The sequence below is a fragment of the Epilithonimonas hominis genome, from assembly GCF_003730015.1.
GTDB classification, from domain to species: Bacteria; Bacteroidota; Bacteroidia; order Flavobacteriales; family Weeksellaceae; genus Epilithonimonas; species Epilithonimonas hominis.
In genome coordinates this window covers 1-57,671 of record NZ_RJTU01000029.1, presented here as the reverse complement: position 1 = coordinate 57,671, position 57,671 = coordinate 1, and the positions used below count along the sequence as shown (strand labels likewise).

Here is a 57,671-nt window from a genome sequence, read left to right as displayed (position 1 = left end):
TAACTCCATTTCTAGCAAGATGCATTACCACTTTGGATCCAAGTGCACCACAGCCAAAGACTACACCTCTTTTTAATGTGTTTGTGTAGTTTGAAATCTTTTCAGCTTGTGTTGTCGAAAAAGATTGATTATGTGAAAGTATATTGATTGGGAAATTACTGATAATTTTTCCATCTGCTGTTTGATCTGAATTTATATTAAATTCGAAATTCATCAATTCTAAAACACTTGAATAACCAATCAAAGGTTTAGGACGTCTTATTCCTACAATCACTGGAAATGGAACCATTTTGTAATCAGCAATTATTTTTTCTAAATCTTCATGATAAATTTTGTAATTATCACAAAACCGTTTAAAATCCTCCCAGTTTCTTGGTAGATTTATTTCGTACTTTTCGTTAATATCTTTTTCTCCATTCCAGATAACGAATGCTAAACGTAATTCACGTTTTGTAATGTCATCTATATTTTTTTCTTGATGTTCTTCAATTTCTTTTGCAATTGAAGTGAAATTTGAAGGAGTTATTTTTTTAGTGAATTTGTACACTCGTTTTTCCTCATGTTTTATTAGTTCAAACTGAACAATTGAAAACTGGTTCGTAATTGGGAAGGGATTATTTTCAATAATAGAATCTACTACAAAATTATAGTCATATAATATTGTGCTATAGTATCCTTCCAGTCGCATCGGTTCAAATTGGTCTCCATCTTCAGTCAATTCTCCAACTGCTGCTGCTCTGAGCCAGTTACTAATACGAATTATGACATCTTCAATTCTTTTATTTGCATACCATTCATCAGTGTTTTCTCGAACATAGCATATTGAAGGTGGACGATTATTTTTTGCAACATATAAATGGGCTAAACTATTCTTTGGAAAATCCAGCCTATCTGTGTAAATATTAGGACTCTTTTCTGGATATTCCAAAATATCAAAAACAAGTAGTATTGGTTCATTCTGTCTGATATCAATGTTTTCATAAGTTCCTAAACTAGGAAGGTCAACACTAATTTCAAAAGGAATAGCAATTCTTTGATTTCCCCAATCTAAAATATCAAGATTTCTTCCCGCCAAATGCTCCAGCGAAGCTAGAGAATCCTTTAAATAAGGATTCTCTATTTCTCCGGAATATTTTTGCAGAGTACTGCTATAAATAATGACTGCCATATTTAGATGTAGTATTTACAATTCCTAATGCTGCAGTTCCTACAGCTTTTGCTGTGCCTTCTGATTGTTTAGGTTTAACTACTCCTAAAGATGTGACTTCAAAAACGATAGGCTGAGGAACTTTATTAATAAGTTCGTACGTAGAAGTGTTTAAAAAATTAGAAGAGCCTACTTTTTTTACAAATTCACTTTTTGCTTCATAGTGAGGAGGGTTATCGTCATCATCCAATATTTTCTTGCTGGATGCGATAACTTTTGCATTATTTCTTCTGTAATCCAATGCTTCTAAAGAAGTTTTTTTAGGAGTTGGATTTTCGTTTTGAGGACGATCATTAAAAAATGACCAAGAGCAATGGTGTGGTGAAAGGAATAAATCCCATTCCAAGGCCTTACTGTTGTTATGTTTCTTGGTTTTGTCCAATATGATATCCCATGATGTATGATCGGAGTCTCCTCCGAACATTGCTAATGTTGCAAAGTCTTGTTGATATTCATTGGTTTTAAATCTTGCTTGAAACACGATGCTTGTGGAATTCTTTTTGTCGTCCCCTTCTGATTCCAGATGTTCTTTAAAGGGTGCATGAATAAAAACAGAAAATAACTTCTGGTCTTTATCATTGAAGCGAGAAACGACTGTTCCCGGAGTAGATCTTAGGTGATTTAAGTCCTGATAGTCTTTATTTCCATCATAACCGATGATTCTGATTCTGTTTCCAGGCTTATCTTTTTGTGGAGAGTCTTTTCTATGAAGTTCTAATCTTCTTTCTGCCTCTTTTTGATAAGCATCTTCATCATCATTTGAATGTTCTTCTGCAATCATTGGTGAAAACCACATAGCATCAACACGAATTAAATTATTCTTTTTATCTTCATCTGAATAATCTTTTGGATCGCCTTGGTAAAAATGGGTTTTAAATCCTCTGCAATGATCCTGGTCTCCATGAGTTAATATAAAAACATCAACAAATGGAATTCCATTGTCTTTTTGAAGATTTTTTAAAAGATCTTTCTTTACATCAAAGATGTCGTCTACACAGTTTCTGATATTACAATCTACGATAATAGTTGTTTTGTCTTCAAGAGTGATTAATGAATTATCACCGTTTCCTACGGGATAGTATTTTAATGTTGCGTTCTGCATAAAAATTGTTATAAACTTGTTTACATTAATAATTAATTCCAAAAAGTTCTGTTAGAAATATTAGTAGTGGCAGAGTCCACCTCTTACAGAAATTATTATAAATGTTGTTTAAACACAATTTTTATTATATTTGTGCGTTGTACCATAACAAATCTAAAATTTCTCTAAGGTATCTTAACTCGGAGAGATTAACAAAAGTTCAAGGAGGGTGAGAATTTCTTGGACTTTTTATTTTCTAATATTCTATATCATTCTACTCTAAATTTTCTTTTAAAATTTTTAATTCTTCCTTTAATTCATATATTGTTTCTTTTAGTTCTTTTCCTGCTCGTAAATATTCGTTCGGGAAATCATCTTGTAGATTTTCCATCAGAACAAAATAGATTGGTTTGAAAATCATTTCAAGATCTTCTATCTCTTTAAATAAATCTAATAAAATGGTATTTTCTTTCTTAACAATTAACAACAGAAAATATGTTACAAAATCAGCAAATACCTTGTTGTATAATATTTCGCCTCTTCTTGTGTCCATATTATCAATCAGTATCTGAATAGGTTCCTTTATGACTTCTAACGATTCAGTTACTTTTCCGTTCCATAGCAATATTTTAGCATGCAGTAATGTTAGTTTTGGCGATGGCTCTAAATCTGTATCCAGTGCTTTTTGTATCAATTCTAACGCATATTGTTTCTTATCGTTTCTAAACTCATCGAAAATCGTTTCAGCCCAGCATCCTAATGAGTCAAGCTCGCCCATTTCGTTTGCTTTTTCAAACATAAAATCAGATCTATCATATTGCTTTTCTGTCGCAAGCACATGGCCTAACTGATGTGCAGCGTCAGCATTTCCTCTTTCCACTCCTTCTTCTAAAGCTTTGATGGCTTTTTCAGTTTGACCCATCTTTAAGAACATTCTAGCTAGCTCTACATAACCATCATCATCTCCATCGTTGATTGCACTTCTAAGTTCTATCTCCGCTTTCTTATAATTTGGTCTTGACTTTAGATAGTAAAATCTACCAAGATTTATTTTACTGTGTTCCTCATTTGTTTTTATTGCTTGTAATAGCACTTTTTCTGCATCTTTCGGTTTTCCCGTCATTGTATATAAACGTGCTAGACGGGTATAAGGAGCGCCGGTTTTGGCGGCGATGGCTTCATTATAATATTGAACTGCCTTTTCGTAATCTCCTTTTTCTGCATAAATATCACCCAATGAATTTAACGACAACTTAAACTTCATTGAAATTGCTTTTTTATGAAATTTAATTGCTTCATCAAAGTCATCCTCTAATTCTAAAGCAATATCTCCCAAGCGATATGCTGCATATCCGTGCGAATTTGGCAACTCTAAGCTTAATTTATAATATTTTGCAGCTTCACGTAAATTTTCAGCTTGAAACTCATAAAAAGTACCGATAGTAATTGCCATCTGAGCATTTTGATTATCTAATGCCCATGCTTCTTTTGCAGATTCCATTGCTTTTTTGATCTGCTTACTAAATATGTAAAGTGAAGTAGCTACAGTATAATAGTTTGCGTCTTTAATTTTGATTTCCTCCAATAGACTTTCAGCCTCTTCAAATTTGTTTTCTTTGATCAAGTTTTTAATTTTATCTAATAAACCTGATTCAGATATTTTCGTATTTTTTAATAGACGGTCAGGTAGGATTGCATTGGTGGTTTTAATTAATTCTTCTTTTAGAGTTTCTGGTAAATTTTCACAAGACAAAAAAGTATTGCCCATATCAATAGCTGCATTGATATCATAATTTCCGCCTTTAAGGTTGCTGATATGTTTTTTAACTCGTTTGGTTAATTCTGATTCATCACACCAAGCATCAAAAAATCTAACGAGCCAGACGACGTTATCTTTATCATTTTTACGGCCAAATCTCATGAGATACCAAATATTCATAAATCTCTCCTTAATTCTGTAAAGATTATTTTTTGTACTTGTTGGTATTTTTTCGATAAACTGATTTTTTTCTAGATAAGATAAAATTGAGGAGATGTTTTTACTTTCTAATCTAGTTTTTTTTGCAATTTCTTTAACCGAAATTGCATCCCATTTTCTAGCTATTGCATCAACGACTTTTTGTTGTTGTGTTGATAACTGATCAAGCTCTGACTTATATAGTAACGTAAGTGTATCAATTAATAAATAAAGATCTTTTATAGCTCTTCCATTTTCATTATCCATGAAAATTTGGAATAGATACGACATTGTTCTAGGGACACCTCCGGTTAACCGTCGCAAAGCTTCAACTCTTCCTGGATGTTGCTCAATGATGTTGCGAATTTGTTGCTCTTCCCCGTATTGTTGACCGATTTTTATAAGTAGTTTTTCACAATCAGCCTTATTCAAACTGTCTAACTCAATAATTTTTAAAAAATTATATTCATCTTCTTGAAAATCTATATTTCCATCATTAAAAGTTGTTGATGTGCCAATGACTTTAAAATTCGAATCGGATTCTAAAATTCTGAATAGCTTTTTCTTTTCATTATCTGATATTTTCTTCAAGAAGAAATTAAAGTTCTCAATGAAAAGTATTGCTGTTTTATTTTTTTCGATTAGGAATTCTCTTAAAAAATCATATGATTTTTGCTCATAATTTTTTTGTTTATCGATGATATTAGCAATTGTATCAGATAAAGATTCTTCATAAAAACTATCTTCTATTGTTGTTGCAATAGTTTCCCATAAATTTGTTAAATCAGATAAACTATACTGTTCTTCACTGAACATTATTGGAATATATTTCTTGCGAAGCACGGCATCATCGATAATTTCATAGTTAAGTCTATGTATAAGCGTGGTTTTACCAGCGCCTCTTTGACCAATAATAATAACATTGCTGGGTTCTGAGGTTTTAAGCAGGTTTTCCTTTAGTAATTCAAATTGATTGGTTCTTACAACAAACCCTTCAATTAGATTTACTTTGGATTTTACTCCTGTGTTGTTTCTTAATAATAGATCTTGATTCATATGACGATTTATTTCTCGTCAAAGATATGACATTTTTTTTATCGTCAAAAATTTTAGCGATTTTTTTATCGTTAAAATTTTAGCACTGTGTTGGATTTTTAGATTTTACGTGTCTTGTATGTTGAATTAATTTTTTTATATCTACAAAGGATATTTATTGAACTTTGGTTATTTTGAAATCAAAATAATGAAAACAGCTTATTTATATGTCCGTGTAAGTACGGACGAACAAAAAAGAAAAGGTTATTCCTTGCCGGAACAGGAGGATAGATTACTAAAGTATTGTAAATACAACGATATTGAGGTTAAAGGAATTTATAGGGAGGATTACTCTGCAAAGAATTTCAATCGACCTGCTTGGAAGGAATTATTCTCCGAAGTTAAAAAGAAATCAGCAGAAGTGGATAAGAACATATTATTTATAAAATGGGATCGATTCAGCCGTAATATTGAATATGCTTACGAAATGATTGGAAAACTCAGAAAATATAAGACAACTGCAATGGCTATTGATCAGCCAATCGATTTTTCAGTGCCAGAAAGCACTGTAATGCTGGCTGTATATTTGGCTGTACCGGAAGCAGAAAATACACGGAGAGCTCAAAATACATCAAATGGCTTGCGACGCGCAAAGTTGATGGGCAGATATCCTAGTAAAGCGCCTATGGGCTTTCTCAATGTGACATTAATGGATGGTAAAAAGGCAATTGTTCCTAAAGAACCTGAGGCTGGAATTATAAAATGGGTTTTCAATCAAGTTGCCCAAAATAATCGGAAAATATCCGAGATTAATAAAATAGCTAATGAGAAGGGATTGATATGTTCACGGTCAAATTTTTTCAGAGTTTTGCGTAATCCGGTTTATTGTGGCTTTGTATCAATCAAATTAAACTCTAACAAAGAACAAATGATAAAAGGTTTACACGAACCTCTAATCTCTGAATCGTTATTCCATCAGGTTCAATCAGTTGTCAATACAAAAAGAAAAACGACAGCTAAGAGAGATGATTTGAAAGCAATGTTTTTTCTAAGAGGTTTTTTAATTTGTCCTGTATGTAATCGGAAACTTGGAGGAAGTTTTTCAACAGGAAGATCAAAAAAGTACCCATATTATCACTGTCATAATAGATGTAGGATAAGGATTAATGCAATTTTACTTAATAATTGTTATCAAAAAAAACTTCAAGAATTGATATTGTTAAATAGTGCAGTTGAGTTACTTAGGAATGTTTTAGCAGATCAAAACATAAAGACTCAGAAAGCACGTTATTTGTACTCTCAAAAATTAATAGAGAGAAAGATGAAAGAGGAAAAGTTAACTCTTTCACACGGCAGAAAATTATTTATAGCTGGAATATTAAAGATTGATGATTATAATGAGTTAAAAAAAGAGAATCTTGTTAATACAAAAAATCTTAGGAAAGAAGAGTGTGATATTCTTGCTAAATTAAAAGCTATTGACAGAAAGGATAATATAGGAGATAGGTCTATAGTTGAAATTTTTCAAAAGATTTCTGAATTTGATGCCTCGGATAAAAAACATCTTGTGAATCTTATTCCTCCGATTGATATTGATTATAAAACAGGAGATCTATCTTTAGATTTAAATCAAGCATTCTCAAAAATATTATCAAAGAAAACTCATCGAAAAACCAATAAGAAAAATGAATTTCATCGATAAGAATATTTCAGTAGAACAAGCAATTACTATTTTGGCCAAGAATGGAGTTCGGGTAAATGAGAAGGAAGCTAAAATTATCTTGGAATTACTATATTTAGTATCAAAAAATTATAATAAACCAAAAGATAAAAAATACTAGAACCTTAATGGGATATCGAACCAAGTCGAAGTGCTTATAGGATGAGTGATAAAGCACTTTTTAGCTGTTCATTTTAGAATGGTTAGGGATTTCAAGTGAAAAAAGTCGAACCATAAAATATCAGACTGTAAAAGTTTGATATAGAGTTTTTTGTGGGCATAAAAAAAGAGACAACTATCAAGTAGTTGTCTCATTAAGTACCCAGGACCGGGATCGAACCGGTACTCCTAAGAACTGGTGTTTGAGACCAGCGCGTCTACCAATTCCGCCACCTGGGCAAGTGTGTTACCTTGTTGTAAATTGGTCTGCAAATATAATTGAAAAAATCTTTATGATAAAAGTTTTTTTTAAGTTTTTTTAAAATTTAAAATTCGATTTCCAAACCATCATAAGCAAGGTGAACATTATCAGGAAGTTCGGTTTCTACCTCATCGTGGAAACCAAGATGATGACTGATGTGAATAAGGTAAGTCTTCTTTGGTTTTAGCTCTTGGACAAGTTCCAATACCTGCGGAAGGATAAAATGTGAATGATGAGGTTCTGTTTTTCTAAGGCAATTGATGATGAAGACCTCCAGATTTTTAAGTTTCTCTTTTTCACTTTCTTCAATCTTGCTTGCATCCGTAATATAAGCTAGGTTTTTAAATTTAAATCCAAGAATATCGATCTCGGAGTGAATGATGTCAATAGGAGTCACATCAATTTCATTAAATAATCTAAAAGTTCCGTCAATTTTAAACAAATCAAAACTTGGCGCACCAGGATACTTATGCTCAATAAAAGCATAAGGAAAACGATGAGTAATTTCCTTTGCAACCCTTGAGTTACAATAGATAGGCATTGATTCTTTATTCTTAAAAATCAAAGGCCTAAGATCATCTAACCCGATAATGTGATCATTATGTTCGTGAGTGACCAAAACAGCATCTACGTTTTCTTCTTTATTGGTCAGCATCTGCTGGCGAAAATCTGGTCCGCAGTCTATCAGGATCTTTTTTCCGGAGTCTGTCGTAATAATTGCAGAAGTTCTAAGCCGTTTATCTTTTGGGTTGTCGGAAAGGCAAACAGGATGGCGGCTTCCTATAACAGGAATTCCCTGTGATGTTCCTGTACCTAAAAATTTTAAAAGCATTTTCGTAATTGCGCTGTTTTTGGTAAATTTACAAAATAAATCTAATTCTTTGTGATAAAGCCAAAACTTACACCAAAACAGAAAGCTTTAGCGATTAATCTCGATACTTCAATTTATGGAACTTTTGCAGAAATAGGAGCAGGGCAGGAGACTGTTCGTCATTTTTTCCGCGCAGGTGGAGCGTCTCAGACCATTGCAAAAGCAATGTCTGCTTATGACAAAGACTTTTCTGATGCCATCTATGGAAAGGAAGTGAAAAATCGTTATGTAACGCAAAATAGACTCAGGAAAATGTTGCGCTACGAAATGACACTTATTGAAGAAAGAATTCCTAGAGAAAAAAATCCTGGAAAAAAGTTTTTTTCCTATGCCAATACAGTTACGACGATCAATTTTGATAAAACTTCAAAAGGACACGGGTGGGTAGGTATTCGCTATCAGAATAATGAAAATGAGGATTTTAATGAAATCGTTATTCATGTAAAATTCAAGGAGACCAATGCAACATTACAGCAGGAAACCCTGGGAAGTTTGGGGGTGAACCTTATTTATGGTGCTTATTTTTACGCCGATAACCCGAGGATTCTTATCGAATCTTTGTATGATGACATCTCGTTAGATCGTTTAGAAATTGATATGATCGATTTTAGCGGACCTGGTTTTCAGTATGTTGATAACAGGCTTATGAGTCTTCAGCTGGTAAAATTGGGGATGACAGATGCTGTAATTTTCAATTCAGAAGGGAATAATATGTTACCTGCTGATATTCTTTACAAGAAAAATATTTTTGCAGTAAGAGGAAGTTTCCGTCCCGTTACCAAAGTTAATATCGATATGTTCGAGCAAGGACTCGAGATGTTTAATAAGGATAATGCCTGCGATAGCTATAACACACAGATTCTGTTCGAAATCACGATTTCCAATCTTCGTGCAGATGGGGACATCAATGAGAGAGATTTCCTGGACAGAGTTGATATACTTGGAAAATTAGGCTACACTGTTATGATATCTAATTTCTCGGAATATTATAGAATGGTAGATTATTTCTCTACATTTACCAATCAGCATATTGGTGTTGCAATGGGCGTAAACAACCTTTTGGATGTTTTTGATGAGGAGTATTATAAAAACCTTCCTGGTGGGATTTTGGAAGCTTTCGGAAAATTCTTTAAAAAAGATATGCGCGTTTATCTGTATCCATATAAAGATATGAAAACAGGTGAGTTACTGACATCCGAAAATCTAAAAGTCCATGACAACCTGAAAGAATTGTACAAATATTTCAAGCTTAATAAGAGAATTGTAGATATTCAGAACTTTAATCCTAAATTTCTTGAGATCTATTCCCGTGAGATTCTTAAAAAAATCGTTACACAAGAACTTGGCTGGGAAGAAGAACTTCCTATAGGTGTTTCGGAAATGATAAAAGACCGCCAGATGTTTGGTTACAAAGAACTGACTTTTGACGGATTGAATTAATACAAGAATAAAAATGATAGAACTTAAAAAAAGACTTTCAACTATTTTGGAAAGTCCACAGGAGACAAATACCAAGCTTTTAAAGATTTGCCAGGTTTTAGATAAAGAAATTTCCTACTACAACTGGACAGGATTCTATTTCAAAAACGGTGACAAAGATGAGTTGGTTTTGGGGCCTTATGTAGGGGCAATTACAGATCATATTATCATTCCTTTTGGGAAGGGGATCTGCGGTCAGGTTGCTGTTTCTGGAGAGACTTTCGTAGTTCCAGATGTTCATTCTCAGGATAATTATTTGTCTTGCTCTATTGATACAAAAGCTGAAATTGTAGTTCCAATTTTCAAAAACGGAGAAAATATTGGACAAATCGATATCGATTCTCACACAATTGACCCATTCACAAAAGAAGATGAAGAATTGCTGAACTGGCTTTGCGAAGAAGTAGCGAAGATTTTGTAATATTTAATTTATACTAAAAACCATAAAAGTCACAAAAGTTTTAATATTATCTTTTGTGACTTTTGTGGTTTTTAAATGTTTTTTAGTAACTCCCGATAATATTCCCCACATTTCGCCAAATGCGAACCATACCAAGAGAAAGCTTCGCCGTCAACAATCTTAATTTTTTGATTTTGACAAACTTCTTGGATTTCAGCAATATGTTTTTCTTTGAAAGGAAAAGGCTCTGACGAAAGAAAAATCAAATCGGCGCTTTTCAAATCTTCCAACTGAATTTCTGGATATCGTTTCTCATTTTTAAACAAATTCTCAAATCCTAATTCTTCCAAAATCTTTGAAATAAAAGTGTCGCCACCAACTGTCATATAAGGATTTTTCCAAATCAGATAAGCGACTTTCAAACGTTTTTCAGTTTTCTGACTATCAAAAGCTTCATAAGTTTTCAGATTGAAAAATTGAGCTTTTTCCTCTTTCCCAAATAGATGCCCGAGTTGTTTCAATAAATAATAATTGTCTTCGAGAGTTTCAATATTCGTTACCAAAACTTTGAAATCTTTCATCAATTCCTCGACTTGTTCTCTGACGTTTTCCTCCTTGTTGGCAATGATAAAGCCTGGTTTCAGAGATTTGATTTTATCAATATTAAGATTTTTAGTTCCGCCAATGATTTCAATTTTATCAACATAATCTTTTGGATGAATGCAGAATTTCGTCCTACCAACAATCTCATCAGTCGTCAAACCAAGATCAAACAAAGTTTCCGTAATCGAAGGAACTAATGAAACAATTCTCATAAATAAAAAACTCTCTCAAAAATAAGAATTTCTGAGAGAGCATTTATGATTTATAATTATCAATTAATAATTATTCTTTGTCTTCTTTTTTAGTCGCTTTTTTAGTAGCAGGTTTTTTAGCAGGCGCTTTTTCTTCTTTAGCTTCTTCTGTTTTTTCAGCAGCCTTTTTTGCAGGAGCTTTTTTAGCCACAGGTTTTTTCTCTGCTTTTTCTTCAACTACGTTAGCTTCTTCGACGGTTTCTTCAGCAGGAGCTTCTGGCTTTACAAAACTTTCCGGCGTGATGTAACCTGCTTTTTGAAGCAAGTTGTACCATTGAGCCAATTTTTTGATATCAGACTCATAAACTCTTTCCAAATCGTAATTAGGAAGAGATTCTGCCATAAAAGCTCTTAGTTCGTCACTGGAAGATTTGTGGCTGATTGTTGGTTTGTAATCGTATTTTTTTGCAATATTTTCGAAAACTTCGAACAAAGGAACTTCTTTATCAAATGTGAACATTGCGATATTGTCCAAAAGACTTACCTGGCTGGAGTTTGATATGCTCGCTTTTTTCTTTGTTGTAATATCCTCAACTATAAATCCGTTCTTTAGCTGAGAAACCAATTTGAAAAGTCCCGGTTTTCCGGAGATTGAAATAATTTTTTCTAACTGCATTTTAGATTAATTTTTGTCGGATGTCGGAAAACCGATGTCCGAAGTTTTAATTATATTTTTTTATTTTTCTGTTTCCGAATTGCATTCTTCGGTCTTCTGACCTTTACCTTCTGACTATTTTGGAAATCTCATTTTATAACTCACAGCTACTTCGCCATTAGCAATTTTCTGAAGTTTTCCTTTCACGATTTTTTTCTTCAACGCACTCAGGTGGTCTGTAAAAAGAATTCCTTCGATGTGGTCATATTCGTGTTGAATCACTCTTGCTCTGATGTCGGAAAATGTATCGGTATGTTTAACGAAATTTCTATCGTAATATTCTATTTTGATGGTCGATTTACGTTTTACATCTTCACGCACTTCAGGAATACTCAGGCAACCTTCATTGAATTTCCACTCTTCTCCGGATTCTTCCAGGATTCTGGCATTAATGAAGACTTTTTTGAAATCTTTTAATTCATCAGCAATATCCTCATAATCTTCATCTTCCGAAAGTGGAGAAACATCCACCACAAAAAGACGGATGTCCAACCCAATCTGAGGCGCAGCCAAACCAATACCGTTGGCACCGTACATGGTTTCAAACATATTGTCAATCAATGTCTGTAGCTCAGGATAATCTTTTTCGATATCGTGCGCTTTTTTTCTCAAAACGTTGTCGCCAAAGGCTCTAATTGGTAAAATCATCTTTTCTGGTCTAAAAAATTTTGCAATAATATGGTCGCACTTACTTTGTCAATCAATCCTTTTTCCTGTCTTTGTTTTTTGTTTTTTCCACTTTGGCTAATGAAAAAAGAAGCCATTTTGGAAGTAAAGCGTTCATCCAGACGATTGATTTTCTTCTCGGGAAACTCCTTTTCAAAAACTAAAATAAATTTCTGAATTTCAGTCTCGATATCGGACATATTTCCTTTCAAATCTGTGGGAAGTCCTATAACCACTTCGTCTACGCTGTTTTCTGAAAAATATTTTTTCAGAAAATCTATAAGCTTTGGCGTTTCTACTGTTGTCAGTCCGCTTGCAATGATTTGCATATCGTCAGTCACGGCGATTCCCGTTCTTACTTTTCCGTAGTCTATTGCTAGGATTTGTCCCATAAGTGTGCAAATTTACAAAAATTTTCAGCTTATGAAAATTAAAAAGCCGTGTAAAGTTTATAGACTTCATAAGGCTTTTTGAGATATGGATTAAGTTAATTTTGTTTCATTTCATCAACCAGTTTTTTAATCCGGTCTATATATTTTCCATAGAAATGTTTGAACCACCAGTTTCCTGCAAAATATAGAAAAAACAAACCTAACAAGATAGAAATGATGAATTTGACAGCTAACAGTCCTTCTGTATATTTGTGGTTATAAGGAATAGATTCTGTAATGATAATCATTTCGCAAACCAAAAACGGAACAAAACTGAGATAGAAAGATAGGTAATATTGCTTATTTAATTCAAATTGATGAAACAAATCTTTCAACGAATCATAAGTCCCCAAGGTTGGATTGCTGATTTCTTTATATAATTTAAAAAACTTACTGAAGAAAAATGCAGTCACAAGCGCCATTGAAGCTACCAAAACTTCTATGTAGACCCTGAAACGGAAAGGTATCGGGAAAAACCAGATCAAAACCAAAATCACAGGAAGCAACATGATTGTCGACCAGAACTCATAGCGCATGTTCTTCCGAATTCTTTGCAAAGGGTGGTGAATCTGTCTTTGTTTTTCCGGCGAGATCTCCGGCGTATCGGAAATATCTTCCTTTTGCCAGAGGGATTTAAGATTGTCTAGTTCCATATCTTTGATAGTTGATAGTTGATAGTTGAAAATTGATGGTTGATAATTGATAACTTTTAGTTGTCAGTCTGAGCGGAGTCGAAGACTTTATCACACTCAATCTCTCGAAGCTCTTTTATTGATTAATTCTTTTAACTTATCCTTCGCACGATTCAGTTTCACTCTTGCATTGGCTTCCGAGATGCCCATTTGTTCTGCCATTTCTTTTCCGGAAAAATCTTCCAGATAATAGAAAATCAATGCTTTGTCAATCGGGTTGAGTTTTTGGATACATTCGTACATCAGTTTCAGATTTTGCTCGTCTTCCAGATTATAATCATCTTCTTTTATTTTGTAGAGCGACACATCATCATTCTGTATAAAACTCCGTCGCTTCTCGGATTTCAGGAAAATAATCGCTGTGTTCAGCGCAATTCTGTAAAGCCAAGTCGAGAATTCCGACTTTCCTTCAAAACTTGAAAACGACTTCCAAACCTGATAAATAATCTCCTGAAAAAGATCATCAAATCAACATTTTACATATCCACATTATTTGTCATTCCGGAGAAATTTAGACTACAGAGACACAAACATACTTTCTACAAATTCTGCTTTTCTTTGCTGAGCGAAGCGCCATTGCGACTCTTAAAAATATTTTCAATAATGTATAAAAATCTTTGCGCTCTTTGCGTAAAATAAAACCAATCAATTTTCATATTTTTGTAACAATAAAAGAATAAGAATGTCTTTAAAAATTTCAGGACTTACCAAAAAATTCGGAGAGCAAATTGCGCTCAATGATATCAACATAACGATTGCCAACAACGAGATTATCGGATTACTTGGACCCAATGGCGCAGGAAAATCCACGTTAATGAAATCCATCACAGGCGTTCTGAAAATAGATGAAGGCGAAATTCTTTTGGACGAAAAAAACATTTCAGACAACGAAATCGAATCTAAAAAGAAAATCGGTTTCCTTCCGGAGAATAATCCACTTTACAATGAGATGTTTGTCAAAGAATATCTGCAATTCGTTGCGAATCTTCATCACATCAAAAAAGAAAGAGTAGAACAGGTGATAGATTTAGTTGGGATTACACCAGAAAAATCGAAGAAAATCGGTCAGCTTTCCAAAGGTTATAAGCAAAGAGTTGGATTAGCGCAAGCCATTCTCCACGAACCGGATTTATTGATTCTAGATGAACCAACCAATGGACTCGACCCCAATCAAATCGTAGAAATCCGAAACGTTATCAAAGAAATTGGGAAAGCAAAAACCGTGATTTTGTCTACACACATTATGCAAGAAGTAGAAGCGCTTTGTTCCAGAGTAATTTTAATTCATCAAGGGAAAATATTACAAGATTCTCCGATTTCAGAATTCAAAGGAAAATTTGCAAGTCTGGAAGAAGCGTTTCAGAGTTATACGGTTTAATCATCAATAATGAATGATGATTGATAAATGATATTTTAAAAAATTAAAAATCGTAAATTCGTAAAGATTTAATAATACAAAACGATGGAAGCATCAATTATCATACATCCAAGAAATAAGAAAGAAGCGTCATTACTAAAAAAAGTGCTGAAAGCTTTGGATGCGCAATTTGTTTTTAAGGAAGAAAAACCTGAAAGTCTAAGTCCAAGCAATGACCCTTATTATGATATTCCGGAAAACGTTGCAGAATTAGAAAGGAGAATTGCGGACTTGAAAACAGGAAAATCAAAATCGAAAATACTTTCAAAAGAAGCGCAGAAAGAATTATTAGGTTTATGATTTTTCAAATAAAACTTTCGGATGAAGCAGAAAAAGACATCCTGTTTTACAGAAAATCAGGTAATAAATCGGCTTTGAAGAAAATTAACATATTTATAGATGAACTTCGTATTAATCCATATTCTGGAACAGGAAAACCTGAACGTTTAAAGCATAAAAATGGTAATGTTTGGTCAAGAAGAATCGATAGCAAAAACCGTTTGATTTATAGTGTCGAAGAAAATATTGTTACCGTAGAAATCATTTCCGCCAAAGGTCATTATGGCGATAAGTAAAAAATATTTACCTCTTCTTTGGTAAATTTACGTCTTTGCGACTCTTAAAAATATCCTTAATAATTAATAAAAAACTTTGCGCTTTGCGTTAAAAAAATATCATAGTTTGCAATTCGCTCAAATCATTCTTCCGCTCAATCTCAAAGGAACTTTCACTTACAAAGTTCCAGCAGATTTTTTGGATAAAATTGAGGTCGGAATGCGCGTTTTGGTTCCGTTTCGTGGAAAGAAAATCTACACGGGAATTGTTGCAGAATTATTCAACGATTTTGAAGAAACTTTTGTTCCGAAAGAAATCATCAATCTATTAGACAATCAACCGATTGTTCCAAAACAACAATTGGATTTTTGGAATTGGTTGAGTTCTTATTATCTCTGTAATCTAGGCGAAATTTACCGTTTGGCGTTTCCGTCTTCTCTCAAATTAGAAAGCGAAACTTATGTCAGATTATTGTCTGAAAGAACTATTGACTGGCAAAATCTGGATGCGAACGAAACTTATCTTCTTCAAGCTTTGGAAGTTCGACAAATGCTGAATTTGCAAGAGATTGAAGCTTTCATTCCAAAAAAAGAAATCATCAAAACCATCAATGCGCTGATTGATGAACGATATATTTCAGTTGATGAAAAAATCACTGAAAAATACAAAGCCAAAGAAATCGCTTACTTGAAAGTCAATAATGAAGCTTTGGTTTCAGAGAATTTGGCGATGATTCTTTTGAAACTCGATAAAGCTAAAAAACAGAAAGAACTTTTCTTAAATATCCTTTCCAAACAAATTGATAATCCTGAAAATCCAATCCGGAAATCTTTGGTTTTTGATGAAGGTAATTTCGTCAATCTACAACTGAAATCTTTGATTGAAAAAGGTTGGGTTACAGAATATTATCTGGAAAAACACAGAATCGATTCTTACGAAGGCGAAATTGAAGAAATTGAAGAACTGACAGAAAATCAGAAAAAATCGATTTCAGAAATCAATCAAGCTTTTGAAGAAAACAAAAATGTGTTGCTTCACGGTGTTACTTCATCGGGAAAAACGCACATTTATCTTGAGAAAATTGAAGATTGTGTTAATGCTGGACAAAATGTGCTTTTGCTTTTGCCTGAGATTGCTTTAACGAAACAAATTACAATCCGTCTCGAAAAAAAATACGGAAAGAAACTCGGCTTTTATCATAATAAACTAACGGATTTTGAAAGGGTAGAAGTTTGGCGAAAAATCAAAAAAAATGAACTCCAAATTCTGATTGGAACTCGGAATTCTTTGTTTCTACCTTATGAAAATCTAGGATTGATTATTGTTGATGAAGAACACGATTCGGCTTACAGACCAAGAGACCAGCACTTCTTTTTCAATGCGAAAGATTCTGCAATGATGTTGGCAGAGTTTTATAAAGCCAAATTGATTCTAGGTTCAGCAACGCCTTCTTTGGAAAGCTACGATTTGGCTATGAAAGATAGGTTGCGTTATGTGGTTCTTAACGAAAGGTTTGGGAAAGTGGATTTGCCGAAATTTGAAATTATTGACATCAGAGAAGCACAAAATCAAAAGAAAATCGTCGGGAATTTCAGTCAGAAAATGATTGACGAAATCAACCTTCAATTAGAACATAAAAAACAAACCATTATTCTTCATAACCGCCGTGGTTATGCCAATGTCATCGAATGTGAAACTTGTGGACACGTCACTTATTGTAGTAATTGTGATGTGGTGATGACTTATCACAAAGCTTCCAACGAGCTCAAATGTCATTATTGTGGGCATCGTTCCGGAAAACCTACAATTTGTCCAAGTTGTAATAGCGACAATCTGAATACAAAAGGCGTTGGCGTTGAGCAAATCGAGGAAGAAACTCAGAAAATATTCTCCGATTCCGAGGTTGACAGAATGGATGTGGACTCGATGCGAAAGAAATTTGCTTACGAAAAACTCTATGAAAAACTGGAAAGCGGAGAAACCGATATTTTGGTCGGAACACAGATGATTTCCAAAGGTTTAGATTTCGATAATATAGAATTAGTCGCGATTCCGAAAGCAGATTCTTTGGTTCACGTTCAGGATTTTCGTGCGCAAGAAAGAGCTTATCAATTGATTACACAAGTTGCAGGACGAGCAGGAAGAACTTCTGGGAATGGTAAGATTCTGATTCAGACCTATAATCCGTCGCATTCAGTTTTTGAATTAATTAAAAATCAGAATGTTAAAGAGATTTATAATTACTTTCTTGATGAAAGGAAAAAGTTTCTCTATCCACCGTTTGTGAAATTAATAATGATTGAACTGAAACATAGGAAAGAAGATAAAATTAACAGAGCTTCTCAGTTTTTGGGTTCGATTCTTAGAAAATATATCCCGGAAGAATGTATTCTTGGTCCGGAAAAATCCCCTATAGCAAGGCTTAATAACCTATATCAATATCAGATTCTTCTCAAATTTCCAAAAAACAAAAACTACAGAATCTATAAAGAACTGCTTCTTAAATCTTTTGATGAATTTGACGAAATCGCAGCTTATAAATCTGTAAAAAAGGATGTATTTGTCGATTTTTAACTGTTTTTAACAAAATTTCTAGTTTTTTTATTAGGGCTTTACGAAGGTTACACCGCTATATTCTCTAACTTTACTCAGTTATGATTATAAGATTAGATAATCTTAAACCTTAATTAATATAAATTCAATAAAAATTGTAATTGTTTTGAGAATGAATAAAATCAGAAATTATTTTTCAATCATCGCAATTGGTTTTTCTTCATTTGTGTTTTCGCAAGGGAGCGTCGCAGTTTCTACATATCCACAAGTTGCTGATCAGCAGAATCTTGTAAAGGATATCACAGCAGAAAAGGCGCTGTTGTCTCCGAAAGAGCAGATTGAGTTCAATATCAATAAGATGTTTACAGACCCTGTTCTGAGAAATGCGAATTGGGGATTTGTGGTTTATGACCCAACAACAGAAAAAATTGTAACAGCTTACAACGAAACAGCTCCGCTGATTCCGGCTTCTACAACCAAATTATTAACGACCGAGACGGCGTTTTCTTTATTAGGAACGCAGTACAGATGGAACACACTATTAGAATATTCTGGCAGTATTGATGCTGAAGGTGTTTTGACAGGAAATCTTTATATCGTCGGAAGTGGCGACCCTTCACTGGGTGGAAATAGAGGTGGAGCAGCGAGTTATACGCAGATTGTTAATCAATATCTTGATGCTATTAGAGAAAAAGGAATTAGAAAAATTACAGGAGATATTATCATCCAAACTGCGATTTTTAAAGAAAATAAAAAGCAAGAACTTCCTAAAAATATAGTATGGCTGGAACAGAAAAATTATTTTCTACCGGTAGGAACTACTAAAGATATTGACCCGAGAAACGAAAAGCTGATTATCAATCAATCTAATAATCCATTTAATCAGCAAAAGAAATTTTTTTATATTTCTCCCTATGCTGACAAACTGGTGTACGCAGATAAGTTTGAGGGAAACGGGATGACAACAAAAGTAGCTGAACCTCCTGCTTTTTTGGCTAATAAATTGAGAGAAAGTTTGATTAAAAATAAAATTGCAGTTACTGGAAAAGTAACTCCGAAAATTGTAGATATAGAGCCGGAGCCAAGAGAAATTTTAACGACTTACAAATCCCCGACTTTAGCAGAAATCGTCAATTATACCAACCAAAGAAGTGATAACGGGTATGCAGAAGCATTATTGAAATCTAATGGTTTCCAAAGCTTAGGCGACCAAACTACTGAATCCGGGCGGCAAGTTGTAACAGATCATCTAAAATCCATAAACTTCGATATGAATGGTTTAAATTATATGGATGGAAGCGGGCTTTCTAAATCGCATACCGTTACGCCACTCTCTCAAGTTAAGTTCTTAGCAAAAATGATGAAATCGCCTTATTATAAAGAATATTTCGAGTCTTTGCCAATTGCAGGACAGTCTGGAACACTGAAGCATATGTTTATGCTGAATTCCAACGGACAGATTTTTGCAAAAACCGGAACTTTGAATGGTGTGAAATGTCTGGCAGGTTACATCAAAACAAGAAATAACAAAACCCTTGCTTTTTCTTTATTGATTAATAGATTCTCGGGTTCTGTTGCACAAGTGAAAGACAGAATGGAACAGTTGCTGGATCCAACTTTAGATTTGTAATAATCAATGTTTTATAAATTAAAAACTCATCTCGCTGGGATGAGTTTTTTTTGTAGCTTTGATTTGAAAATCATCAATCCTATGAAAAAGTTTTACTCGTTATTTATCGTTTTATTTTCGGTTAATATCATTTTTGGTCAGTCATTAAATGCTGATAGAAAAGGGATTATAGAATCTGAGAAAAAGAAAAACCTAAAATCTATTTTGGATGTCAATGTCAATCCAAATACTTTGAATTATGATTTGCAATACGTCAGATTAGAATTAGATTTAGATCCAACACAACAATGTATTGCAGGTACTGTGACATCACATTTCAAAATGCTGCAGAATTCTCCTGATATTTATTTTGATTTAAAGAATAATTTAACGGTTTCCAATGTAAAATACCACGCTCAGGATTTGACTTTTCAGCAATTGAGTTCTGATGAAATCAGAATCAATTTTCCTTCAACATTATCTGCCCAGACAACGGATTCCTTATCTATCACTTACAGCGGAATTCCATCAACTGCTGAACAAGCTTTTGTTGCTACAGCTACACCCGCCGGAGATCCAATTTTAGCTACTTTATCAGAGCCATTTGGGGCAAAACAATGGTGGCCTACAAAACAAAGTATGAATGATAAAATTGAAAAATTAGACATCAAAATTTCCACTCCTGCTCAGTACACAGTTGGTTCCAATGGAAAACTGATGTCAGAAACAATTTTAGGAAATGGCAAAAAATTAACCTATTGGCAAACCAATTATCCAATACCAGCTTATCTTTTCGCATTAGGAATTTCCAATTATACTAAGTTAAATTCTACAATTACAACTACCAACAGCTCATTTCCTTTCCTTAACTACGTTTATCCGTCTTGGGCAACTGCAGATACACAGTCCAAGTTGGATTGGACTGCAATCAGTATGCAGACTTTCGAAGATCATTTTGGGTTATATCCTTATAGAAATGAGAAATATGGACATATGCAGTTCAACTGGGGTGGCGGAATGGAACACGCAACAATGACTTCTATGGGTTATTATGGATTGGATTTGATTGCGCACGAATTGGCTCATCAATGGTTTGGAGACAAGCTGACCTGTGGAACATGGAACGATATCTGGCTGAATGAAGGTTTTGCTACAATGGGCGAATATGTGGTTTACGAAAAATTGTTGATGTCACCAGCACAGTTTCAGACTTATCTGCAAAGCGAGATGGATAATATTACGAGTTTTGCTGGAGGGAGCGTTTATGTTCCTGATAATCAATTGACTTCAAATCGGATTTTTGATGGCAGACTCACTTATACCAAGGGAGGTTATGTTTTGAGAATGATCAAATGGATTTTGGGAGACGAGCAGTTCTATGCAATGCTGAAAGCTTACCAGAATAATGCCGCCTTTGCTTATAATTACGTCAAAACGAATGATTTTAGGGATTTTTTATCATCTTACACAGGTCGAAACTTTACAGAATTTTTAATGATTGGATTTATGGGGAAGGATATCCAATATATCAGATAAGATGGACACAGGATCCAACATCCAAAAAACTGACTTTCCGAGTTGGGCAGACCAGAAGCTCATCTTCAGTTAGCTTTTTCGAATTGCCTTTACCGATCAAAGTTTCAGGATCTGGAAGTCAAACCGCCTATTTTGTTTTGGATCATACTTCCAACAATCAATATTTCACACAAGATGTCAATTTCGATGTTACAAATGTAACCTTCAATTACGAAAAACAGATCATTACCAAAGGTTCTACTGTGACGAAAGATAATAATCTGGCTGTTAATGATATTAATCAAAAAAATATAATTGTCTATCCTAATCCAGCCAAATCTTTCATCAAAATTTCTGGTTTGCAAAAATCAACAGATTATGAAATTTTCTCAATCGATGGAAAACTGATTAAAAACGGAATTGCGAATCCAGATTCAGAAATCAATATTTCTACCTTAGTCAAAGGAACTTATGTTTTGAAATACAATAATCAATCAGTTAAGCTAATAAAAGAATAAAATTATTTAAATTTCTTCCAAACGTTAAATCATCACAAAAAAGCACTTTATTACGGTGCTTTTTTTATTTTTGTTAAAATCGAAAATCAATAAAAATGATATCACAAAAATTCCTTGAAAACATCACAAATGAATTAACAAACATAGAAAACGACGGACTTTTCAAAAGAGAAAGAATCATCACATCACAGCAAAGTGCGGAGATAGAAGTGGCTGGGAAAAAACTGTTGAACTTTTGTGCCAACAACTATTTAGGATTATCCAACAATCCGGAAGTGATGAAAGCTTCGCAAGATGCTATCGAATCTCACGGTTATGGAATGTCGTCGGTTCGTTTCATTTGTGGAACTCAAGATATTCATAAAGATTTGGAAGCTAAGATTTCTAATTTCTTAGGAATGGAAGATACAATCCTTTATGCTGCTTGTTTTGATGCGAATGGCGGTATTTTCGAACCATTATTCTCAGAAGAAGACGCCATTATTTCAGATGAACTGAATCACGCTTCGATTATCGACGGTGTAAGATTATGTAAATCTGCAAGATACCGCTATAAAAACAATAATATGGAAGATTTGGAAGCTCAATTGATTGCGGCTTCTGAAAAAAATCATAGATTTAAAATCATTGTGACAGACGGCGTTTTCTCAATGGACGGAATTGTTGCTGACCTAAAAGGTGTTTGTGATTTAGCAGATAAATATGATGCTTTGGTAATGGTAGATGATTCTCATGCAACGGGATTTATCGGAAAAACTGGTCGTGGAACGCACGAAGCGAATGATGTCATAGGAAGAGTGGATATCATTACTTCTACTTTAGGAAAAGCTTTAGGTGGCGCTTTGGGTGGATTCACTTCTGGGAAAAAAGAAATCATCGATATGTTGAGACAACGTTCTCGTCCTTATTTATTTTCCAATTCATTAGCACCAGGAATTGTGGGTGCAGCTTCTAAAGTTTTGGATATGATTTCTGATGACACTTCTTTGAGAGATAAAGTAATGGAAAATGCAGAATATTTCCGAAAAGAAATGAAAGCTAAAGGTTTCGATATTCCAAATGGCGACGCGGCGATTGTTCCGGTAATGCTTTACGATGCAAAACTAGCGCAGGAAATGGCGGAGAAACTTTTAGCTGAAGATATTTATGTGATTGGATTCTTCTATCCGGTTGTTCCAAAAGGAAAAGCGAGAATCAGAGTCCAATTATCTGCAGCTCATACCAGAGAACATCTGGATAAGGCTATTGCAGGTTTTGAAAAAGTAGGGAAGGAGTTAGGAATTATTTCATAAATTCAAAAACAAAACTAAAATTCATCAAAATTATTTCCCCAACCCTAAAGGGAGTAATTTTGATGAATTTTAAAGAAATTCTTTTCCCTTTAGGGCTGGGGTAACAGAATTTATTTAAAATATAACAAACAAAAAAACCAGCAAATAATTTTGCTGGTTTTATATTTTTTGAGAAAGTCTCAAGATTATTTCTTACCTCCGTAAGCTTTGTCCTTGATTCTAGCTTTCTTACCTCTAAGGTCTCTGAAGTAGTAGATTCTAGCTCTTCTAACTTTACCTTGTCTGTTAACTTCAATTTTCTGAAGTGCAGGCATATTGATAGGGAAAACTCTTTCTACACCTACATCACCAGACATTTTTCTGATAGTGAAAGTTTTTGTAAGTCCAGTTCCTCTCAATTGGATAACAGTACCTTTGAAGAACTGAGTTCTAGTTTTGTTACCTTCTTTAATTTCTGTGTACACAGTGATGGTGTCACCGGCTTTGAATTCTGGGAATTCTTTTTTCGTAATGTACTTGTCTTGTACGTACTTTAATAAATCCATTTTTTAAAATAAAAAATTTGTTTTGTCAAGCTAAGCAACATTCACGTCCTTCGTCAGAGGTTGATTAACAGGTTGCAAAAATATAAATAATTTTTATAACTGCAATATAATCTGAGAATTAAATTTCACTTATTTAATCTCCAGCAGCTCCACATCAAAAACCAAAGTACTGTTGGGACCAATTTCTTTGCTGACTTCCTGCTGACCATAAGCCAAATGTGGCGGAATCGTAAACCTGAATTTACTTCCTACAGACATCAACTGCAAACCTTCTGTCCAACCTTTTATAACTCTATTAAGAGGGAAAGAAGCTGGTTTTCCGCGTTTTACCGAGCTGTCAAAAACTTTACTCGTAATGGTTGTTCCGTGATAATGGCATTTTACAGTACTTTTCGCTGTCGGTTTTGGACCTTCAGTTTCCACAAGAATTTCGTATTGCAAACCACTTGGCAAAGTCGTTACGCTTTCTCTTTTTCCGTTTTCCACCAAATAATCCTGACCATCTCTTAAGTTTTTTTCAGCCAGTTCCTTTTTTCTTTTCAATAATAAATCAGCTACACCCATTTCTAAATTTTTTTTCAAAGGTATTAATTATAAGTAAGATTAGACATTGTCAAATTTATTTGGAGCTTATTAACTTCATCGAGCATTTTGTATTAATTTTTTTTTGGAGCTGTTTCCCGCTGTCCACTATATCTTTTTTGGCATTGCGAACAAACTGAAGTCATCTTTACAACAATATCCCCGCAATGCCAAAAAAGGATGCCGTTCCCATCGGGGCTAGGGCATTTGTCATAAATTCGCATTTTGTCATCAGAATAAGATTAACATATATTTTGTCATTCCCTAGAAATCTCAACTATAATTGATAAAATACATTTACAATATTGAATTGTAAATCTATAAAATCCTCAAAATCTGCGAGATAAAATCAATTTTTATTTCTTTTCTGAGCGAAAGCGCCTTTGCGAACCTTAAAATATTTTCAATAAAGAACAAAAACTTGGTGACCTTTGCGTTAAATCCTTTTACATAAAGCATCAATTACAAACTATTTCCCTTAACTTTGTTTAGAAACATTACAAATTATGGCAAATTGTAGTAGCGGCTGTTGCGGAACAGATGACCATCAAGAAGAACATTCTCATCAACATAATCACGACGACCACGACCATTCTCACAGCAGTTCAAAATTAGGATTGATTATAAGTCTCGTTATATTTTTCTCAGGACTGATTTTAGATTTCTGGATTAAAGCAGATTGGTTTACTAGTAACGTTTGGTTAAGATTTGGATGGTATTTCGTGTCTTATATATTAGTAGCATTTTCAGTTTTCAAAGAAGCAGTTGAGCTGGCAAAGAAATTAGATTTCTTCAATGAGTTTTCTTTGATGGGAATTGCAACAATCGGAGCATTTGCTATCGGCGAATTTCCGGAAGGTGTTGCTGTAATGCTGTTTTATACCATTGGTGAGATGTTTCAGGAATCCGCAGTAAACAGAGCCCGCAATAATATCAAAGCATTATTAGATGTTCGTCCAAAAGAAGCCACCGTTTTTCGAGACGAAAATTGGAAAACCATTGCTCCGAGCGATGTCAAAATTGGAGAAAAAATTCAGGTAAAAGTGGGAGAGAAGATTCCGTTGGACGGGATTTTATTATCTGAAAAAGCAAGTCTTAATACATCTGCTTTAACAGGTGAAAGCAAACCTTCGTCAATCCAAAAATCGGAAGAAGTTCTTGCCGGAATGTTGAACCTCGACCAAGTCATCGAAATCGAAACAACCAAATTATTCGAAAATAGTTCGATTGTAAGGATTCTTCAAATGGTTCAGGACGCAAGTTCCAGAAAAGCCAAAACCGAATTATTTATCAGAAGATTTGCAAAGATTTATACACCAGTTGTTTTCCTTTTGGCACTTTTGGTAACGCTGGTTCCGTATCTTTTTGTTGAGAATTATGTTTTCAAAGATTGGCTTTACAGAGGTTTGGTTTTTCTCGTAATTTCTTGTCCGTGCGCTTTAGTTATTTCGATTCCATTAGGTTATTTTGGAGGAATCGGCGCTGCTTCCCGGAATGGAATTCTTTTCAAAGGTTCCAATTTTATAGATATCATTTCCAATGTAACAACGGTTGTGATGGATAAAACAGGAACATTGACCAAAGGTGTTTTCAAAGTTCAGGATATTGTTCCGGAAAATATTTCGAAAGAAGATTTTTTATCAATTCTATCTTCTGTTGAAAGTCATTCTACACACCCGATTGCCAAAGCGATTTCTCAGTTTCATCCTGCCAGTAAAATACCTGATTCTGTTGAGGAAATTTCAGGTAAAGGAATCAAAGCTTTAGTTGATGATAAGAATGTTCTTGCCGGCAACACAAGTTTACTACAGTCCTTCGGAATTCCATACCCCAAAGAGCTCGATAAAATTGTGGAGACAACAGTTGTTTTAGCCATTGATAACGAATACAAAGGTTACATCACAATTTCCGATGAGGTGAAGGATGATGCTGAGCTTGCGATTAATAATCTTCATAAAGCAGGTGTCAAAACAATGATGCTGAGCGGCGATAAAGATTCATTGACACAAAGTATCGCTAGAAAGCTAGGAATTGATTCTGCATTTGGCGGTCTTCTTCCGGAAGGTAAAGTGGAAAAGCTTGAAGCCCTCAAGAAAAATCCGAAAGAAGTGGTTGCTTTTGTGGGTGATGGGATCAATGATGCACCGGTTTTAGCATTAAGTGATGTGGGAATGGCAATGGGAGGTTTGGGCTCAGATGCGGCAATAGAAACTGCGGATGTCGTGATTCAGACAGATCAACCATCGAGAATTTCTACGGCAATAAATATTGGAAAATCAACCAAGAAAGTCGTTTATCAAAATATAGCTTTGGCTTTCGGAGTAAAAATTATTGTATTAATATTAGGTGCTGGTGGGCTGGCAAACATGTGGGAAGCTGTTTTTGCAGATGTAGGAGTAGCGTTGCTGGCTATACTAAATGCTGTGAGAATTCAGAATATGAAATTTAAATAATACCCACTTATTTTTTCTTCCAATTTTATTTATAAATAATTATTTCAAATTTATTTGCTGGAATAATAAATAAACTTATCTTAGTTTAAAATGAAATTATGATAAGAACCACCATATTTTGCGCGCTTTTATTGTCTCATTTTGGGACATCTCAGGTCTTTTTAAAAACTCAAGGACAAAAAATTGTCAATCAGAAAGGTGAAAATGTTTATTTGAAGGGTCTTGGTTTGGGCGGATGGATGTTACAGGAAGGTTATATGCTGAAGACTGCCGATTTTGCAGGGACCTGGAAAACAGAAAACGGTGAGTGGCTTCAATATACGCTGACTATTAACCTAACAAAAGAATATAAACTGCATATTCGATATAATAATGAATCTGCTACAAGTTCCAGAGTCAGCATAAAAGATGAGTCAGGAGAAATATTGGCACAAATAGATCTGCCGCCAACAGATAAGGAATGGAAAACGATTATAGCGCAAAAAATTAATCTCTCAAAAGGGGAAAAGAAACTCAGATTATATTTTGATATAGGTAATGTAAACATTAATTTTTTTGAATTGAAATAATTCTCACATTTATATTATTATTTTTTTGAACATTTCAAGTTACTTTGGAATGTTTTTTATTAGTAATAAACTTTAATTTTGTAACCAATACAAGTGACCCTTATTTATTCCAATTCTTACATTAAAAACTAAAAAAATATTGATGAGACTCTATTTTACTTTTTTTCTATTTACTACAACTTTTTTGTTTTCTCAAAGTAAACTAAAAGTTTACAGTTCAGACAATCAAAAACCGATCAAAGGAGCAAAGGTTTATTGCAATGATAAACTTCTCGGCCATACCGATGAAAACGGCCTGCTTAATTTTACTACAAAATGCACAAAAGTAGATGTAGAAGCAAATCAGTTTATTGGTGATGAAGTGGTGGTGGATAAAACCATGGAGATTGCATTGGACAAAGAAAGTTCCAAAACAAGAGATATAGAAGCAGTAACGCTTACCAATCAAAGCGATCCGCGAGCTCTGGCTATTCTGGATAAGGTTTTCAGAAGCTTCAAAGACAATTCACCAAATGCGTTGGACTCTTATTCATATAAATCTTATGAAAAGATGTCTTTTGATCTGGATCAAGACAGTATAAATGATTATAGCCAATTTATTGCATCCAGAAAAGATTCGCTTTCGAAATTATCTAACCGAGCACTTCCAACGAAAGAAAAAGAAAAAAAAGACTCAATAGAAGGTGAAAAGGCAATGAGCGTTTTTGCAGAAAGTAAGATGTTCCTTTGGGAACGCGCCACACAGTTTCTGTATTCAAAAAAATTTGGAGAAAAAATCAATGTACTGGATAACAGGATTTCTGGTTTGCAGGAACCAATTTATGAAATGATAACGCTGAGATCCAACAGAAATAAAGTCCCGCGTGAAGTTTTGCCGGAAAACCACAGCCTATACAGATATTTCCTTACAGATTCTATCACAATAGACGGACGTGAGAATTATGTCATCAGATTCAGACAGGTAGATTATAAAACGCCTGTCAACAAAAGAAAATATAACGGGTATCTTTATATTGATAAAGCGACTTATGCCATTAAAAAAATTGAAAGCAATAGCAAAATAAAATCAGACGGCAGCATTACTTCTATTTGGATTCCCATAGATAATAAATGGTTTCTGAAATCTGAAAACCTGAAAATCAGAATGGGAAGTTCTACATTTAGTACTATGGCAAAGAAAAATAATGAAACCACTGAGGAAAAAAAAGAGCGTCTGGATAAGGTTAAAAAATTCGGAAACTATGCTTATATGAAAGCCGATTATTTTGACTTTCAGAGTCCTGTAGATCTTAAGGCTAATCAGTTTAGTGGTTACACGATGAGTGTTAAAAATTCGGACGGGTCTCTTTTGGAGGATTATAGAACAGACAGCCTCACGACAAGGGAAAAACTAACCTATATTAAAATCGACTCTATCGGTAAAAAATATAAATTAGACCAGAAAGCCAAAGTAATTACAGGTCTACTAAGAGGTAAAATCCGTGTTGGGATGATCGACATCAATCCACTGCAGACCAAATATAACAGATACGAGGGTTTTCGCCTGGGTGCGGGATTCAAACTGAATGAACGGTTTAATAAATATATTTCGCCAGATGTTTACTTGGCTTATGGCTTTAAAGATAGAGGATTCAAGTACGGAGCAGGTGTAGATTTTAGAACGACTTTAGAGCGCAACTCATTCTTCCGCATCGAGTATTTCAATGATGTAGCCGCTTCCGGACTTTTTAACCAGAATCTTTGGAATTTCAGAATGACCATTATGAATTCCGGAATGTCTATCCAGAATGATAAATATTATAAGTATGAAGGATTCCGCGCAGGTTATGAAGTGGATCTCAGCAATTCGCTAACGCTAAATGTTTCTGCAAAAAGACAGAAGGAAGAAGCCGTTTTTGATTATGCTTACAGAAACAGAACGGGAAGTTTCGACAATTTTAGTTCGTTGGCGACTATCAAATTTTCTCCAAACAGCAAAAATATAATGACACCGTCTGGAAAATATACCTTTGAACAAAATTTTCCCGAAGTTTATTTGAATTATGAACAAGGTTTCAAAAGTCTGGGCGGGGAGCTAAATTACAGCCGCTTCGACATTCTCTATACTCACCAATTCCGAACAATACTGGGTGTTACCGGGACAAGAGCTTATGGCGGCTACTTCACAGGTGATGCGCCGGTGTGGCATCAGTTCGAGATGGGCGGATTGGATTCCAGCAGAGAAAACAGTATTTTTTCAAATTTTAACCTCACAACATACCTTGGTTTTGCAACGATGACATCGGGTAAATATTTCAATGATAAATTTGCAGGCTATTATTTTACACACCGCATTCCTTGGTATTTCAAAAGTATTGGAAAAAATACCTCCAGCTTTGATATTGTTTACAAAGGAATCATCGGGAATATGAGAAACCCGGAATATCACCAATTTGATTACAGTCCGCTAAATCATCTTTACCAGGAGATTGGTTTGGAAAATAATAATTTCCTAAGCACCAAGTTCAACCTTGGACTGTTTTATAGAGTTGGCTATTATAATACCAGTAAGTTTGCTGATAATTTTGCAATACAGCTAAAATTGAAGGTTTTAGGTTTTTAGCAGTGGAAGAGTTATTCAGACAGCAAGTTTATCAGGTCGTCAGGCTTATCCCGGAAGGCAGAGTTTCCACTTACGGCGTGATTGCAAAAGCTGTAGGCTATCCAAATCATTCCCGGCAGGTCGGGCACGCGATGGGCGTTTGTCCGAAGAATGTTCCTGCACATCGTGTTATCAGCAGTTCGGGAAAATTATCTGTTCCGTCTTTTCGGGAAAGGTTGTAGAATGAAAATGTTGTTGTGCAGGAAAATGGTCAGATTAAGGATTTTAAAAAGTTATTTTGGAACACTTTGGAAGAATTATAAAGCAAAAGCCATCTCAATCGAGATGGCTTCTTTGTTATAAATTTCAATAATTTCAGTTATCAATTAATTATTTAAACGCTTCAATTGCTTTGTTGATAGCATCAATTTGTTGATTGATTGTTGCGCTGTTTGGGTTTGCTTTCAGAACCTCCATTTTCTTTGCAAGTCCGTCTTTCAACATTTGCACAATCATCATTTTTACTTGTGGATTATCCGGCATTTGAGATTTTGCCTGAACCAAAACTTTGGTGATTTTCTCAGTTGCTTTCAGGTTATCAGAACTCATAATCCAGTTGTAACCTTCCTCAGCAGATTTACCTAAAGTGGGATCTTGGAATTTGATGAAAGGGTAGAAGGCAACAGTTGTTCCGATAGCCGGCATTTGTTTCTCAATCTTTTTGGATACAATAAGAGGAAGCAACTTAGATATCAAATCATCGGACGCACCATTCAGGTCAATATTTTCTATTGCTGTCACCGCTTTTGAAGGGTCTAATTCTGCAATTCCTGCTAGTGAAGCACCTTTTACAGCATTAGAAACAGCAGACAGTCCTTTTTCATAAACCGAAGCGTACTTAGCATTTTTAGTTTTTGTAAGAGCTGTAATTGCGGCAGCTTGAACCAGAGTTTTTGGATCGTTGGAAGCTAATTTTTCAACTTCTGCCGTTAATGCTTTTGCTTGATCAGTATTAGAAAGATCAATCTGTTCCAAAGCTTTCTCTCTGATTCTGAAGTACGGATCTTTAATTGCAGCTGCTAATAATTTGATAACAGCAAGGCTTTTTGCATCGGCTTTTTCAATGCCTTCTAAAGCAGCATATTTACTTTTTAATTCTTTCGAACCTGTAAACTGTAATAAGTTTTGCTCAGGAGTTTTAGAATCAGTAACATCTGCAACTAGAATTCCATCAGCATTAATGTTAATTAGATCCGGTGTTTTAGAAGAATCAAAAGTGAATGTATTTTTCGCTTTCGCATTTACCCAAACATTGAAACGCTTTGGTTTGCCATTGTCATAAACATCAATTGCTAAAGGAAATTCGAAAGGCTGATCCTGAGATTGATTGATAACAACAGTAACTTGTTTTTTTACAGGTTCGTAACTAGAAGCGTAAGTCAATTTCGGGTGTCCGCTTCCAAAATACCATTGGTTAAAGAACCAATTCAAATCTTTTCCAGACACTTTTTCAAATGCTAATCTTAATTGATGAGCTTCTGCATTTTGATATTCGTAAGTTTTAAGGTATTCATTCATTCCCGCGAAGAAAGCATCATCACCAAGATAATTTCTCAACATATGAAGAATCCCGCCACCTTTTTGATAAGTTACCAAATCAAAAACATCTTCACGAGAAGCATAATCAAATCTTACCAAATCCTTTTTGAAATCTGCAGGATTGTGAATGTAATGATTCACATCTTCCATCTGATGGTAATCCGCTTGGTCTTTTCCATACTTATATTCATTCCAAAGATATTCGGAATAATTAGCAAAAGATTCGTTAACGGTTAAGTTACTCCAGCTTTCTGCCGTAACCAAATCTCCAAACCAATGGTGGAATAATTCGTGAGCGATGGTATCTTCCCATTTGTTCTCATCGATTAACTGTCCTGGTTTTTGTAAAATATCACTTCCGTGAAGCGTTGCTGTTGTGTTTTCCATTGCTCCGGAAACATAATCTCTTCCTGAGATTTGAGCATATTTTGCCCAAGGATAATCGTAGCCTAACTTCTTAGAGAAAAACTCAATCATCTCTGGCGTGTTGCCGTAAATCTGTTTTGCGTAAGGCTCATATTCTTTCTCGATGTAATAATCTACAGGAATATTTCTCCATTTGTCTTTCACAATCGCGTATTCTCCAACGCCCATAAAGAAAAGATAAGTCGAATGTCTCTTATCCATTACCCAATGGTCGGTTCTTAAGTTTCCGGATTCTTTTTGAGAATCTTTTAGAATTCCATTTGATAAAGTCACATATTTATCAGGAACCGTCATATAGATTTCCTGAGTTGTTTTTTGATTTGATTTATCGATTGTTGGGAACCAAGCCGAAGAAGATTCTGTTTCTCCTTGAGTCCAGATTTGCGTTGGCTTGTCCGGATCTTTGCCTTGAGCATTGATGAAATAAAGACCTTTTGCATCGCTGATTGCTTTGCTTCCTTCCTGTTTTACTTCATTTGGACGAGCTGTGTATTTGATGTAAACTGTATAATCCTGATTTTTCTGATATGTTTTATCAAGTGTGATTTTCAGCTCATCATTTTTATAATCGAATTTAAGAGGCGACTTAGAGCCATTTTTATCCAAAGCCACTTCGTGAATCAGCATTCCTTTTGCATCAAGAACCAATTCGTTGGTGGCATAGAAAAACGGGCTTGCAGTCAGCCATTCCTCGCCGTTCATTTGTTCTTTCTGATAATCGAAATTGACTTTCAGCTTGGTATGTTTAAGCTCTGTAGTTTTGGTGTGTGTTGCTCTATAAGGAACGTTTCTTCCAGAAGTTTCTGTCTGTGCAAAAGCAACATTTGAATTAAAAATGGCGCCTAGAAAAAGTGCAGCTATGAATATTTTTTTCATTCTTACGAATTTATATCGTTGATTATTTTAAAGTTTTATAAGTCTTGATTTTTAAAGGTTTGTTACAAAAAAAGTGAAGGTTTTAGCTTCACTATATATTTATTTTCCTAAAATTTTTATTACGTTTTCAGGATTACCTTTTGAGGGTAAAAATAATAAGATTTCAACAGAATCAGTTTGAATATCAAAATATACTTTCACTTGCTTCTTTCCTAACAAAGCAAATCGTAGTTTGCTATCAGAATCTACTGTAGGATAAGAAATGATTTTATCATTCAATGATTGTTTAAATTTCTTCAAATCTGTCTTGAATAGTTTTAATTCTTTCTGAGTCCAGCGATAATTCAAAAAATCAGTTATTTCTTGAAGACTTTTAATAGCATCTTTTGAAAAAACTATTTTCATTTTTTTTATTTAAAAATAGAATCAATTAATTCATCTGAAAACTCTTCATATTCGCCATTTTTAATTTGATTTCTGCTCTGTTCAATTAATTGTTTAAACTCATCAGAATTTTCAATTTCTTCCCAAGAATAAGTTTTATCATCTTCAGAAATCTCAACATTCTTAACTCCTTTTATCTGAGACAAAAGTTTTTTAATGAAAGGAACATCTGCATATTCGTCTAAACTGATTTTAATTTCCATAATTTCAGGATTTTAATCAAAGTTAATGAATTTATTACTAAAAATCATATCGCCACAGGCGCTTTAATTCCCGGATGCGGATCATAATTTTCCAACGTAAAATCCTCAAAATCAAAATCAAAAATATCTTTGATTTCAGGATTCATTTTCATAGTCGGTAAAGGTCTTGTTTCTCTTGAAAGCTGTTTCTGAACCTGCTCAAAATGATTATTATAAATATGAACATCACCAAAAGTGTGAACATAATCGCCAACTTCCAATCCTGTAACCTGCGCAACCATCATCAATAAAAGAGCATAACTCGCAATATTGAAAGGAACTCCCAAGAAAACATCTGCACTTCTCTGATACAATTGAAGCGACAATTTTCCATCAGCTACATAAAACTGAAATAAAGCGTGACAAGGAGCCAAAGCCATATTGGGGATTTCTGCGGCGTTCCAAGCAGAAACAATTAATCTTCTTGAATCCGGATTTTTTTTGATTTGTTCAATCACTTCGGAAAGTTGGTCAACCACTTTTCCGTCGGCTCCGCTCCAGCTTCTCCATTGGGCACCATAAACAGGACCTAAATCTCCATTTTCATCTGCCCATTCGTCCCAAATTGAAACACCGTTATCTTTCAGATATTTGATATTTGTTTCGCCTTTGATAAACCAAAGCAATTCGTAAATAATAGATTTCAAATGAACTTTTTTTGTCGTTACCAAAGGAAAACCTTTCGACAAATCGTAACGTAATTGGTAGCCAAAAACACTACGTGTTCCCGTTCCTGTTCGGTCGGTTTTATCGGTTCCGTTATCTAAAATATGCTGAAGTAAATCAAGGTAGTTTTGCATTTTGAAAGCTAATAATTGGATTACAAAATAAAGAATTTTTAATTGAAATTTTCTTAATTCAGAAAATAAAAAGCGACAAAAATAATTGGTACTTCTATAAAATCTCTCGGTTTGTCTATTAGGTTTGATATTATTTTCTATATGAGACAACTTTGTTCCCGTAAAACAGACGAACAATGCAAAAATATCTCATCATAACGCTTTTCATCGGAATCCTTGCTCCGGCTCAAAAAGTATGAACGCTTGAGGATTGTCTAGATTACGCTGTAGAAAACAACATCACCGTAAAAAAAACGGTTTTGGACAAGACGACTGCTTCCCTGAATTATCAAAAGCAGAAAAATAACAAACTCGCAACAATCTACGGTTCTTCATCGCTTGGTTTGACGAATGGTTCCAGTATCGACCCGATTACGAGTTCATTTGTGAATCAGAATGTTTTGTCAAATAGTTTCGGGTTGAGTGGAAATATGACGATTTATCAAGGAAATAAATTGAATCTTCAAATCGAACAGAATAAAATGATTCTCGACCAGTCTTCATTATATCAAAAACAGGCTGAAAACAGTATCGTTCTGAATGTTCTGAATGCTTATCTCCAATCGCTATATTATTATGAAGGAATTGAAAGCGCAAAATATACGGCAAGTTCTTCCGCTCAGGAATTGAAACTGACTCAAACTAAATTTAAAAATGGAGCGATTTCAAAATTAGATTTAGCGGATGTTGAAACTCAGGATGCGCAGAATCAATATACGGTTGTGAACAGTGAAAATCTTTACAATCAGCAGGTTTTAAAATTGAAACAATTATTAGAACTCGACCCAAGTGTTGATTTTCAAATTGAAAAGATAAAACTGACCGATTTAATGGAATCAATTCCTGATAAACAACAAGTTTTTGCTCAAGCCATAGAAAATCTGCCTGATTTGAAAATTTATGATTCTCAAAATGAAATTCTTGCAAAAGCACTTGAAATCACAAAAGCAGGTTACAAACCGACACTTTCTGCAACGGCCGGCTTGAACACAGGTTTTACGAGCACTCAGGATTATAGTTATTTAAATAAAATCAAGAATAATTTCAATAAATCAGTTGGTTTATCTCTGAACATTCCGATTTTCTCGAAAAAACAGAATGATACGAATGTCAAACTAGCTCAAATCGATATCGAACAGAATAAACTCGATAAAATAAGTGCAAGCAAAACCTTGTATTCATCCATTGAAACAGCTGGGCAGAATGCGATTGCCAATCAAGCTCAGCAAAAATCATCGAAAGTGGCGAGAGACAATGCAAAACTAGCTTATGATTTAGCCAGTAAAAAATATGAATTCGGAGGTTTGACACCAAAGGAATTGGCTGTAAGCAGAAACACTTATTTGACGAATGAGCAAACGTATCTTCAGTCAAAATATATGGCATTTTTGTACACTCAGTTACTGAATTTTTATCAGGGGAAAACAATAACTGCTAATTAATAAATTAACAAGAATCAATTTGTTGCCCCAACTCTAAAGGGAGCAAATTGATTTTATTCCACCCTTTAGGGTCGGGGAAAGAATAAAATCAAAAATATCAAGATTATGAATCCAAAATATAAAAAATACTTCAAAAATTCCATTATTGTTCTTGTTGCTGCAATTGTCGTATTCTTTGGATACAAATATTTTACGACAGAGAAAAAAGCGAGTATCGCCGTTCAGACCGTGAAATTATCCAAACAGAATGTCACAACTTCTGTTACCGCAACCGGAACAGTAGAACCGGTAGACCAGGTTGATGTCGGAACGCAGGTTTCAGGAATTATCAATCACATTTATGCAGATTACAATTCTCCCGTGAAAAAAGGTCAGCTTTTGGCAGAATTGGACAAAACCAATCTTCAGGAATCTGTGAACAATGCTTTAGCTCAATATAATGCATCGCTGAACGAGCTGAATTATTACCAACAGAATTACAATCGTCAAAACAATATGTATAAATCCGGAGTAATTAGCAAAGCAGATTACGAACAGGCGGCTTATCAGGTTAAAAATTCTCAGGAAACGGTAAGTCAGAGAAAAACAGCTTTGGCGCAAGCGAGAACCAATTTGAGTTATGCTAATATTTATGCTCCGATTGACGGAATTATCCTAAGTAGAGAAGTGGAAGAAGGACAAACGGTCGCCGCTACTATGACAACTCCGACATTATTCACGATTGCAAAAGACATCACAAAAATGCAGGTGGAAGCGAATGTAGATGAAGCCGATATTGGCGGTGTTGAAGTTAGTCAGCGAGTGAGTTTCACAGTTGATGCTTATCCACAGGAAGAATTCAGCGGTCGTGTTCGTCAGGTTCGTTTGTCGGCCACTACAGAATCGAATGTTGTGACTTACACGGTAATCATCGATGCAGACAATCCCGAACAGAAATTGAAACCAGGATTAACAGCAACTATTACGATTTTCACTCAGGAATTAAAAGATATCGATACAGTTCCCGCTTCGGCAATTGCTTTCAGTCCAGATACGGAAACTTTGCAGAAATATTATCAACAAAACCAAATCACGGCCAAAATTCCTGAAATCAAAACCGGAAAAAACAAAGAAAAATACATTTGAATTAAAAATAATGACCGAAGTCTTTCCCAGAAATTAATCACAGTCGGAATCAATGACGGAATCAACATCCAAGTAAAAAGCGGATTAACCGGAAACGAACAAATCGTAACCTCACTTGAGGAACAAACAGAACCAGTTGCAAAATCAGAATCTGACGGAAGCAGCCCATTTATGCCGAAAAGACCAAATAATAACAACAAAAAATCAAGTTCAAACCAAGGTCCACCGAATTAATTGTGTTGAGAGTTTTCGGTTGATAGTTGATAGAACTTCAAACCTCAAATCTCAACCTTAAATTAAACCAACAACCATCAACTGTAAACCAACAACTACAATGAAACCCATCATCAAAATAGAAAACCTGAAACGCGAATTTAAAATGGGCGACGAAATCGTTCACGCTTTGAAAGGCATTGATTTGACTATCAACGAAGGCGAATTTGTGACGATTATGGGAACCAGCGGTTCGGGAAAATCAACATTCCTTAATGTTTTAGGATGTCTCGACCAGCCAACTTCTGGGACTTATGAACTGGACGGCGTTTTGGTCAAAGATTTAAACAAAAATCAACTGGCGGAAATCAGGAATACCAAAATTGGATTCATATTTCAGTCCTACAATTTATTGGCTAGAACCAGCGCTCTGGAAAACGTAGAGTTGCCTTTGCTCTACAATTCCAAAGTGTCGGCGGAAGAGAGAAGGGAGCGCGCTGTGAAAGCCTTAAAACAAGTTGGTCTGGAGAGCAGAATGGGATACGTTCCGAGTCAGCTTTCAGGCGGACAACAACAGAGAGTTGCAATTGCGAGAGCTTTGGTCAATCATCTAATCATTCTTTTGGCAGACGAGACAACAGGAAATCTCGACACCAGAACTTCCTACGAAGTGATGAATCTTTTTCAGGAGCTCAACGACCAAGGAATCACGATTGGATTTGTAACGCACGAGGATCATTATATTTTATCTCAATTATTTTATCATTGTCAAATGGTTTTTTGAGGATAAAAAACTGTGGTTTTTCGCATCCAATTTTTTGTTATTGATTTTGCTAATTTTTGTCAAAGGTCAGATTTTCGAATTACTCGAACCAGACCGACCAAAAATGCTAGGAAAACGTCCACCAGAAGCTTTGCGGTACTTTTTCGATTTCCTGATTTATCTGATTCCTGTTGCGTTTTCGATTGCTATTAATGCGAGTAAAAAAATGCAGAAAGCAGAAGAAATGAAAATCGAAGCCGATAATATGAAGTTACAGTCTGAACTTCAACACTTGAAATATCAGTTACAACCGCATTTTTTCTTCAATGCGCTTAATAATATCTATTCTTTGATTGATTTTGATTCCGAGAAAGCAAAACAAAGTGTTCACAGTTTGAGCAAATTGATGCGACATCTTTTGTACAAAACCGATGTTGATAAAATCAGTCTTTCGGAAGAAATCGATTTTCTGAATAAATACATTGATTTGATGTCATTAAGGTTGAATGACAAAACAAAAGTTTATACTAATTTTCCAACAAAAATTCCAAGTTTGGAAGTTGCGCCGTTGTTATTTATTTCGATTGTTGAAAATGCCTTTAAACACGGCGTTTCAGCAACGCAACATTCGGATATTAGTTTTAAAATGGAAGTTTTTGAAGACGAAATTCAGTTCACCGCTTCCAATTCCAATTTTCCAAAAACGGATACGGACAAAAGCGGTTCGGGAATTGGCGTCGAAAATCTGAAAAAAAGACTTAACTTGCTTTATCCCGACAAACACGAGTTCCATTCTTGGCTGAACGATGAAATGTACATCGCGGAAGTGAAATTGAAAACGAATTAAAATTTTAATTTTAAAAATCACTATCTTTGAGTAAGTTATAAACAATGCTACAATCATCTAAACTTCATCCAGATTTTTCTAAAATCCCAAGGTTTCTTTTTTGGGACACAAATTTTGATGAAATTGATTGGAAGAACAAATATGTAGCTGTCATCAAACGTGTTTTTGAACGTGGCGACGAAGAAGCGAAGATTGAGATTGAAAAATTCTACGGTAAAGAGTTGATAAAAAGTGTTTTGGATTCCAAATCAACCAAGCCAATGCATCTTCATATCAATAAATAATGTTGTATTATTCTACTGTATCGCCCGATTTAAAATCTGTCCTCAAAATTGTAATGGATTCTGATATTCTGAAACCGTTTCGTTTGGTTGGAGGAACTTCTCTTTCGTTGCAACTCGGTCATCGCATTTCCATTGATATAGACCTTTTTACGGATTCAGATTATGGAAGTCTTAATTTTGAAGACATAGAAACGTTTCTTAAATCTAAATTTTCTTTCATCGTATTTTCTTCGGAACTTACTTCTTTTGGTAAATCTTATTTTATAGGAAGTAGTGAAAATAATGCAGTAAAGCTTGATGTTTTCTACTCAGACCCTTTTATTGATGATGAATTATTGATTGATAATTTTCGTTTGGCAAGTTTGAAAGATATAACAGCAATGAAAATAGAAGTTATACAAAATGGAGGTCGGAAAAAAGATTTTTGGGATTTGCACGAGCTTTTAAACTATTTTTCCTTAGAAGAAATGTTGGCTTTTCACAAGATTCGTTATCCATTTAGTCACGATTCGGATTTGATTATTAAAAATTTCACCAATTTTCAAATAGCTGATGAAGATTTTGAAGTTTTATGTCTGAAAGGAAAACACTGGGAAGTAATAAAATCTGATTTTGAAAATCTCATAAAAAAATTCACAAATAAATAAAAAAAAAATAACCTGCCTAATTGCCGACGACGAACCAATGGCTTTAAAATTAATAGAAAGTTACGTTCTGAAAACACATTTTCTGGAACTGAAAGCCAAATGCAACAGCGCCATAGAAGCAATGCAGGTTTTGGAAGAGAAAGAAATCACATCGTAATCGGAAAAGAACAAATTGCCATTGCTCCCAATTATAAAGATTCACTAATGGAATATATTGGTGGGAAAAGTTTATAATTACTGAATATCTACAATTTTCTGACTCATTTTATTCAGAGAAAAAACATCACCTTTTTGTTTTCCGTTCATTGCTTTTGCCAAAGGGGATTCGGGAGAAATGCAAATGATTTTTTGATGTTCAAAACTCAATTCGCCTAAAGAAACGGAGATGAAAAACAATCCTCGTTCTGTTTTTACAATCGCTCCTTTTTCAGCTTTATCAGAAGGTTTTACGAGAATAGTTTTCAGAAAATCCTGCTGTTTCAAAACTTCATTCAACTGAACTTGTAGGTTGTTGATTTCCTGTTGGAGCATCTCTCTTCCTGTTTCGTATTTATCTCCCATCGAGCTTTTGGTGTCGTTGTTGGAAGCACGGGTTTCCGCAATCAGCTTTTCGAAAGTTTGGATTTTTTCGTAGAGTTTTTGATTGATTAGTTTAATTAATTCTGTTTTATTCATATCAAACCATATTTAATCCCAATTTCTCTGCTTCAGCAATCACAAAATCTCTAGCTTCTATTTTATCATTTTTGATTTCGCCTTCCAGAATGGCTTCCTTCACTTTTTCTTTCAGAATTCCGATTTCTCTTCCGGGTTTCAGATTGAACATTACCATAATCTCTTCTCCGGAAATAGGTGGTTGGAAATTACGAACCTGATCCTTTTCCTCTACTTCTTTTATTTTTTGTGCAACATATTCAAAATTCTTTTTGAAACGAGCTTGCTTTGAATAATTTTTGGTTGTTATATCAGATTTACAAAGCGTGAAAAGGTCTTCCAAGTCTTCACCGGAATCAAAAAGTAACCTTCTGAGTGCGGAGTCCGAAGCATCATCCGTAATCAAAGCAATTGGACGGGCGTGCATTCTTACCAGTTTTTCGACATATTTCTGTTCTTGCCCAAGCGGAAGTTTCAGCCTTTTGAAAATCGATTTTATCATTTTAGAACCTACAAATTCGTGACCGTGAAAAGTCCAGCCGATTCCTTCGACATATTTTTTGGTTGGCGCTTTTCCAATATCGTGAAGCAAAGCCGACCAACGCAACCAAAGTTTATCTGTACTTTCAGAAATATTATCAACCACTTGCAACGTGTGATAAAAATTGTCTTTATGCGTTTGTCCGTCGATATCTTCAATGCCTTTCAATGCCGTCAATTCCGGAAGAATATAATCGAGTAGGGAAGTTTCTTCTAATAATTTCAAACCTTTTGAAGGTCTGTCGGAAAGCATTATTTTATTAAACTCCACCATAATGCGCTCCATTGAAACGATTTTCATTCGCTCGGCTTCTTCTTTAATGGCTTTCAAAGAATGTTCTTCGATTTCGAAATCCAAAGTTGTTGCAAAACGAATTGCTCTCATCATTCTCAATGGGTCATCGGAATAGGTTTGATGAGGTTCCAACGGTGTTCTCAGAATTTTATTAGATAAATCCTGCATTCCACCAAAAGGGTCAATCAATTCTCCGAAATTATCTTTGTTGAGAGAAATTGCCATAGCGTTGATGGTAAAATCTCTGCGTTTTTGGTCATCTTCAATCGTCCCGATTTCTACAGACGGCTTTCTGGAATCCTCGCTGTAGCTTTCTTTTCTGGCGCCCACAAATTCCAGTTCCAGGTCTTTGTATTTGAACATCGCTGTTCCATAAGTTTTGAAAACCGCGACTTTTGTTTTCGGATCGATTTCTTTGGCGATGCTTTCTGCCAATTCTATTCCGCTGGATTCTGTGACGAAATCAATATCTGTTGGGGCTTTTCTTTGCATCAGCAAATCTCTTACGAATCCACCAACAGCGTAAACGGATTGTCCGTTTCTGTCGGCGACTTCAGAAATGATTTTGAAAAGTTTGAGGTTTTTATTTTGGTTGAGATTGATGAACATTAAAACTGATAAGTACTGAAATTGAATTTAAAATATTGCAACCACATAGGTACATAGTTGTCTTTTAATTTAAAAGGAAAAATAGAAGTTATTAATTGCGTTTGTAATTTGATACTAAGATTTCTATGTGGCTATGTGGTTTGAAAAACTTTTGATAGAATAATAAACTCTTTCATAGTTTGCTAATCATCCGCAAAGATAAGTTTTTTCGAAATTTTGTCTTAGGTATTAAAAATATCAAATTCAATTTTTTATGAATTTTAAGACTTTTTGTCTTTTGATTTTATTTTAATTATTGAAAATCAGACATTTTGCTACGAAAATATGAGCGGTATTCTTTTTGAGATTAGAGTAAATACAAAAAGTAGTTTTTTTTCATAGTTTATTTTCCGGCGGATGGTCTTGCAAAAGGTCATCCGCCGGTTTTTTTATTCTCTTAGGATTTTGATTTGGTTGTTGTTCCAGACTTTGATAACAGACGAACCGGAAAATTCCGAAACTTTATCCTGATTGTCTTCTACTATATAATCAACCGAATTTTTGATTTCCTCAGAGATATCACTGAATTTCATAGGTGATTTTTGTCCACTCAAATTAGCTGAGGTTGAAACCAAAGGTTTATTGAGTTTCGAAATCAATTTTTTACAGTAGTCATTTTTTACAATTCTGATTCCGACACTTCCGTCTTCTGCCAATAATTCTTTGGGAAGATTCTTCGGATTTTCATAAACTATGGTCACCGGTTTCTCGCTGAGGTCGATGATTTGCCAAGCCATTTCCGGTACGTCCACCAAATCCTGCAGTCTTTTTTCGGACTCCACTAATATAATAAGAGACTTGTTTTGCTCTCTTTTTTTGATGTCAAATATTTTTTTGATGGCCTCCGGATTGGTCGCATCACAACCGATTCCCCATATGGTATCTGTAGGGTAAAGTATCGTTCCGCCAGATTGTAATATTTCTAGTGCTTGTGTAAAATCCATTTTGAGTGTCGATTTTGGGAATTTTCTAATGTTAATTGTTAATTAAAACTGTAAAACCTTGATATCAGAGGGTTTGTCTATTTTTAATGATTTTTACATATAAAATTATCTATTGCAAATTTAACAAATAATGAACAGATTTTTAAAAAGTATTAACCTGTTAAACTTCATTTAACATAATATGATTTTTCTTAATAGCAAGTTAAAGAATATTTAAAAATTCCTATACATTCAGATTGCTTTTCATATCATTTCTTTGGCAACGAAGAAAAAGGAAAGAAAAAAATGAAAGCAAAAACCATAAGCATTAGTGCTTTGTTTCTTTGTATGCCAATGTCTCTTTTGTTGGCACAAAATACCCAAGATACTCTGAAGGGTGAAAAGAAAATCGACGAAGTTAAAATCATCGGAAACACTAAAAAAAGCAGCGAATCCAACATTATCGCGACTCAGAGAAAATCAGCTGAGATTATAGAAAGAGTAGGTGCAGCCCAATTATCCAAACAAGGAGTTGGTGATGTTGCTACTGCTGTTACCAAAGCTACTGGAACAGTAAAACAAGAAGGTGGTAACACTATTTCTGTACGTGGACTTTTAGACCGTTATAATGCAACTACAATGAACGGTCTGCCAATTCCGTCAGATGATCCAGAAAATAAAAACATTGATTTGTCATTACTGAAAACTGATATCATTGATTATATCTCTCTAGAAAAAGTTTTTAATCCAAGATTATTAGGTGATTTTGGTGGTGCAAATATCAATATTGTTTCTAAAGAATATTCTGGTAAGGGTTTTATTACATTGGGAATGGAGAGTGGTTATAACCTTCAAAATTCTAAAACAGATAAATTCTTATTGCAAGATGGGCCTAATTACTTTGGAACCAAAGTTCAGAAAGTTCCAGCTAATGCTCTTGCTGCTTATAACTATAAAACGAGTTGGAACTTCAAAGATGCATTTGGTCCTTCTATGACAATGCCGATTAATACAGGTTTGAATTTGCAAGCTGGTAAATCTTTCAAATTAGGTGAACAAGGTAGACTTAATACCTATGCTTATGCTGGATTCAATAATGATTTTACTTACAGAGAAGGTTCTGAAGGCCAATTTGGTAGAGAAACAATGTTTAAAGAATATAATAAAGTTCAAAAATATTCTTACACAACCAATACGACAGGAATGTTGAATTTGTTCTACAAAATAAATTCTAATCATCAATTGAAGTGGATTACAAACTACATCCATTCTACCAATCAAGAGGCTAAAATCTATGAAGGGAAAATCAGAGATTATGCAGAAGATGGCGGTGCCTACGTAAGAAGAGCGGACTATAAAGTAACTAATACATTAGTTAATCAATTAGGTGGAGATCATAAACTGACAGATAAATTCTCAATCAACTGGATAGCGGGCTACAATTATCTTAATAGCCAAAGACCTGATAGAATTACTAATACTTTAGTAAGTAATGGGGATGGTTCTTATAGTGCAACTAGAGAATCAGGACTCAACAACCGTTATTTTGATAACTTGGATGATAAGGAATATACAGGTAATCTAACGCTTAATTATAACTTGAATGATCAAGCAAAAATTGCAGCAGGTTATCAAGGACGTTTCAAAGAAAGAAAATTCTTGTCTAGACAAATGGATTTCAAATGGAGAAATGATGTTTCTGACCCTATTAGAATAACAGATCCAAATAATGTTGATGCTATTTTCAATTCTTATAATTATGCAAAAGGTTTTTTTGACATTACAAGTAGTTTTGGGCTTTCAACAGAATTACAACCTATAATTTATAATGGTAATCAGGATGTTAATTCTGGGTTTGCAAATATAGATTACAAATTTTCGGATAAATTTATGGCACAGTTAGGTGTTAGATATGATCGTGTTAAACAATTCATAGAGTGGAACGTTAACTACTATACGCCAATCAACGAAATTGAAAAAGTATACAACAAATTCTTGCCTGCTTTCAATTTAAAATATTCTATAAACGATAAACAAAACATTAGGTTAGCTGCTTCCAGAACTTATACTTTACCACAGCTAAAAGAAATGGCACCTTACATCTATGTTGATGTTACAGAAACTACACAAGGTAATTACTACTTAAAACCTTCAGATAATAACAATTTAGATTTAAAATGGGAATATTTCCCAAAATCAGGTGAAGTTATTTCATTATCTGGTTTCGGAAAATACATTCAAAATCCTATTTCCAGAACACTTATCAATTCTTCGGATCAATTCTTATCTTATCTTAATGCTGGTGATTGGGCTTATGTATATGGGATAGAAGCAGAAATTAGAAAAGACATTTTCAACTTTGGTAATGGTTCAAAGCTTTACACATTCATCAACGCAACCTATATGAATTCTAAAGCAGAATTAGATGCAGATAAGGTGGCAAAAGATACCTATAATCCACTTTCAGGAAATAGTTTATTTACTGTAAGTTTTGACACCAAAGAAGATAAGTTGCAAGGTGCAGCAGATTTTGTAGGTAATGCCAATTTAGGACTTAATCATAAATGGAATAGCGGAAGCGAGTTGGATTTGGTAGCCTCTTATTCTTATGTAGGAAGTTATATATATTCAATTGGATCCTTGGGAAGTGGTAATATAGAACAGAAACCTATCAATATGTTAGATTTTACAGCCAAACTAAGATTCAAAAACAATATAGATTTTGGCATCTCTCTCAAAAACCTTCTAAATCCTGAAATCAAAAGAGTACAGCAAAATTTACTAAACTCAGAAACCTACAATTTCAAAAGAGGACAAATTATCGGAGTCAATGTAGGATACAAATTTTAATATAAATCAATCTATAAAAATAAATCGAAATGAAAAAGTTTTTTTCAAGTGCAATTATTATCTGCACATTATCTTTAACGACAGTTACAGTTTTCAATTCTTGTTCGTCTGACGATGATACAGAAGTTGTTCCTAACCCAAGCAATGTAAATATCGACCCAAACAATTTCAAAGTTGCTCTTAACTCAGGAGATAAATTGGTTCTTGATGCTACAAAAACTTACACAATGACAGGTGCTGTTATCGTAAATAATGGAGCTGAATTGACTATCCCTGCAGGAACTAAAATCAATTGTGTTGGTGGAACATCTACATACGTTGCTGTAGCACAAGGAGGTAAAATTTATATCAACGGTACAGCTTCTAGTCCGGTAGTTTTCTCTTCTACAACTGCTAAAAAAGCAGATTGGGGTGGTATCGTAATCTGTGGGAAAGCACCGATTAATGCTAGTGCTACAGCAGGTGGATCTGCAACATCAGAAGTTGCAAATTTAACATACGGAGGTGCAATTGCAGATGATGATAGTGGAGTTATTACTTATACACAAATAAGATATGCTGGTGCGAGATTCAACGATACTAAAGAATATAATGGTCTTTCTTTATTTGGTGTTGGAAACAAAACAAAAATTGATGGTGTATCAGTTATAGATGGTGCAGATGATGGTATCGAGTTCTTTGGAGGAACTGTTAATGTTAGTAATATCGTTTCTGTTAATAATGATGATGACGCTTTGGACTGGACAGAAGGTTGGAATGGTACTGCTACAAACATCTTCACAAAAAGAACGTCTGCAACTGTAGGAAACAGAGGAATTGAAGCTGATAACAATTCAAAAAACAGATCTGCTTCACCATTATCAAATCCTACAATCAAGAACGCAACGTTTATTGGATATACAACTAGTGATACAGAAGGTGTAGGAACAAACATCTTCAGAGAAGGAACTAGTGCAACATTAGATAATATCGTTTTTTCAGGATGGGCTAATGCCATTACAATTCAACACGATGAGTCTATTGCTTTACTTAATGGTAAAAACAAATTTACAAATATCAAATTCGATAATGTAATTACAAAAGCTGTGACAATTGCTTCTGCATCTGGATCTACAGCACAGCCAGCTGCTGAAGGAACTTATACAGAAAATGCTAATGCAACTGGGGCAGGTAGCGGTACATCTACACCATCTTGGGCAAACGGATGGGCAGGATTGTAAAATCCTAATCTAGAAAAATTCTTTTTTCTTCATATCAATCAAAAAATTTTTTGAACCTGCAGGTCCTCTGCAGGTTTTTTATTTAATATTGGAGCTTCCGTAAGTTATATTCTTGCACCTGGAAATAATATTGTATCAGCTAATAAGTTATATTCTAGCGTCTGGAGCATTCAAAAAACAAAACATTTTCCGAAATTTGTTGCAATCAAATCATAACATCAACCAATGAACATCATCCTCGCATCCACATCCACACTTTTCGGTGGTCAATATTTAGAATATCTCAAGCCAGAACTTCAGAGTCTTTTTAATGGTATTAATGAGTTAATATTCATTCCCTTTGCAAGACCAGGCGGAATCTCCCACGAAGATTATACAGCCAAAGCAAAAGAATTTTTTGCGACAATTAATATCAATGTTAGAGGTCTTCACGATTTTGATGATAAAAAAGAAGCGATTAATTCAGGCAAAGCTTTTTTCACAGGCGGTGGCAACACATTTCTTTTAGTAAAAACGCTGCACGAATTAGGCTTAATGAATGTTTTGAAGCAAAATGTAGAATCAGGAAAACCATACCTTGGTTGTAGTGCGGGAAGCAACATCGGCGGAATCAATATGAAAACGACCAACGATATGCCCATCGTCTATCCACCAAGCTTCGATTGTATGGGATTAGTGCCGTTCAATATCAATCCACATTACCTCGACCCAAATCCAGAAATCAAAAACAACGGAGAAACAAGAGAAACCAGAATCAAAGAATTCCTGACTCAAAATGATATCAAAGTGGTTGGACTGAGAGAAGGTAACTGGATTAGAAGAATCAATGACAAAATCACTGTCGAAGGTTCAGAACTCACAAGAATCTTTGAAAAAGGAAAAGAGCCTTACGAAGTACAATCTGGAACAGAATTATAAAAAATTAATATGAAAATCCAAAAAGAAATAGATTTTATCTTGGCAGTAGATGCTTTGAAAAATGTACAGAGGAGAAATTATAACGCAGACGATTCCAGAAGAGAAAACACTGCGGAACACAGCTGGCAGATCATCATATTAGCTCAGATTCTTTTTCCTTATGCCAAAAACAATACAGAAATTAATTTGTTGAGAGTTATCAGAATGTTGTCCATTCACGACTTGGTAGAGATAGATGCTGGCGATACTTTCCTTTTCGATGAAGAAGGAATGAAAGGCAAGTTTGAAAGAGAGAAATTAGCAGCTAAAAAAATATTCGGGATTTTGGATGAACCATTGTCTTCAGAGTTTTATAATCTTTGGATAGAATTTGAAGAAGAAGAAACACCCGATGCTATTTTTGCTTGTGCTATTGATAGGATGATGCCCTTTATTCTAAATACATACACATCTGGTAAAAGCTGGACAGAAGCTGGGGTTACAGAAAAGCAGGTTAGAAATATGTTAGAAAATGCCATTTGCAGAGCTTCAGATGACATGGGAGATTGTTTCCAATTATTGATGAAAAAATGTTTTGATGAGAAAAAATTTTCTTGAAACAATACAAAAAACGCTTCCAATATTGGAAGCGTTTTGCTTATCGATAAATATTTTTGATTAATTAGTTGTGGGCATCTGCGTTGCAGGTGCCGTGTTAGCAGGAGCCTGTTTTGCAGGAGCTTCGCTTTTTACCGGAGCTGGCATTGTTGGTAAAGTTTGGGATGGTTTTCCCGTAAGAATAATGCTAAGCAAAATTAAAACTACAATGACAGTTCCCAGAGTCCAGGTTGCTTTTTCCATGAAATCATTGGTTCTCTGAACCCCAAATGTTGCAGAAGAAGCTCCTCCAAAGGTTCCGGAAAGTCCGCCTCCTTTTGGATTTTGCGCCATAATGATGATAACTAATAAAATGCTAGCGATGATAATTAGAATCATAAATAGCGTAAATATTGTGCTCATAGTATTGTCTTGATAATAAATTTTGAAGCGCAAATATAATGATTATAAATCAATAAATAAAAACTTATTTCTTAAGAAACTTCACAACATGGTTTTCGTTGATGAGAGAATTTAAATAGATGAAATTACTCATTGTTACAGTTACGGCAATATTTAATACCTTCGCTAAGTTTTTAAATTATTATTAATGAAACTAAAACATATTCTTGTTGCAACAGCAGCACCTTTTATGATGAATGCACAACAGGTAATGACACCGGAAATCATGTGGACCCTAAACCGACTTGGGGTTCAGTCCGTTTCTCCGGATCAATCTTCTTTGATTTACAAAATCAGCAAAACAGACCTTAAAACAGAAAAATCAAATTCCGAAGCTTTTTGGCTTAATGCTTCCGGACAATCAACCAAAATTGATTTGGGAAAGAAAAGTCTAATCCAATGGGATAAAAATGGAATTTATGCTTTAGAAAATAATAAAATTTTCTTGTCAAAAGACTCTGGGAAAACTTGGACAGAATTTTATGACATTGGCGAAGTTGATAATATTGTAATTTCTCCTGATGCTAAAAAAATCGCATTTAGTAAACAAGTTTTGGTAGAAAATCTTTTAGGAAAAGACAAATACAAAGACTTGCCAAAAACAACAGCTCAGATTTATACAGACCTCAACCACCGTCATTGGGATGCTTGGAACGAAGGTTCTTACAATCACGTTTTTGTGATTAATGTTTCAGAATCTGTGGATAAAGCGAAAGACTTGTTAGAAGGAAAGACGTTTGATTCACCACAGAAACCATTTGGTGGTGCAGAAGATTTCGTTTGGAGTCCGGATTCTTCGGAATTGCTTTATGTGACTAAGGCAAAATCAGGTGCCGAATATGCTCAAAGCACCAACACCGATATTTTCGCTTACAATCTGGCTTCCGGAAAAACTACGAATTTAACGGAAGGAATGATGGGTTACGATGTGAATCCTAAATTCAGTAATGACGGGAAATTCCTGCTTTGGAATTCAATGGAAAGAGAAGGTTATGAAGCGGACAAAAATGATATCGTAATTATGGATTGGAAATCCAAATCAAAAACCAATTTGACCAAAGCTTGGGACGAAAGTGTAACGGGCGATGTAAAATGGGCTTCGGATTCCAAATTAATTTATTTCACTTCAGCTTTCAGAGGAACTAAACAATTGTTCTCAGTCGATGTGAAAAACAAAACCGTAAAACAAATCACAAAAGGCGATTTCGATATCAATGATGTGGTTTTGGAGAACAAAGGCAAACTTTGGGTCACAAAAACGGATATCAATCACAATGCAGATTTGTTCGAGGTTGATGCTAAAGGTTCTTTGAAGCAGATTACTGATATCAATAAAGAGAATTACTCAAAATTAATTCCTGGAAAATCTGAACTGAAAATGGTAAAAACAACGGATGGAAAAGAAATGGGCGTTTGGTTCCATTATCCACCAAATTTTGACCCGAACAAAAAATATCCAACTTTGGTTTATTGTCAAGGAGGACCGCAATCTGCACTCACACAGTTTTTCTCCACAAGATGGAATTTCGCTTTGATGGCTGCAAACGGTTATATCGTAGTCGCACCAAATAGACGCGGAATGCCAGGCTGGGGTGTAAAATGGAACGAAGAAATCAGTGGTGATTGGGGCGGACAACCGATTAGAGATTATTTGTCAGCAACAGATTTTGCCAAAACGTTACCTTATGTTGACGGAGATAGAGTAGCGGCGGTTGGCGCAAGTTACGGTGGATATTCTGTGTTTATGTTGGCAGGTGTTCACGAGAATAGATTCAAAACATTTATTGCACACGACGGATTGTTTGATATGAAATCTTGGTATGGAACCACTGAAGAACTTTGGTTTGCTAATTGGGATTTAGGTGGAAGCTATTGGCATAAGCCGACTCCGAAAGCTTATTCCGAATTCAATCCGAGTAATTTTGTGGACAAATGGAACAAGCCAATTATGGTGATCCAGGGCGGAATAGATTTCCGTGTTCCTTATGAGCAAGGTCAGGAAGCTTTCCAAGCGGCAAAACTGAAAGGTCTTAAAACGAAATTTCTCTACTTCCCGAACGAAAACCACTGGGTTTTACATCCTCAAAACGGTTTGGTTTGGCAAAGAGAATTTTTTGATTGGCTGAAAGAAACGTTGTAGAATCAAAATCTAATAAGAAACCCTTTCAGAGTTCAAAACTCTGAAAGGGTTTTTCTTTGCGACTTTTCAAATAATATTAAAGGTTTTTTTGCGACTTTGCGATAAAAATTACTAAATTTCAACCGCCCAATCAGCTATCCAATCTTGATTCTTCTCCAATTTCAAAATCCCAAATTTCTTCGTCAATTCCTGATTATGGTTTTCCAAATCTGCAATGCCTTGCCAAGGTTCTAGGCAAACAAAATCCGCATTTTTAGCTGCCCAAATTCCGAAATAAGGAAAATTAGAGAAAGTGAAAATTACTTTATCTGTATTTTTATGATTTCTCAGAATCAATTCTCTGCTTTTCATTGTAGTCATTACCAATGCATCTTTTGAGAATAATTCATAAGACAAAGGCAACGTTTTATTTTCTAGTTCAATCGTTTCGGTTTCGTTGCTGATAAGATTATCAACTAAAGGATGGATTTCTAGTTTTTCATCATCAGAAAAAACAATTTCATAATCATTATAACTTAATCCATTTTTTGTATCAATTGCGAATCCCGGATGTGCGCCTAGTGAAAAATACATTTCCTTTTCCGATAGATTTTTGACTTGATAAGAAACCGTCAGTTTATTCTCAACCAAAGTATATTTGATTTCCAAACTGAATTCGAAAGGATAAATTTTCAAAGATTCTCCATCAGATTTTAATTCAAAAATAACTTCGTTTTCAGAAGAATTTTTGATTTCAAAAACGCGTCTTCTTGCAAAACCGTGGCGAGGCAATTCATAAGTTTTACCTTCAAAAATATATTGTTCATTTTTCAAAGCGCCGACAGTTGGAAAAAGAACAGGACTTTGTCCGCCCCAGAAATCAGGATTGCCTTCCCACATTATTTCTTTTCCGTTTTCTAGATTGATAAGAGATGTTAATTCTGCTCCTAATTCTTTAAAAGTAGCTTTTAGTTTATTATTTTGAATTGTTATCATTTTTATAATTTATGTTGATACAAATATCAATATTAATCTTCAAATTTTACGCTGATATCTAATCTCTAAAATCTAACATTTAATTTTTATATAATAAATTCCTAAATTGCCGTTTAATAAGCAATAATGAAAGGTCTTAATTTTCTGAAACGCATCAATAGCTGGGTCGTATATTTTATAATGACTGCTATAGTCTTTGGAATTTCAGTTTCATCTTTCCTGATGATAGATCAATTGCGTAAACAGGAGATTCAGAAAATCAATCTGATTGCGACAGCGCTAAAGGCTTACACAGACGACGAAATTTCTGCCGATCCGAAAATCCAAGAGTTGTATCTTGCTGTGATGCAGGATAATACCAATCTTCCGATAGTAGTAACAGACAAAAAGAAAAATCCGATTTTCCAAGCTAATATTCCTCCGAATATAGAACAAGACTCTATAAAGCTGAAAAACCTGATCAGCAAAATGGAGAATTCTTATGAGCCTTTCGTTGTAGAACTGCCGTCCGGTCAAAATCAGTATATATATTATGATAACTCAGATTTGCTGAATTATTTTCGCTATTATCCATACATTTTAGCCTTGTTCATCGGCGCCTATTTGCTTTTTTCTTTTTGGTTTCTGAGAACACTTAAAAAAACCGACGAAGGTTTCGTTTGGGCTGGTCTTGCAAAAGAAACCGCACATCAGATTGGAACGCCCTTGTCATCAATGATTGGTTGGGTAGAAATTATGAAGCTGGAAGATGAAAATAGTTTAGGCGTAAAAGAACTGGAGATGGACGTCAATCGTCTCAAAACCATTTCCGAACGTTTTTCTAAAATAGGTTCCATTCCCGAACTGACGGATCTTGATATCAATACAACAATTCAGCAAAACTTTGATTACCTAAAAAAAAGAATTTCAACAAAGGTCAATTTTATGTTGAGAAAAACATACGAGCCGGTTTTGGTGCCACACAGCCGGATTCTGATGAGCTGGGTGATTGAAAATCTCGTAAAAAATGCAGTAGATGCAATGAAAGGCGAAGGGAAACTGGAATTGTCACTTTATAAAAAGAACAAAAATGTCTATATTGACGTGACCGATACAGGTTGCGGAATGACCAAACAACAAATCCGAAATGCTTTCAAACCTGGATTTTCTACCAAAAAACGGGGTTGGGGTTTAGGATTATCTTTGACGAAAAGAGTAGTGTCGGAATATCATAATGGCGAAGTTCGAATTGCAAGTTCCGAGCTTGGAAAAGGAACGACTTTTAGGATTATTTTGAAGGAAGAGCAGAAATAATCTTCTAATTAATTTTATGATTTGGGCAGCTTAATCCGCCTTCCGCTCCCAAACCTTTAGGTTCGACGAAGTCAATCTTTTCACTTCACTTCGTTGCGTAAAAAGGATTTCCGCTCAAGCCGGGCTGCGTGTAATTAAATTCTTAATAAAAAGTTATTCAAAAGCTTGATTTCAAAATCCATATCTTTGCAAAATGAATAAGACCACTTTTGCAGATTTCGATTTACCGGAAAAGATTCTTGATGTTCTAGCCGATTTAGATTTATTTGAACCGACTCCGATTCAGGAAAAAAGTTTGAAACCGATTCTTTCAGGTCGTGATGTGATGGGAATTGCACAGACCGGAACCGGAAAAACTTTGGCTTATCTGCTTCCTGTTCTCAAAACTTGGAAATATAACAAAACGGGAAATCCAACGGTTTTGGTTCTCGTTCCGACAAGAGAATTGGTAGTTCAGGTGACAGAAGTTCTTGAAAAACTGACGGAAAATATCACTGCAAGAGTTATCGGCGTTTATGGTGGAAAGAATATCAATACGCAGAAATTGCTGTTCAATGAAGGATGCGACATTTTGGTTGGAACGCCTGGTCGTGTAATGGATTTGTCGATTGATAATGCGATTTCTCTAAGAGAAGTTAATAAATTAATCATTGATGAATTCGACGAAATGCTGAATCTAGGTTTCCGTCCGCAACTGACTCATATTTTCGAAATGATGAAAGAGAAAAGGCAAAACATTCTTTTCTCAGCAACGATGACCGAAGCTCTAGACGAAATCCTAAATGAATATTTCGCTTCTCCAATCGAGATTTCCTTGGCAAGGTCAGGAACACCTTTGGAAAAAATTGCGCAATCTGCGATTCCTGTAGATAATTTCAATACCAAATTGAACTTATTAATTCATCTTCTTAAAACCGAAGATAATCTTGAGAAAATCTTGATTTTCGCTAATAATAAAAAACACGCGGATTTAATTTTTGATAAATTAAATGTTGAGTTTCCGGATGAGTTTGGAGTCATTCATTCCAATAAATCTCAGAATTTCAGATTAAGAGTAATGCAGGAATTCAGTAATGAAGAATTGCGTGGCGTGATTACCACAGATATTATGGCGAGAGGTTTGGATATTCCGGATATTTCGCACGTTTTCAACTTCGAAGTTCCAGAAGTTCCGGAGCAATACATCCATAGAATCGGTAGAACCGGTCGTGCAGACAAGGACGGAATTGCAGTGACCTTCTACACCAAAAAAGAAGAAGCACAACTTCTGGACATCGAACTCTTGATGGACAAAGAAATTGCAAAATCTACTTTTCCAGAAGAAGTAACCATTTCGAAAGTCAAAATTGCTTCTGAGCAGGACGAAGTGAAAATGAAATTCCTCACTACAGCCAAACTCAACGAAGGCGAATCTGCTTTCCACGAGAAAAAAGACAAGAACAAGAAAATCAATCTTGGCGGACCAAGCAAGCGAAAAGCACCGAAGAAGTTTGGTGCGAACAGAGCTCAGCAGAAAGCAAAATCTAAAGCTAAGAGAAAGAAATAAAGAAAGAGATTCCAATTTTGGAATCTCTTTCTTTTATTAGAAATTTTGTCGTTCTATAATTTGACCCAAGTGAATAGTGAAGTCTTTTTTTAATTCAATTTTTTTACTTCAATTATTAAACGTTTTGCACCTTTATGATAACCTTCTTGAAGTATCGCAGTCTTGTAATTTTTATAACTTAAGATTTTTCCTGTTTTGTCTCGATTACAAAGCCTAGATTTGTAAAAATCTGTTCCATCCCTATATTCTTCAGTCTTTTCCCCAATTTCAATTGCTTTAAACCAAATACTTTGCATTACTAAGTAAAGAGGTTTTTTCTGTTCCTTAGTTTCAACTTCAATTAGTTTATTTTTGATTTTTATTTCTGAAACTGAATCATCTCCTTTTGGATTTGAAAAGCTTAATTTCCTTTTTGTGTGAATTCTAATCATTTGATATTAATTTTCCTACAAATAAAATGAAAATTAATTTGATATCGAAATCAACTTCTAATCCACTTCCAAATCTCCTTCAAAGTCGCTTTATTTCCATACATCAGAATCCCAACTCTATATATTTTTGCAGCAATAAAAACCATCAGTAGAGTAGAAGCAATCAAAAGGAAAATCGATAACAAAATCTCCCAAAGCGGAACACCGAACGGAATTCTCGCAATCATCGCAACTGGCGAAGTAAATGGAATAATCGACAGCCAAAAAGCCATCGGTCCATCTGGATTATTCATAATAGTAAAACTTCCGTAAAGTCCCAGCATTAATGGAACAATAGCAAACATTGTGAACTGTTGAGTCTCGGTTTCATTATCAACTGCACTTCCAATCGCTGCGTACATCGAGCTGTAAAAGATATAGCCGAACAAAAAGAAGAACACAAAAACCCCGATGATTCCTACATAATTCATATCCAAAAGAATATGAGAAATTTCTGTCGCCATCTGCTGGATGTCCAAATTTTTCATCGCTTCCTCTTGTCCGGCGGGCAAATTTTTCTGCATCGCAGAGAAACCTGTATTTAGGAATATTGCTGCGGTTACCGTCATCGCAATCCAAACGATAAACTGTGTCAGAGCCACCAAAGTCACACCCAAGATTTTTCCCATCATCAGTTCAAATGGTTTTACAGACGAGATGATAATTTCCACAACACGGTTGTTTTTCTCTTCCAAAACACTTCGCATCACACGAACACCGTAAATAATGATGAACATAAAAACCACATACATCAACCCAAAACTCAACGCGGTTTTGATGCCGAAAGCCATATCACTTTCTGGTCGGTCACTTTCCGTTACATTTTGAGAAATGATCTTGAAGCTTTTATCAAGATTCACGATTCTGTCTTCGGAGATTCCGAGCATTTTGATTTTCTCTTTTTTCAAAATATTGCTTAGGTCAGAAGAAATAGAAACTTTCGTGTCAACACCAATTTTCTTATTAGTCAGTAATTTTGTTCCACTTTCCAAAGCATCAAAATTCTTGTCTTTCAGTTCCGGAATGATGAGGATTCCGTCCGAGCCTTTCAGTTCTTTCAGGTTTTTAACCAAAGCATTTTCCGTATTAGTTGGCACAAAAGTGTAAGTGATATCTTTCGTTGATTTCAATTGACCAGCAAAAATCCCGCTTTTGTCAACCACTTCAAACTTGTATTCTGCTTCGTTGGCTTTAAACATAAAACCAATCAGAGCGCCAAAACCAATAATCATAAGCGGCGCCAAAAGTGTCAGGATAATAAAAGATTTTTTCTTAACCTGCGTCAGGAATTCTCTTTTCGTTATGAGGAATATATTTTTCATTTATTGTAAAAAGTAAACTGTATTAAGTAAAAAGTATTTTGATTTTCTTCGTTTCCCCAACCGTAAAGGGAGCGAAGAAAATCAATCCTCCATTTGAAGAAAATCAATTCTCCCTTTAGGGTCGGGGAAAAAATTGATTTTATGACTTCACTGCATTAATGAAGACCTCATTCATACTCGGGATTTTCTCGTTGAAGGTTCGTATCGTTCCCGTTTTCAGAAGGTCTTGAAGCAGAACATTTTGATTCTCTGTATTTTTCAACTCAAAATTGAAAAGACCATTTGCCGTTCCCAGATTTTCGATTTGATATTTTCTCGTCAGTTCCTCCAGATTTTCAGAATTCACATCCGATAGAACCACAGAGAAAACATTTTGTTTAAACTGTTCTCGAACATCAAAAACTTTCCCGTCCAGAACTTTTTTAGAATTATTAATCAATGCTACAAAATCACACATTTCCTCCACACTTTCCATTCGGTGTGTTGACAGGATGATTGTCGTTCCCTCATTTTTCAATCGGATGATTTGGTCTTTAATAAGATTCGCATTCACAGGGTCAAAACCCGAAAAAGGCTCATCCAGAATCAATAATTTCGGACGATGCAGAACCGTTACCACAAACTGAATTTTCTGCGCCATCCCTTTGGAAAGTTCACTCAGTTTTTTCTTCCACCATTGGTCGATATTCAGTTGCTCGAACCAGAATTTCGCTTGCGAAAGCGCTTCTTGTCGGGACATTCCTTTCAGTTCACCAAAATATAAAAGTTGGTCGCCCACCGTCATATTCTTGTAAAGACCGCGTTCTTCCGGCATATAACCAATGTTTTTGATATGTTCCGGATTCAGTTTTTCGCCATCAATCCAAACATTTCCTTCATCCGCTTGAGTGATTTGATTAATGATTCGGATAAACGATGTTTTTCCAGCGCCATTCGGACCCAAAAGCCCATAGATACTCGCAGTTGGGACTTCAATCGAAAAGTCCTGCAGCGCAATTTTCTTCCCGGTGTTGTATGTTTTTTTGATATTTTCTGCTTTCAGCATACAGATTTTTTTAATTTTTTTTAGGAGCAACAAAATTGGTCCTTCGGTTCACTATTCCAACCCGCTGTCCGCTATATCTTTTTTTGCAAAAAAGGATGCCGCTACCATCGGGGCTATGTTGAGGTTTCGTCTTTCTTTTCAACGATTTTTTAAACCTCACAAAATTAGTTTAAAAAAGACAAAAATGTTACAGAATACGAAATTCAAAATATGATATTAATTCTTTGATGAGCGCCAACGTCTTTATATCATAGTTTATTATTTTTAAAGGAATCTATGAATTTATGATTCGTTAACCTTAAAAATGTTTTCAATAATTTCAAAAATCTTTGCGGACTTTGCGTTCAAAATTCCAAAGTCGAATTTAAAATCATTGTTGTCCGATAAAA

Annotated in this window: 52 protein-coding genes, 1 tRNA gene and 2 pseudogenes (1 of these 55 running past the window's edge); 30 read left to right on the top strand and 25 right to left on the bottom strand. The window is 34.8% G+C overall.

Features of this window, described 5'->3' with window-relative positions:
* The 3 genes from EGH73_RS04335 to EGH73_RS04325 all read right to left on the bottom strand — a co-directional run.
* A protein-coding gene (locus EGH73_RS04335) for a ThiF family adenylyltransferase (RefSeq protein WP_123280846.1) crosses the window boundary here: on the bottom strand, positions 1-1,168 show its 5' portion. 1,097 nt of this gene lie to the left of the window's left edge; 1,168 of the gene's 2,265 nt are visible here — the first part of the coding sequence; its start codon is at positions 1,166-1,168; its stop codon lies off the left edge, out of view.
* Complete coding sequence (locus tag EGH73_RS04330; protein ID WP_123280845.1) at positions 1,149-2,309, bottom strand: ComEC/Rec2 family competence protein; 1,161 nt, start codon at positions 2,307-2,309, stop codon at positions 1,149-1,151. The genes EGH73_RS04335 and EGH73_RS04330 overlap by 20 nt, the downstream gene beginning before the upstream one ends.
* A 253-nt stretch (positions 2,310-2,562) precedes the next feature.
* Positions 2,563-5,301, bottom strand: coding sequence for a tetratricopeptide repeat protein (locus EGH73_RS04325; RefSeq protein WP_123280844.1), 2,739 nt, complete (start codon positions 5,299-5,301; stop codon positions 2,563-2,565).
* A 187-nt stretch (positions 5,302-5,488) separates the two neighbouring features.
* Between EGH73_RS04325 and EGH73_RS04320 the strand changes: the two genes are divergently transcribed.
* Both EGH73_RS04320 and EGH73_RS14080 read left to right on the top strand, forming a co-directional pair.
* On the top strand, positions 5,489-6,982 hold the full coding sequence (locus EGH73_RS04320) for a recombinase family protein (protein WP_123280843.1): 1,494 nt from the start codon (positions 5,489-5,491) through the stop codon (positions 6,980-6,982).
* Positions 6,966-7,121, top strand: a complete 156-nt coding sequence (locus tag EGH73_RS14080; RefSeq protein ID WP_123280842.1) for a PTS sugar transporter subunit IIBC — start codon at positions 6,966-6,968, stop codon at positions 7,119-7,121. The genes EGH73_RS04320 and EGH73_RS14080 overlap by 17 nt, the downstream gene beginning before the upstream one ends.
* Positions 7,122-7,319: 198 nt before the next feature.
* Here EGH73_RS14080 and EGH73_RS04310 read toward each other — a convergent pair.
* Positions 7,320-7,399, bottom strand: a tRNA-Leu gene (locus EGH73_RS04310).
* Positions 7,400-7,485: 86 nt separating this feature from the next.
* Positions 7,486-8,253 (bottom strand): MBL fold metallo-hydrolase, encoded by a 768-nt coding sequence (locus EGH73_RS04305; RefSeq protein WP_123280841.1) that lies wholly within the window; start codon positions 8,251-8,253, stop codon positions 7,486-7,488.
* Between the two features lie 54 nt (positions 8,254-8,307).
* On the opposite strand from EGH73_RS04305, the gene EGH73_RS04300 reads away from it, so the two are divergent.
* A complete protein-coding gene (locus tag EGH73_RS04300) occupies positions 8,308-9,732 on the top strand; it encodes a TonB-dependent receptor (protein WP_123280849.1) in 1,425 nt (474 codons plus the stop codon).
* 13 nt (positions 9,733-9,745) lie between these two features.
* Positions 9,746-10,192 carry a GAF domain-containing protein gene (locus EGH73_RS04295; protein WP_123280840.1) on the top strand — a complete coding sequence of 149 codons (447 nt, stop codon included), beginning with the start codon at positions 9,746-9,748 and terminating at the stop codon, positions 10,190-10,192.
* A gap of 71 nt (positions 10,193-10,263) precedes the next feature.
* On the opposite strand, the gene EGH73_RS04290 is transcribed toward EGH73_RS04295, so the two are convergent.
* From EGH73_RS04290 to EGH73_RS04265, 6 genes and pseudogenes are all read right to left on the bottom strand, one after another.
* Positions 10,264-10,986: an ABC transporter substrate-binding protein gene (locus tag EGH73_RS04290; protein WP_123280839.1), complete on the bottom strand. Its 723-nt coding sequence runs from the start codon at positions 10,984-10,986 to the stop codon at positions 10,264-10,266.
* Between the two features lie 70 nt (positions 10,987-11,056).
* A complete protein-coding gene (locus EGH73_RS04285) occupies positions 11,057-11,641 on the bottom strand; it encodes a DUF5606 family protein (RefSeq protein ID WP_123280838.1) in 585 nt (194 codons plus the stop codon).
* A gap of 114 nt (positions 11,642-11,755) precedes the next feature.
* The gene (gene def / locus EGH73_RS04280; RefSeq protein ID WP_089770913.1) at positions 11,756-12,328 is read right to left on the bottom strand and encodes a peptide deformylase; all 573 of its coding nucleotides are present in this window, start codon (positions 12,326-12,328) and stop codon (positions 11,756-11,758) included.
* A complete protein-coding gene (ruvX, locus tag EGH73_RS04275) occupies positions 12,325-12,738 on the bottom strand; it encodes a Holliday junction resolvase RuvX (RefSeq protein ID WP_123280837.1) in 414 nt (137 codons plus the stop codon). Before ruvX ends, def begins: the two co-directional genes overlap by 4 nt.
* 95 nt (positions 12,739-12,833) lie before the next feature.
* Positions 12,834-13,430 carry a hypothetical protein gene (locus EGH73_RS04270; protein ID WP_123280836.1) on the bottom strand — a complete coding sequence of 199 codons (597 nt, stop codon included), beginning with the start codon at positions 13,428-13,430 and terminating at the stop codon, positions 12,834-12,836.
* Between the two features lie 96 nt (positions 13,431-13,526).
* Positions 13,527-13,925 (bottom strand): annotated as a pseudogene (locus tag EGH73_RS04265) (RNA polymerase sigma factor); the annotation flags it as partial.
* Between the two features lie 226 nt (positions 13,926-14,151).
* Here EGH73_RS04265 and EGH73_RS04260 point away from each other — a divergent pair.
* The 8 genes from EGH73_RS04260 (at position 14,152) to kbl (ending at position 22,928) form a co-directional block, all read left to right on the top strand.
* Positions 14,152-14,847, top strand: a complete 696-nt coding sequence (locus EGH73_RS04260; RefSeq protein WP_123280834.1) for an ABC transporter ATP-binding protein — start codon at positions 14,152-14,154, stop codon at positions 14,845-14,847.
* Positions 14,848-14,931: 84 nt separating this feature from the next.
* Positions 14,932-15,186, top strand: a complete 255-nt coding sequence (locus tag EGH73_RS04255) for a DUF2683 family protein (RefSeq protein WP_089770917.1) — start codon at positions 14,932-14,934, stop codon at positions 15,184-15,186.
* On the top strand, positions 15,183-15,461 hold the full coding sequence (locus tag EGH73_RS04250) for a Txe/YoeB family addiction module toxin (protein ID WP_123280833.1): 279 nt from the start codon (positions 15,183-15,185) through the stop codon (positions 15,459-15,461). Before EGH73_RS04255 ends, EGH73_RS04250 begins: the two co-directional genes overlap by 4 nt.
* Before the next feature lie 106 nt (positions 15,462-15,567).
* The gene (priA, locus tag EGH73_RS04245; protein WP_123280832.1) at positions 15,568-18,015 is read left to right on the top strand and encodes a replication restart helicase PriA; all 2,448 of its coding nucleotides are present in this window, start codon (positions 15,568-15,570) and stop codon (positions 18,013-18,015) included.
* Between the two features lie 151 nt (positions 18,016-18,166).
* Positions 18,167-19,624, top strand: a complete 1,458-nt coding sequence (gene dacB, locus EGH73_RS04240; RefSeq protein ID WP_123280831.1) for a D-alanyl-D-alanine carboxypeptidase/D-alanyl-D-alanine endopeptidase — start codon at positions 18,167-18,169, stop codon at positions 19,622-19,624.
* Positions 19,625-19,705: 81 nt separating this feature from the next.
* Complete coding sequence (locus EGH73_RS04235) at positions 19,706-21,139, top strand: M1 family metallopeptidase (protein WP_245985413.1); 1,434 nt, start codon at positions 19,706-19,708, stop codon at positions 21,137-21,139.
* An 83-nt stretch (positions 21,140-21,222) separates the two neighbouring features.
* Positions 21,223-21,636: a T9SS type A sorting domain-containing protein gene (locus tag EGH73_RS14155; RefSeq protein ID WP_245985412.1), complete on the top strand. Its 414-nt coding sequence runs from the start codon at positions 21,223-21,225 to the stop codon at positions 21,634-21,636.
* 95 nt (positions 21,637-21,731) lie between these two features.
* A complete protein-coding gene (gene kbl / locus EGH73_RS04230; protein WP_123280830.1) occupies positions 21,732-22,928 on the top strand; it encodes a glycine C-acetyltransferase in 1,197 nt (398 codons plus the stop codon).
* A 185-nt stretch (positions 22,929-23,113) separates the two neighbouring features.
* On the opposite strand, the gene rplS is transcribed toward kbl, so the two are convergent.
* Positions 23,114-23,473, bottom strand: a complete 360-nt coding sequence (gene rplS, locus EGH73_RS04225; protein WP_089770508.1) for a 50S ribosomal protein L19 — start codon at positions 23,471-23,473, stop codon at positions 23,114-23,116.
* 129 nt (positions 23,474-23,602) lie between these two features.
* Positions 23,603-24,055 carry an FKBP-type peptidyl-prolyl cis-trans isomerase gene (locus EGH73_RS04220; protein ID WP_228411446.1) on the bottom strand — a complete coding sequence of 151 codons (453 nt, stop codon included), beginning with the start codon at positions 24,053-24,055 and terminating at the stop codon, positions 23,603-23,605.
* A gap of 506 nt (positions 24,056-24,561) precedes the next feature.
* Here EGH73_RS04220 and EGH73_RS04215 point away from each other — a divergent pair.
* The 4 genes from EGH73_RS04215 to EGH73_RS04200 all read left to right on the top strand — a co-directional run bounded on the left by EGH73_RS04215 (position 24,562) and on the right by EGH73_RS04200 (position 29,900).
* Positions 24,562-26,508 (top strand): heavy metal translocating P-type ATPase, encoded by a 1,947-nt coding sequence (locus EGH73_RS04215; RefSeq protein WP_123280829.1) that lies wholly within the window; start codon positions 24,562-24,564, stop codon positions 26,506-26,508.
* A 98-nt stretch (positions 26,509-26,606) separates the two neighbouring features.
* Positions 26,607-27,077: a carbohydrate-binding protein gene (locus EGH73_RS04210; RefSeq protein ID WP_123280828.1), complete on the top strand. Its 471-nt coding sequence runs from the start codon at positions 26,607-26,609 to the stop codon at positions 27,075-27,077.
* Positions 27,078-27,219: 142 nt separating this feature from the next.
* Positions 27,220-29,679 carry a DUF5686 family protein gene (locus EGH73_RS04205; protein WP_123280827.1) on the top strand — a complete coding sequence of 820 codons (2,460 nt, stop codon included), beginning with the start codon at positions 27,220-27,222 and terminating at the stop codon, positions 29,677-29,679.
* Between the two features lie 2 nt (positions 29,680-29,681).
* Positions 29,682-29,900 carry an MGMT family protein gene (locus EGH73_RS04200; protein ID WP_245985411.1) on the top strand — a complete coding sequence of 73 codons (219 nt, stop codon included), beginning with the start codon at positions 29,682-29,684 and terminating at the stop codon, positions 29,898-29,900.
* A gap of 148 nt (positions 29,901-30,048) precedes the next feature.
* Here the strand turns inward: EGH73_RS04200 and EGH73_RS04195 are convergent, their stop codons facing one another.
* The 4 genes from EGH73_RS04195 to EGH73_RS04180 form a co-directional block, all read right to left on the bottom strand.
* On the bottom strand, positions 30,049-32,559 hold the full coding sequence (locus EGH73_RS04195) for a M1 family metallopeptidase (RefSeq protein ID WP_123280826.1): 2,511 nt from the start codon (positions 32,557-32,559) through the stop codon (positions 30,049-30,051).
* A gap of 99 nt (positions 32,560-32,658) precedes the next feature.
* Positions 32,659-32,964 (bottom strand): hypothetical protein, encoded by a 306-nt coding sequence (locus EGH73_RS04190; protein WP_123280825.1) that lies wholly within the window; start codon positions 32,962-32,964, stop codon positions 32,659-32,661.
* Between the two features lie 5 nt (positions 32,965-32,969).
* The gene (locus EGH73_RS04185) at positions 32,970-33,206 is read right to left on the bottom strand and encodes a hypothetical protein (protein ID WP_089770515.1); all 237 of its coding nucleotides are present in this window, start codon (positions 33,204-33,206) and stop codon (positions 32,970-32,972) included.
* A 44-nt stretch (positions 33,207-33,250) separates the two neighbouring features.
* Positions 33,251-34,045 (bottom strand): thymidylate synthase, encoded by a 795-nt coding sequence (locus tag EGH73_RS04180; RefSeq protein ID WP_123280848.1) that lies wholly within the window; start codon positions 34,043-34,045, stop codon positions 33,251-33,253.
* A 254-nt stretch (positions 34,046-34,299) separates the two neighbouring features.
* On the opposite strand from EGH73_RS04180, the pseudogene EGH73_RS14330 reads away from it, so the two are divergent.
* The 7 genes and pseudogenes from EGH73_RS14330 to EGH73_RS04150 form a co-directional block, all read left to right on the top strand.
* A pseudogene (locus tag EGH73_RS14330) lies at positions 34,300-34,848 on the top strand (TolC family protein); the annotation flags it as partial.
* A gap of 66 nt (positions 34,849-34,914) precedes the next feature.
* A complete protein-coding gene (locus EGH73_RS14325) occupies positions 34,915-35,526 on the top strand; it encodes a TolC family protein (RefSeq protein WP_317124638.1) in 612 nt (203 codons plus the stop codon).
* A gap of 105 nt (positions 35,527-35,631) precedes the next feature.
* The gene (locus EGH73_RS04170; protein ID WP_245985410.1) at positions 35,632-36,651 is read left to right on the top strand and encodes an efflux RND transporter periplasmic adaptor subunit; all 1,020 of its coding nucleotides are present in this window, start codon (positions 35,632-35,634) and stop codon (positions 36,649-36,651) included.
* Positions 36,652-36,985: 334 nt separating this feature from the next.
* Positions 36,986-37,648, top strand: coding sequence for an ABC transporter ATP-binding protein (locus EGH73_RS04165; RefSeq protein WP_123280824.1), 663 nt, complete (start codon positions 36,986-36,988; stop codon positions 37,646-37,648).
* A 40-nt stretch (positions 37,649-37,688) separates the two neighbouring features.
* Positions 37,689-38,474: a sensor histidine kinase gene (locus tag EGH73_RS04160; protein WP_123280823.1), complete on the top strand. Its 786-nt coding sequence runs from the start codon at positions 37,689-37,691 to the stop codon at positions 38,472-38,474.
* A 44-nt stretch (positions 38,475-38,518) separates the two neighbouring features.
* Complete coding sequence (locus EGH73_RS04155; RefSeq protein WP_123280822.1) at positions 38,519-38,758, top strand: DUF6922 domain-containing protein; 240 nt, start codon at positions 38,519-38,521, stop codon at positions 38,756-38,758.
* Between the two features lie 53 nt (positions 38,759-38,811).
* The gene (locus tag EGH73_RS04150) at positions 38,812-39,405 is read left to right on the top strand and encodes a nucleotidyl transferase AbiEii/AbiGii toxin family protein (protein WP_245985409.1); all 594 of its coding nucleotides are present in this window, start codon (positions 38,812-38,814) and stop codon (positions 39,403-39,405) included.
* A 234-nt stretch (positions 39,406-39,639) separates the two neighbouring features.
* On the opposite strand, the gene EGH73_RS04145 is transcribed toward EGH73_RS04150, so the two are convergent.
* The 3 genes from EGH73_RS04145 to EGH73_RS04135 form a co-directional block, all read right to left on the bottom strand.
* On the bottom strand, positions 39,640-40,080 hold the full coding sequence (locus EGH73_RS04145; RefSeq protein ID WP_123280820.1) for a GreA/GreB family elongation factor: 441 nt from the start codon (positions 40,078-40,080) through the stop codon (positions 39,640-39,642).
* A 1-nt stretch (position 40,081) separates the two neighbouring features.
* Entirely contained in the window at positions 40,082-41,503 is a 1,422-nt protein-coding gene (locus EGH73_RS04140; protein ID WP_123280819.1) for a CCA tRNA nucleotidyltransferase, read from the bottom strand.
* A gap of 428 nt (positions 41,504-41,931) precedes the next feature.
* Positions 41,932-42,486, bottom strand: coding sequence for an L-threonylcarbamoyladenylate synthase (locus EGH73_RS04135; protein ID WP_123280818.1), 555 nt, complete (start codon positions 42,484-42,486; stop codon positions 41,932-41,934).
* A gap of 285 nt (positions 42,487-42,771) precedes the next feature.
* On the opposite strand from EGH73_RS04135, the gene EGH73_RS04130 reads away from it, so the two are divergent.
* The 4 genes from EGH73_RS04130 to EGH73_RS04115 all read left to right on the top strand — a co-directional run bounded on the left by EGH73_RS04130 (position 42,772) and on the right by EGH73_RS04115 (position 48,050).
* Positions 42,772-45,315, top strand: coding sequence for a TonB-dependent receptor domain-containing protein (locus EGH73_RS04130; RefSeq protein WP_123280817.1), 2,544 nt, complete (start codon positions 42,772-42,774; stop codon positions 45,313-45,315).
* A gap of 29 nt (positions 45,316-45,344) precedes the next feature.
* Positions 45,345-46,535, top strand: a complete 1,191-nt coding sequence (locus EGH73_RS04125) for a hypothetical protein (RefSeq protein ID WP_123280816.1) — start codon at positions 45,345-45,347, stop codon at positions 46,533-46,535.
* A gap of 225 nt (positions 46,536-46,760) precedes the next feature.
* Complete coding sequence (pepE, locus tag EGH73_RS04120; protein ID WP_123280815.1) at positions 46,761-47,453, top strand: dipeptidase PepE; 693 nt, start codon at positions 46,761-46,763, stop codon at positions 47,451-47,453.
* Between the two features lie 9 nt (positions 47,454-47,462).
* A complete protein-coding gene (locus EGH73_RS04115) occupies positions 47,463-48,050 on the top strand; it encodes an HD domain-containing protein (RefSeq protein ID WP_123280814.1) in 588 nt (195 codons plus the stop codon).
* A 60-nt stretch (positions 48,051-48,110) separates the two neighbouring features.
* Here EGH73_RS04115 and secG read toward each other — a convergent pair whose 3' ends face one another.
* Positions 48,111-48,452, bottom strand: coding sequence for a preprotein translocase subunit SecG (gene secG / locus EGH73_RS04110; RefSeq protein WP_123280813.1), 342 nt, complete (start codon positions 48,450-48,452; stop codon positions 48,111-48,113).
* Positions 48,453-48,639: 187 nt separating this feature from the next.
* On the opposite strand from secG, the gene EGH73_RS04105 reads away from it, so the two are divergent.
* Positions 48,640-50,631, top strand: a complete 1,992-nt coding sequence (locus EGH73_RS04105) for a S9 family peptidase (protein ID WP_123280812.1) — start codon at positions 48,640-48,642, stop codon at positions 50,629-50,631.
* 111 nt (positions 50,632-50,742) lie between these two features.
* Here EGH73_RS04105 and EGH73_RS04100 read toward each other — a convergent pair whose 3' ends face one another.
* Positions 50,743-51,606: an aldose 1-epimerase family protein gene (locus EGH73_RS04100; RefSeq protein ID WP_123280811.1), complete on the bottom strand. Its 864-nt coding sequence runs from the start codon at positions 51,604-51,606 to the stop codon at positions 50,743-50,745.
* A 126-nt stretch (positions 51,607-51,732) separates the two neighbouring features.
* Between EGH73_RS04100 and EGH73_RS04095 the strand changes: the two genes are divergently transcribed.
* Together EGH73_RS04095 and EGH73_RS04090 are read left to right on the top strand one after the other, a co-directional pair.
* On the top strand, positions 51,733-52,899 hold the full coding sequence (locus EGH73_RS04095) for a sensor histidine kinase (protein ID WP_123280810.1): 1,167 nt from the start codon (positions 51,733-51,735) through the stop codon (positions 52,897-52,899).
* Positions 52,900-53,092: 193 nt separating this feature from the next.
* Entirely contained in the window at positions 53,093-54,445 is a 1,353-nt protein-coding gene (locus EGH73_RS04090; RefSeq protein WP_123280809.1) for a DEAD/DEAH box helicase, read from the top strand.
* Positions 54,446-54,534: 89 nt separating this feature from the next.
* Here EGH73_RS04090 and EGH73_RS04085 read toward each other — a convergent pair whose 3' ends face one another.
* From EGH73_RS04085 to EGH73_RS04075, 3 genes are all read right to left on the bottom strand, one after another.
* On the bottom strand, positions 54,535-54,876 hold the full coding sequence (locus EGH73_RS04085; protein ID WP_089770284.1) for a hypothetical protein: 342 nt from the start codon (positions 54,874-54,876) through the stop codon (positions 54,535-54,537).
* A gap of 50 nt (positions 54,877-54,926) precedes the next feature.
* Positions 54,927-56,237 carry an ABC transporter permease gene (locus EGH73_RS04080; protein WP_123280808.1) on the bottom strand — a complete coding sequence of 437 codons (1,311 nt, stop codon included), beginning with the start codon at positions 56,235-56,237 and terminating at the stop codon, positions 54,927-54,929.
* A 139-nt stretch (positions 56,238-56,376) separates the two neighbouring features.
* Positions 56,377-57,282 (bottom strand): ABC transporter ATP-binding protein, encoded by a 906-nt coding sequence (locus EGH73_RS04075; RefSeq protein ID WP_123280807.1) that lies wholly within the window; start codon positions 57,280-57,282, stop codon positions 56,377-56,379.
* Between the last annotated feature and the right edge of the window lie 389 nt (positions 57,283-57,671).

What these genes read in the sequence shown, in the direction of transcription:
- EGH73_RS04330 (WP_123280845.1), bottom strand. Translation starts at nt 2,309, where the DNA reads ATGCAGAACGCAACATTAAAATACTATCCCGTAGGAAACGGTGATAAT.
- EGH73_RS04325 (WP_123280844.1), bottom strand. Translation starts at nt 5,301, where the DNA reads ATGAATCAAGATCTATTATTAAGAAACAACACAGGAGTAAAATCCAAA.
- EGH73_RS04320 (WP_123280843.1), top strand. Translation starts at nt 5,489, where the DNA reads ATGAAAACAGCTTATTTATATGTCCGTGTAAGTACGGACGAACAAAAA.
- EGH73_RS14080 (WP_123280842.1), top strand. Translation starts at nt 6,966, where the DNA reads ATGAATTTCATCGATAAGAATATTTCAGTAGAACAAGCAATTACTATT.
- EGH73_RS04305 (WP_123280841.1), bottom strand. Translation starts at nt 8,253, where the DNA reads ATGCTTTTAAAATTTTTAGGTACAGGAACATCACAGGGAATTCCTGTT.
- EGH73_RS04295 (WP_123280840.1), top strand. Translation starts at nt 9,746, where the DNA reads ATGATAGAACTTAAAAAAAGACTTTCAACTATTTTGGAAAGTCCACAG.
- EGH73_RS04290 (WP_123280839.1), bottom strand. Translation starts at nt 10,986, where the DNA reads ATGAGAATTGTTTCATTAGTTCCTTCGATTACGGAAACTTTGTTTGAT.
- EGH73_RS04285 (WP_123280838.1), bottom strand. Translation starts at nt 11,641, where the DNA reads ATGCAGTTAGAAAAAATTATTTCAATCTCCGGAAAACCGGGACTTTTC.
- def (WP_089770913.1), bottom strand. Translation starts at nt 12,328, where the DNA reads ATGATTTTACCAATTAGAGCCTTTGGCGACAACGTTTTGAGAAAAAAA.
- ruvX (WP_123280837.1), bottom strand. Translation starts at nt 12,738, where the DNA reads ATGGGACAAATCCTAGCAATAGACTACGGAAAAGTAAGAACGGGAATC.
- EGH73_RS04270 (WP_123280836.1), bottom strand. Translation starts at nt 13,430, where the DNA reads ATGGAACTAGACAATCTTAAATCCCTCTGGCAAAAGGAAGATATTTCC.
- EGH73_RS04260 (WP_123280834.1), top strand. Translation starts at nt 14,152, where the DNA reads ATGTCTTTAAAAATTTCAGGACTTACCAAAAAATTCGGAGAGCAAATT.
- EGH73_RS04255 (WP_089770917.1), top strand. Translation starts at nt 14,932, where the DNA reads ATGGAAGCATCAATTATCATACATCCAAGAAATAAGAAAGAAGCGTCA.
- EGH73_RS04250 (WP_123280833.1), top strand. Translation starts at nt 15,183, where the DNA reads ATGATTTTTCAAATAAAACTTTCGGATGAAGCAGAAAAAGACATCCTG.
- dacB (WP_123280831.1), top strand. Translation starts at nt 18,167, where the DNA reads ATGAATAAAATCAGAAATTATTTTTCAATCATCGCAATTGGTTTTTCT.
- EGH73_RS04235 (WP_245985413.1), top strand. Translation starts at nt 19,706, where the DNA reads ATGAAAAAGTTTTACTCGTTATTTATCGTTTTATTTTCGGTTAATATC.
- kbl (WP_123280830.1), top strand. Translation starts at nt 21,732, where the DNA reads ATGATATCACAAAAATTCCTTGAAAACATCACAAATGAATTAACAAAC.
- rplS (WP_089770508.1), bottom strand. Translation starts at nt 23,473, where the DNA reads ATGGATTTATTAAAGTACGTACAAGACAAGTACATTACGAAAAAAGAA.
- EGH73_RS04215 (WP_123280829.1), top strand. Translation starts at nt 24,562, where the DNA reads ATGGCAAATTGTAGTAGCGGCTGTTGCGGAACAGATGACCATCAAGAA.
- EGH73_RS04210 (WP_123280828.1), top strand. Translation starts at nt 26,607, where the DNA reads ATGATAAGAACCACCATATTTTGCGCGCTTTTATTGTCTCATTTTGGG.
- EGH73_RS04205 (WP_123280827.1), top strand. Translation starts at nt 27,220, where the DNA reads ATGAGACTCTATTTTACTTTTTTTCTATTTACTACAACTTTTTTGTTT.
- EGH73_RS04195 (WP_123280826.1), bottom strand. Translation starts at nt 32,559, where the DNA reads ATGAAAAAAATATTCATAGCTGCACTTTTTCTAGGCGCCATTTTTAAT.
- EGH73_RS04190 (WP_123280825.1), bottom strand. Translation starts at nt 32,964, where the DNA reads ATGAAAATAGTTTTTTCAAAAGATGCTATTAAAAGTCTTCAAGAAATA.
- EGH73_RS04185 (WP_089770515.1), bottom strand. Translation starts at nt 33,206, where the DNA reads ATGGAAATTAAAATCAGTTTAGACGAATATGCAGATGTTCCTTTCATT.
- EGH73_RS04180 (WP_123280848.1), bottom strand. Translation starts at nt 34,045, where the DNA reads ATGCAAAACTACCTTGATTTACTTCAGCATATTTTAGATAACGGAACC.
- EGH73_RS14325 (WP_317124638.1), top strand. Translation starts at nt 34,915, where the DNA reads ATGGAATCAATTCCTGATAAACAACAAGTTTTTGCTCAAGCCATAGAA.
- EGH73_RS04170 (WP_245985410.1), top strand. Translation starts at nt 35,632, where the DNA reads ATGAATCCAAAATATAAAAAATACTTCAAAAATTCCATTATTGTTCTT.
- EGH73_RS04165 (WP_123280824.1), top strand. Translation starts at nt 36,986, where the DNA reads ATGAAACCCATCATCAAAATAGAAAACCTGAAACGCGAATTTAAAATG.
- EGH73_RS04155 (WP_123280822.1), top strand. Translation starts at nt 38,519, where the DNA reads ATGCTACAATCATCTAAACTTCATCCAGATTTTTCTAAAATCCCAAGG.
- EGH73_RS04150 (WP_245985409.1), top strand. Translation starts at nt 38,812, where the DNA reads ATGGATTCTGATATTCTGAAACCGTTTCGTTTGGTTGGAGGAACTTCT.
- EGH73_RS04145 (WP_123280820.1), bottom strand. Translation starts at nt 40,080, where the DNA reads ATGAATAAAACAGAATTAATTAAACTAATCAATCAAAAACTCTACGAA.
- EGH73_RS04140 (WP_123280819.1), bottom strand. Translation starts at nt 41,503, where the DNA reads ATGTTCATCAATCTCAACCAAAATAAAAACCTCAAACTTTTCAAAATC.
- EGH73_RS04135 (WP_123280818.1), bottom strand. Translation starts at nt 42,486, where the DNA reads ATGGATTTTACACAAGCACTAGAAATATTACAATCTGGCGGAACGATA.
- EGH73_RS04130 (WP_123280817.1), top strand. Translation starts at nt 42,772, where the DNA reads ATGAAAGCAAAAACCATAAGCATTAGTGCTTTGTTTCTTTGTATGCCA.
- EGH73_RS04125 (WP_123280816.1), top strand. Translation starts at nt 45,345, where the DNA reads ATGAAAAAGTTTTTTTCAAGTGCAATTATTATCTGCACATTATCTTTA.
- pepE (WP_123280815.1), top strand. Translation starts at nt 46,761, where the DNA reads ATGAACATCATCCTCGCATCCACATCCACACTTTTCGGTGGTCAATAT.
- EGH73_RS04115 (WP_123280814.1), top strand. Translation starts at nt 47,463, where the DNA reads ATGAAAATCCAAAAAGAAATAGATTTTATCTTGGCAGTAGATGCTTTG.
- secG (WP_123280813.1), bottom strand. Translation starts at nt 48,452, where the DNA reads ATGAGCACAATATTTACGCTATTTATGATTCTAATTATCATCGCTAGC.
- EGH73_RS04105 (WP_123280812.1), top strand. Translation starts at nt 48,640, where the DNA reads ATGAAACTAAAACATATTCTTGTTGCAACAGCAGCACCTTTTATGATG.
- EGH73_RS04100 (WP_123280811.1), bottom strand. Translation starts at nt 51,606, where the DNA reads ATGATAACAATTCAAAATAATAAACTAAAAGCTACTTTTAAAGAATTA.
- EGH73_RS04095 (WP_123280810.1), top strand. Translation starts at nt 51,733, where the DNA reads ATGAAAGGTCTTAATTTTCTGAAACGCATCAATAGCTGGGTCGTATAT.
- EGH73_RS04090 (WP_123280809.1), top strand. Translation starts at nt 53,093, where the DNA reads ATGAATAAGACCACTTTTGCAGATTTCGATTTACCGGAAAAGATTCTT.
- EGH73_RS04085 (WP_089770284.1), bottom strand. Translation starts at nt 54,876, where the DNA reads ATGATTAGAATTCACACAAAAAGGAAATTAAGCTTTTCAAATCCAAAA.
- EGH73_RS04080 (WP_123280808.1), bottom strand. Translation starts at nt 56,237, where the DNA reads ATGAAAAATATATTCCTCATAACGAAAAGAGAATTCCTGACGCAGGTT.
- EGH73_RS04075 (WP_123280807.1), bottom strand. Translation starts at nt 57,282, where the DNA reads ATGCTGAAAGCAGAAAATATCAAAAAAACATACAACACCGGGAAGAAA.